Origin of the sequence: Janibacter sp. UYMM211, assembly GCF_040547045.1 — a bacterium.
Taxonomy (GTDB): Bacteria; Actinomycetota; Actinomycetes; order Actinomycetales; family Dermatophilaceae; genus Marihabitans; species Marihabitans melonis.
In genome coordinates this window covers 56,739-111,813 of record NZ_JBEPOY010000006.1, presented here as the reverse complement: position 1 = coordinate 111,813, position 55,075 = coordinate 56,739, and the positions used below count along the sequence as shown (strand labels likewise).

The 55,075-nt window shown below is 73.3% G+C and carries 56 protein-coding genes (2 of these 56 only partly in view); 27 read left to right on the top strand and 29 right to left on the bottom strand.

Annotated elements, in window-relative coordinates; genetic code table 11:
• From ABIB53_RS15100 to ppdK, 4 genes are all read left to right on the top strand, one after another.
• Positions 1-275, top strand: the end of a protein-coding gene (locus ABIB53_RS15100; protein WP_240341604.1) for an MFS transporter. It extends 961 nt beyond the left edge of the window; only the last 275 of its 1,236 coding nucleotides appear in the window; the start codon falls outside the window, past its left edge; it ends in the stop codon at positions 273-275.
• A 4-nt stretch (positions 276-279) separates the two neighbouring features.
• On the top strand, positions 280-789 hold the full coding sequence (locus tag ABIB53_RS15095; protein WP_354588771.1) for a GNAT family N-acetyltransferase: 510 nt from the start codon (positions 280-282) through the stop codon (positions 787-789).
• 60 nt (positions 790-849) lie between these two features.
• Positions 850-1,902, top strand: a complete 1,053-nt coding sequence (locus ABIB53_RS15090; protein WP_354588770.1) for an NAD(P)H-binding protein — start codon at positions 850-852, stop codon at positions 1,900-1,902.
• Positions 1,903-2,058: 156 nt separating this feature from the next.
• Positions 2,059-4,779 (top strand): pyruvate, phosphate dikinase, encoded by a 2,721-nt coding sequence (gene ppdK / locus ABIB53_RS15085; RefSeq protein WP_354588769.1) that lies wholly within the window; start codon positions 2,059-2,061, stop codon positions 4,777-4,779.
• 84 nt (positions 4,780-4,863) lie between these two features.
• Here the strand turns inward: ppdK and ABIB53_RS15080 are convergent, their stop codons facing one another.
• On the bottom strand, positions 4,864-5,127 hold the full coding sequence (locus ABIB53_RS15080; protein WP_068271709.1) for a hypothetical protein: 264 nt from the start codon (positions 5,125-5,127) through the stop codon (positions 4,864-4,866).
• Between the two features lie 83 nt (positions 5,128-5,210).
• Between ABIB53_RS15080 and ABIB53_RS15075 the strand changes: the two genes are divergently transcribed.
• Complete coding sequence (locus tag ABIB53_RS15075; RefSeq protein ID WP_354588768.1) at positions 5,211-6,116, top strand: LysR family transcriptional regulator; 906 nt, start codon at positions 5,211-5,213, stop codon at positions 6,114-6,116.
• 9 nt (positions 6,117-6,125) lie between these two features.
• Here the strand turns inward: ABIB53_RS15075 and ABIB53_RS15070 are convergent, their stop codons facing one another.
• Positions 6,126-7,472, bottom strand: coding sequence for a cryptochrome/photolyase family protein (locus ABIB53_RS15070; RefSeq protein WP_354588767.1), 1,347 nt, complete (start codon positions 7,470-7,472; stop codon positions 6,126-6,128).
• Between the two features lie 195 nt (positions 7,473-7,667).
• On the opposite strand from ABIB53_RS15070, the gene ABIB53_RS15065 reads away from it, so the two are divergent.
• Positions 7,668-9,779 carry an NAD(+) synthase gene (locus ABIB53_RS15065; RefSeq protein WP_354588766.1) on the top strand — a complete coding sequence of 704 codons (2,112 nt, stop codon included), beginning with the start codon at positions 7,668-7,670 and terminating at the stop codon, positions 9,777-9,779.
• A gap of 77 nt (positions 9,780-9,856) precedes the next feature.
• Here ABIB53_RS15065 and ABIB53_RS15060 read toward each other — a convergent pair whose 3' ends face one another.
• Together ABIB53_RS15060 and aztD are read right to left on the bottom strand one after the other, a co-directional pair.
• Entirely contained in the window at positions 9,857-10,144 is a 288-nt protein-coding gene (locus ABIB53_RS15060; RefSeq protein WP_068271697.1) for an HGxxPAAW family protein, read from the bottom strand.
• A 34-nt stretch (positions 10,145-10,178) separates the two neighbouring features.
• Complete coding sequence (gene aztD, locus ABIB53_RS15055; RefSeq protein ID WP_354588765.1) at positions 10,179-11,495, bottom strand: zinc metallochaperone AztD; 1,317 nt, start codon at positions 11,493-11,495, stop codon at positions 10,179-10,181.
• Between the two features lie 110 nt (positions 11,496-11,605).
• On the opposite strand from aztD, the gene ABIB53_RS15050 reads away from it, so the two are divergent.
• Positions 11,606-12,904: an MFS transporter gene (locus ABIB53_RS15050; RefSeq protein ID WP_354588764.1), complete on the top strand. Its 1,299-nt coding sequence runs from the start codon at positions 11,606-11,608 to the stop codon at positions 12,902-12,904.
• Positions 12,905-12,991: 87 nt separating this feature from the next.
• Positions 12,992-13,186, top strand: coding sequence for a hypothetical protein (locus ABIB53_RS15045; protein WP_252975789.1), 195 nt, complete (start codon positions 12,992-12,994; stop codon positions 13,184-13,186).
• An 18-nt stretch (positions 13,187-13,204) separates the two neighbouring features.
• On the opposite strand, the gene ABIB53_RS15040 is transcribed toward ABIB53_RS15045, so the two are convergent.
• The 8 genes from ABIB53_RS15040 to ABIB53_RS15005 form a co-directional block, all read right to left on the bottom strand.
• Positions 13,205-14,557, bottom strand: a complete 1,353-nt coding sequence (locus ABIB53_RS15040; protein ID WP_201464850.1) for an aspartate aminotransferase family protein — start codon at positions 14,555-14,557, stop codon at positions 13,205-13,207.
• A 13-nt stretch (positions 14,558-14,570) separates the two neighbouring features.
• Positions 14,571-15,410, bottom strand: coding sequence for an aldo/keto reductase (locus tag ABIB53_RS15035; RefSeq protein ID WP_201464848.1), 840 nt, complete (start codon positions 15,408-15,410; stop codon positions 14,571-14,573).
• A 150-nt stretch (positions 15,411-15,560) separates the two neighbouring features.
• Positions 15,561-16,466 carry a crotonase/enoyl-CoA hydratase family protein gene (locus ABIB53_RS15030; protein ID WP_354588763.1) on the bottom strand — a complete coding sequence of 302 codons (906 nt, stop codon included), beginning with the start codon at positions 16,464-16,466 and terminating at the stop codon, positions 15,561-15,563.
• Between the two features lie 59 nt (positions 16,467-16,525).
• A complete protein-coding gene (locus ABIB53_RS15025; protein ID WP_354588762.1) occupies positions 16,526-17,362 on the bottom strand; it encodes a fumarylacetoacetate hydrolase family protein in 837 nt (278 codons plus the stop codon).
• Complete coding sequence (locus ABIB53_RS15020) at positions 17,359-18,360, bottom strand: NAD(P)H-dependent flavin oxidoreductase (protein ID WP_354588761.1); 1,002 nt, start codon at positions 18,358-18,360, stop codon at positions 17,359-17,361. Before ABIB53_RS15020 ends, ABIB53_RS15025 begins: the two co-directional genes overlap by 4 nt.
• 180 nt (positions 18,361-18,540) lie before the next feature.
• Positions 18,541-19,422 carry an SDR family NAD(P)-dependent oxidoreductase gene (locus tag ABIB53_RS15015; RefSeq protein WP_354588760.1) on the bottom strand — a complete coding sequence of 294 codons (882 nt, stop codon included), beginning with the start codon at positions 19,420-19,422 and terminating at the stop codon, positions 18,541-18,543.
• Positions 19,419-21,035 carry a flavin-containing monooxygenase gene (locus ABIB53_RS15010; protein WP_354588759.1) on the bottom strand — a complete coding sequence of 539 codons (1,617 nt, stop codon included), beginning with the start codon at positions 21,033-21,035 and terminating at the stop codon, positions 19,419-19,421. Before ABIB53_RS15010 ends, ABIB53_RS15015 begins: the two co-directional genes overlap by 4 nt.
• A 61-nt stretch (positions 21,036-21,096) precedes the next feature.
• On the bottom strand, positions 21,097-21,771 hold the full coding sequence (locus tag ABIB53_RS15005; protein ID WP_354588758.1) for a helix-turn-helix transcriptional regulator: 675 nt from the start codon (positions 21,769-21,771) through the stop codon (positions 21,097-21,099).
• A gap of 61 nt (positions 21,772-21,832) precedes the next feature.
• On the opposite strand from ABIB53_RS15005, the gene ABIB53_RS15000 reads away from it, so the two are divergent.
• From ABIB53_RS15000 to ABIB53_RS14990, 3 genes are read left to right on the top strand one after another with little or no spacing between them, the layout of a single operon-like run.
• Positions 21,833-22,129 carry a DUF2249 domain-containing protein gene (locus tag ABIB53_RS15000; protein ID WP_068271660.1) on the top strand — a complete coding sequence of 99 codons (297 nt, stop codon included), beginning with the start codon at positions 21,833-21,835 and terminating at the stop codon, positions 22,127-22,129.
• Positions 22,130-22,150: 21 nt separating this feature from the next.
• Entirely contained in the window at positions 22,151-22,606 is a 456-nt protein-coding gene (locus ABIB53_RS14995; protein ID WP_354588757.1) for a hemerythrin domain-containing protein, read from the top strand.
• Positions 22,603-25,371 (top strand): multicopper oxidase domain-containing protein, encoded by a 2,769-nt coding sequence (locus ABIB53_RS14990; protein ID WP_354588756.1) that lies wholly within the window; start codon positions 22,603-22,605, stop codon positions 25,369-25,371. Before ABIB53_RS14995 ends, ABIB53_RS14990 begins: the two co-directional genes overlap by 4 nt.
• A gap of 33 nt (positions 25,372-25,404) precedes the next feature.
• Here the strand turns inward: ABIB53_RS14990 and ABIB53_RS14985 are convergent, their stop codons facing one another.
• Complete coding sequence (locus tag ABIB53_RS14985; protein WP_354588755.1) at positions 25,405-26,217, bottom strand: alpha/beta fold hydrolase; 813 nt, start codon at positions 26,215-26,217, stop codon at positions 25,405-25,407.
• Positions 26,218-26,303: 86 nt separating this feature from the next.
• Between ABIB53_RS14985 and ABIB53_RS14980 the strand changes: the two genes are divergently transcribed.
• Positions 26,304-27,491: an amino acid aminotransferase gene (locus ABIB53_RS14980; protein WP_251720526.1), complete on the top strand. Its 1,188-nt coding sequence runs from the start codon at positions 26,304-26,306 to the stop codon at positions 27,489-27,491.
• A 79-nt stretch (positions 27,492-27,570) separates the two neighbouring features.
• Here ABIB53_RS14980 and ABIB53_RS14975 read toward each other — a convergent pair whose 3' ends face one another.
• From ABIB53_RS14975 to ahpC, 3 genes are all read right to left on the bottom strand, one after another.
• Positions 27,571-27,999 carry a cupin domain-containing protein gene (locus ABIB53_RS14975; RefSeq protein ID WP_068271649.1) on the bottom strand — a complete coding sequence of 143 codons (429 nt, stop codon included), beginning with the start codon at positions 27,997-27,999 and terminating at the stop codon, positions 27,571-27,573.
• Between the two features lie 49 nt (positions 28,000-28,048).
• Positions 28,049-29,728 carry an alkyl hydroperoxide reductase subunit F gene (gene ahpF, locus ABIB53_RS14970; RefSeq protein WP_354588754.1) on the bottom strand — a complete coding sequence of 560 codons (1,680 nt, stop codon included), beginning with the start codon at positions 29,726-29,728 and terminating at the stop codon, positions 28,049-28,051.
• Between the two features lie 125 nt (positions 29,729-29,853).
• A complete protein-coding gene (gene ahpC, locus ABIB53_RS14965; protein ID WP_068271642.1) occupies positions 29,854-30,417 on the bottom strand; it encodes an alkyl hydroperoxide reductase subunit C in 564 nt (187 codons plus the stop codon).
• 314 nt (positions 30,418-30,731) lie between these two features.
• On the opposite strand from ahpC, the gene ABIB53_RS14960 reads away from it, so the two are divergent.
• Positions 30,732-31,949, top strand: a complete 1,218-nt coding sequence (locus ABIB53_RS14960; protein ID WP_354588753.1) for a trypsin-like serine protease — start codon at positions 30,732-30,734, stop codon at positions 31,947-31,949.
• 75 nt (positions 31,950-32,024) lie between these two features.
• Positions 32,025-32,234 (top strand): hypervirulence associated TUDOR domain-containing protein, encoded by a 210-nt coding sequence (locus ABIB53_RS14955; protein ID WP_123092550.1) that lies wholly within the window; start codon positions 32,025-32,027, stop codon positions 32,232-32,234.
• A gap of 31 nt (positions 32,235-32,265) precedes the next feature.
• Here the strand turns inward: ABIB53_RS14955 and ABIB53_RS14950 are convergent, their stop codons facing one another.
• Positions 32,266-33,102, bottom strand: a complete 837-nt coding sequence (locus tag ABIB53_RS14950) for a hypothetical protein (protein WP_354588752.1) — start codon at positions 33,100-33,102, stop codon at positions 32,266-32,268.
• 92 nt (positions 33,103-33,194) lie between these two features.
• Between ABIB53_RS14950 and ABIB53_RS14945 the strand changes: the two genes are divergently transcribed.
• Genes ABIB53_RS14945 through ABIB53_RS14920 form a run of 6 tightly spaced genes read left to right on the top strand, consistent with a single transcriptional unit; the run spans position 33,195 to position 37,484 of the window.
• Positions 33,195-33,923, top strand: a complete 729-nt coding sequence (locus tag ABIB53_RS14945; protein ID WP_354588751.1) for a hypothetical protein — start codon at positions 33,195-33,197, stop codon at positions 33,921-33,923.
• Positions 33,920-34,642 (top strand): hypothetical protein, encoded by a 723-nt coding sequence (locus tag ABIB53_RS14940; RefSeq protein ID WP_191564577.1) that lies wholly within the window; start codon positions 33,920-33,922, stop codon positions 34,640-34,642. Before ABIB53_RS14945 ends, ABIB53_RS14940 begins: the two co-directional genes overlap by 4 nt.
• Positions 34,642-35,364: a hypothetical protein gene (locus ABIB53_RS14935; protein ID WP_354588750.1), complete on the top strand. Its 723-nt coding sequence runs from the start codon at positions 34,642-34,644 to the stop codon at positions 35,362-35,364. The genes ABIB53_RS14940 and ABIB53_RS14935 overlap by 1 nt, the downstream gene beginning before the upstream one ends.
• A gap of 1 nt (position 35,365) precedes the next feature.
• Positions 35,366-36,067, top strand: a complete 702-nt coding sequence (locus ABIB53_RS14930; RefSeq protein WP_354588749.1) for a hypothetical protein — start codon at positions 35,366-35,368, stop codon at positions 36,065-36,067.
• Positions 36,064-36,798, top strand: coding sequence for a hypothetical protein (locus ABIB53_RS14925; protein WP_354588748.1), 735 nt, complete (start codon positions 36,064-36,066; stop codon positions 36,796-36,798). The genes ABIB53_RS14930 and ABIB53_RS14925 overlap by 4 nt, the downstream gene beginning before the upstream one ends.
• Positions 36,795-37,484 carry a hypothetical protein gene (locus ABIB53_RS14920; RefSeq protein WP_354588747.1) on the top strand — a complete coding sequence of 230 codons (690 nt, stop codon included), beginning with the start codon at positions 36,795-36,797 and terminating at the stop codon, positions 37,482-37,484. Before ABIB53_RS14925 ends, ABIB53_RS14920 begins: the two co-directional genes overlap by 4 nt.
• Positions 37,485-37,513: 29 nt before the next feature.
• Here ABIB53_RS14920 and ABIB53_RS14915 read toward each other — a convergent pair whose 3' ends face one another.
• The 5 genes from ABIB53_RS14915 to ABIB53_RS14895 form a co-directional block, all read right to left on the bottom strand.
• Positions 37,514-38,458, bottom strand: a complete 945-nt coding sequence (locus ABIB53_RS14915) for an N-acetylglucosamine-6-phosphate deacetylase (protein WP_354588746.1) — start codon at positions 38,456-38,458, stop codon at positions 37,514-37,516.
• The gene (locus tag ABIB53_RS14910) at positions 38,455-39,291 is read right to left on the bottom strand and encodes a carbohydrate ABC transporter permease (protein ID WP_123092559.1); all 837 of its coding nucleotides are present in this window, start codon (positions 39,289-39,291) and stop codon (positions 38,455-38,457) included. Before ABIB53_RS14910 ends, ABIB53_RS14915 begins: the two co-directional genes overlap by 4 nt.
• Positions 39,288-40,205 carry a carbohydrate ABC transporter permease gene (locus tag ABIB53_RS14905; protein WP_123092560.1) on the bottom strand — a complete coding sequence of 306 codons (918 nt, stop codon included), beginning with the start codon at positions 40,203-40,205 and terminating at the stop codon, positions 39,288-39,290. Before ABIB53_RS14905 ends, ABIB53_RS14910 begins: the two co-directional genes overlap by 4 nt.
• Entirely contained in the window at positions 40,202-41,461 is a 1,260-nt protein-coding gene (locus ABIB53_RS14900; protein WP_224766997.1) for an extracellular solute-binding protein, read from the bottom strand. Before ABIB53_RS14900 ends, ABIB53_RS14905 begins: the two co-directional genes overlap by 4 nt.
• A gap of 180 nt (positions 41,462-41,641) precedes the next feature.
• A complete protein-coding gene (locus ABIB53_RS14895) occupies positions 41,642-42,520 on the bottom strand; it encodes a DeoR/GlpR family DNA-binding transcription regulator (protein WP_354588745.1) in 879 nt (292 codons plus the stop codon).
• Positions 42,521-42,632: 112 nt separating this feature from the next.
• On the opposite strand from ABIB53_RS14895, the gene ABIB53_RS14890 reads away from it, so the two are divergent.
• Positions 42,633-43,538, top strand: coding sequence for an SIS domain-containing protein (locus ABIB53_RS14890; RefSeq protein ID WP_354588744.1), 906 nt, complete (start codon positions 42,633-42,635; stop codon positions 43,536-43,538).
• Between the two features lie 8 nt (positions 43,539-43,546).
• Complete coding sequence (locus tag ABIB53_RS14885; RefSeq protein WP_354588743.1) at positions 43,547-44,383, top strand: class II fructose-bisphosphate aldolase; 837 nt, start codon at positions 43,547-43,549, stop codon at positions 44,381-44,383.
• A gap of 369 nt (positions 44,384-44,752) precedes the next feature.
• Here ABIB53_RS14885 and ABIB53_RS14880 read toward each other — a convergent pair whose 3' ends face one another.
• The 5 genes from ABIB53_RS14880 to ABIB53_RS14860 all read right to left on the bottom strand — a co-directional run bounded on the left by ABIB53_RS14880 (position 44,753) and on the right by ABIB53_RS14860 (position 49,645).
• Entirely contained in the window at positions 44,753-45,700 is a 948-nt protein-coding gene (locus ABIB53_RS14880; protein ID WP_354588742.1) for a 1-phosphofructokinase family hexose kinase, read from the bottom strand.
• Positions 45,697-46,617, bottom strand: coding sequence for an ROK family protein (locus ABIB53_RS14875; protein ID WP_354588741.1), 921 nt, complete (start codon positions 46,615-46,617; stop codon positions 45,697-45,699). Before ABIB53_RS14875 ends, ABIB53_RS14880 begins: the two co-directional genes overlap by 4 nt.
• A gap of 19 nt (positions 46,618-46,636) precedes the next feature.
• Positions 46,637-48,079, bottom strand: a complete 1,443-nt coding sequence (locus ABIB53_RS14870) for an FAD-binding oxidoreductase (RefSeq protein WP_354588740.1) — start codon at positions 48,077-48,079, stop codon at positions 46,637-46,639.
• A gap of 80 nt (positions 48,080-48,159) precedes the next feature.
• Positions 48,160-48,585 carry a hypothetical protein gene (locus tag ABIB53_RS14865; protein WP_163562458.1) on the bottom strand — a complete coding sequence of 142 codons (426 nt, stop codon included), beginning with the start codon at positions 48,583-48,585 and terminating at the stop codon, positions 48,160-48,162.
• 10 nt (positions 48,586-48,595) lie between these two features.
• Entirely contained in the window at positions 48,596-49,645 is a 1,050-nt protein-coding gene (locus tag ABIB53_RS14860) for a CPBP family intramembrane glutamic endopeptidase (RefSeq protein WP_123092567.1), read from the bottom strand.
• Positions 49,646-49,723: 78 nt separating this feature from the next.
• Between ABIB53_RS14860 and ABIB53_RS14855 the strand changes: the two genes are divergently transcribed.
• The gene (locus ABIB53_RS14855) at positions 49,724-50,635 is read left to right on the top strand and encodes a transglutaminase family protein (protein ID WP_354588739.1); all 912 of its coding nucleotides are present in this window, start codon (positions 49,724-49,726) and stop codon (positions 50,633-50,635) included.
• 9 nt (positions 50,636-50,644) lie between these two features.
• Here the strand turns inward: ABIB53_RS14855 and ABIB53_RS14850 are convergent, their stop codons facing one another.
• Both ABIB53_RS14850 and ABIB53_RS14845 read right to left on the bottom strand, forming a co-directional pair.
• A complete protein-coding gene (locus tag ABIB53_RS14850; protein WP_354588738.1) occupies positions 50,645-51,691 on the bottom strand; it encodes an Ldh family oxidoreductase in 1,047 nt (348 codons plus the stop codon).
• Positions 51,688-52,437: a DUF1275 family protein gene (locus ABIB53_RS14845; RefSeq protein WP_354588737.1), complete on the bottom strand. Its 750-nt coding sequence runs from the start codon at positions 52,435-52,437 to the stop codon at positions 51,688-51,690. Before ABIB53_RS14845 ends, ABIB53_RS14850 begins: the two co-directional genes overlap by 4 nt.
• 183 nt (positions 52,438-52,620) lie before the next feature.
• On the opposite strand from ABIB53_RS14845, the gene ABIB53_RS14840 reads away from it, so the two are divergent.
• From ABIB53_RS14840 to ABIB53_RS14825, 4 genes are all read left to right on the top strand, one after another.
• Positions 52,621-53,340, top strand: coding sequence for an iron-containing redox enzyme family protein (locus ABIB53_RS14840; protein ID WP_123092602.1), 720 nt, complete (start codon positions 52,621-52,623; stop codon positions 53,338-53,340).
• Positions 53,341-53,432: 92 nt separating this feature from the next.
• Positions 53,433-53,780 (top strand): Rieske (2Fe-2S) protein, encoded by a 348-nt coding sequence (locus tag ABIB53_RS14835; protein WP_201464769.1) that lies wholly within the window; start codon positions 53,433-53,435, stop codon positions 53,778-53,780.
• Positions 53,777-55,021 (top strand): NAD(P)/FAD-dependent oxidoreductase, encoded by a 1,245-nt coding sequence (locus ABIB53_RS14830; RefSeq protein WP_354588736.1) that lies wholly within the window; start codon positions 53,777-53,779, stop codon positions 55,019-55,021. The genes ABIB53_RS14835 and ABIB53_RS14830 overlap by 4 nt, the downstream gene beginning before the upstream one ends.
• A protein-coding gene (locus ABIB53_RS14825; protein ID WP_354588735.1) for an aldehyde dehydrogenase family protein crosses the window boundary here: on the top strand, positions 55,018-55,075 show its start. 1,388 nt of this gene lie beyond the right edge of the window; the window shows 58 of its 1,446 coding nt (coding positions 1-58); the start codon lies at positions 55,018-55,020; the stop codon falls past the right edge of the window. The genes ABIB53_RS14830 and ABIB53_RS14825 overlap by 4 nt, the downstream gene beginning before the upstream one ends.

Here is a 55,075-nt window from a genome sequence, read left to right as displayed (position 1 = left end):
CCTCGGTCTTCGTCCTCTCGCTGCAGCTGCGGCTCATGGCCGTCGCCGGGTCGGCGCGCACCCTCGGCGCCGCGGGCAACCACGCCGCCCTCAACACCGCCAACGCGCTCGGCGCCTGGCTCGGCGGTCTCGTCGTCGCCGCGGGCTACGGCTGGCGCGCCCCGAGCGCCGTCGGCGCCCTGCTCGCCACCGCGGGCCTGCTCGTCCTCGGCCTGTCCCTGCTCGCCCACCGCCGGGACACCCGCGCGCAGGTCGCGCCCCGCACGGCAGGCTGAGCCCATGAGCACCTCGACCAGCGCCGTCGTCCGAGAGGCGACCGTCGCCGACGTCCCCGACATCCTGCGGCTCATCACCGAGCTCGCCGTCTACGAGCGCGAGCCGGACGCCGTCGAGGCGACCGTCGAGTCCCTCTCCGCGGCTCTCTTCCCCGCCGACGGGGCACCCACCGCCTTCTGCCACGTCGCCGTGGTCGACGAGCCGCAGGGGCGAAGGGTAGTCGGCATGGCCCTGTGGTTCCTCACCTTCTCGACGTGGACCGGTCGCAACGGCATCTGGCTCGAGGACCTCTACGTCGAGCCCGAGCAGCGCGGCTCCGGCCTCGGCCTGGCGCTGCTGCGCACGCTCGCCCAGGTCTGCCGCGAGCGCGGCTACCCGCGCCTGGAGTGGACCGTCCTGGACTGGAACGAGCCCTCGATCGCCTTCTACCGCGCGGTCGGAGCACTCCCTCAGGACGAGTGGACGACACAGCGCCTGACCGGCGACGCGCTCGACGGCCTCGCGGAGGGCTGACGCCGGTAGCGTCGTGCTCTCGACGACGCGGCCCCACCGGGCCCTGCGAGGAGCACATCTGTGAAGGTCCTGGTCACCGGCGCCACCGGCTACGTCGGAGGGCGGCTCGTCCCCCGGCTCCTCGCGGAGGGGCACGAGGTGCGCACGACGACCCGAGACCTCGACAAGCCCGCTCCGTGGTGGGGCGATCGCGTCGAGGTCGTCGAGATGGACATCGGCGACGAGCGATCCGTCGACGCGGCGGTCCGCGGGGTCGAGGCCGTCTACTACCTCGTCCACGGCATGGACGGCGGCGACTTCGAGGACACGGACCGCGCCGCCGCGCAGCACGTCGCGACGGCAGTCGACGCCCACGGGGTGCAGCGAGTCGTCTACCTCTCCGGGATCGTGCCCGAGGTCGACCACGACGACCTCAGCGCCCACGTGTCCTCTCGCCTCGAGGTGGAGGAGATCCTCGGGCGCAGCTCGGCGGTCGTCATCACCCTGCGGGCCGCCGTGCTCGTCGGCAGCGCCTCGACATCCTTCGAGATCATCCGCCAGGTGAGCGAGAGGGTGCCGGTGCAGACCGTGCCGACCTGGATGGACACGCAGGTCCAGCCCGTCGCCGTCGTCGACGTCATCGAGGCGCTCGTCGGCGCGCTGGACGCCCCTGGTCCCAGCCGGCACTACGACGTCGGCGGCCCCGAGGCGCTGTCCTACGCCGGTCTGCTCGACCGCTACGCCGCGATCGCCGGGCTCTCCCGCCCCCAGGTCGAGGTCCCGCTGCTGCCCACCGATCTCGTCGGCTCGCTCGTCGCGGCCCTGACCGACGTGCCCTCCCCGACGGTCAGGGCGCTCGTCCAGAGCCTGCACCACGACATGGTCGCCGCCGAGGACGACGTCCGCCGGGACCTCCTCCCCGCGGGGTACGAGCTCGTGCCGCTGGACGACGCGATCCGTCGCTCCCTCGCCGACCCGCGCGTCGAGTCCGCCGACGACCCGGAGCAGGCCGACCCGATGGGACCGCTGCCGCAGGACCCGTCCTGGTCGTCCGGGGGCGACACCGACGCCTCTCTCCTCGCCCGCTCCGCCGACGCCGTGCGCGGCGCGGTCGACCGGGTGCGCGGCACCTGACCCTCGCGCCGCCGGGGACCCAGCGCTCCCCCTTCGCACACCTGTCCGTCCCGCCAGTCGGAACCCCGAGGCGGCCCTGCCGCTCGTGTCTGCCACCATGAGCCAACCCCAGGGATCCTCGGGCGCGTCGACGCGCCCGGACGGCGAGGAGCAGCGATGACGCAGTACGTGTACATGTTCAGCGACGGCGACAAGGACCAGAAGGACCTCCTCGGCGGCAAGGGTGCCAACCTCGCCGAGATGGTCAAGCTCGGTCTGCCCGTCCCGCCCGGCTTCACCATCTCCACGGATGCGTGCCGCGCCTACCTCAGCGAGGGCAAGGTCCCGCCGGAGGTCCGGGTCGAGGTGACCCGACGGCTGCGCGAGGTCGAGGACCACATCGACCGCACCCTCGGCGACAGCGAGGAGCCGCTCCTGCTCTCCGTGCGCTCGGGCGCGAAGTTCTCCATGCCGGGGATGATGGAGACCGTCCTCAACGTCGGTCTCAACGACGACACCGTGCACGCGCTCGCCGACTTCGCCGATGACGAGCGCTTCGCCTGGGACTCCTATCGCCGTCTCATCCAGATGTTCGGCAAGACGGTGCTCGACATCGACTCCGAGCTCTTCTCCGAGGCGCTCGACGCCCGCAAGTCCGAGGCCGGGGTGATCTCCGACGTCGAGCTCGACGTCGAGCAGCTGCGCACGCTCGTCAAGGAGTACAAGGCGATCGTCGAAGAGGCCACGGGCAAGCCCTTCCCGCAGACCCCGCGCAAGCAGCTCGACATGGCCATCGAGGCCGTCTTCCGCAGCTGGAACACCGAGCGCGCGATGCTCTACCGCCGTCGTGAGCGCATCCCGGACGACCTCGGCACCGCGGTCAACGTCCAGGCCATGGTCTTCGGCAACCTCGGCGAGACCTCCGGCACGGGCGTGTGCTTCACCCGCGACCCCTCCTCCGGCCACTCGGGCGTGTACGGCGACTACCTGCCGAACGCCCAGGGCGAGGACGTCGTCGCCGGCATCCGCAACACCCTGGCGCTGTCCGACCTCAAGGAGCGCGACCGCGACGCCTACCGCGAGCTGCGCTCGGCGATGCGCCGCCTCGAGACGCACTACCGCGACCTGTGCGACATCGAGTTCACCATCGAGCGCGGCAAGCTGTGGATGCTGCAGACCCGCGTCGGCAAGCGCACGGCGGCCGCCGCCTTCCGCGTCGCCACCCAGCTCGTCGACGAGCAGCTCATCACCATGGACGAGGCGCTGGAGCGCGTCACCGGTGAGCAGCTGACCAACCTGCTCTTCCCGCAGTTCGACAAGGACGCGGTGCGCCAGCTCCTCGCGACCGGCATGGGGGCCTCCCCCGGTGCCGCCGTCGGCGCCGTCGCCTTCGACAACGCCTCGGCCACGGCCAAGGCGGCCGAAGGGGTGGACGTCGTCCTCGTGCGTCGCGAGACCTCGCCCGAGGACCTGCCCGGCATGATCGCCGCGCAGGGCGTGCTCACCGCCCGTGGCGGCAAGACCTCGCACGCCGCGGTCGTCGCCCGCGGCATGGGCATGTGCGCCGTCGTCGGCGCCGAGGACCTGCAGATCGACGTCGCGAAGAAGACGATCACGGTCGGCGAGACCGTCGTCTCCGAGGGCGACGTCATCTCCATCGACGGCAAGACCGGCCAGATCTACCTCGGCGCGGTCGACGTCATCGACTCGCCGGTGATGACCTACATCGCCGACGGCCTCGAGGCCGCCCAGGCCAAGGCCGAGGACGACGACACCCGCGAGCTCGTCGCGGCCGTCGACCGTCTGCTCCGGCACGCCGATGCCCGTCGCCGGCTGCGCGTGCGCACCAACGCCGACACCGGCGAGGACGCCCAGCGCGCCCGCGACCGCGGCGCCGAGGGCATCGGCCTGTGCCGCACGGAGCACCAGTTCCTCGGCGAGCGCCGCGAGTACATCGAGCGCGTCATCCTCGCCGAGGACGACGAGGCCCGCGCGAGCGTCATGGCCGAGCTGCTTCCGCTCCAGCGGGCCGACTTCGTCGAGCTGCTCACCGTCATGGACGGCCTGCCCGCGACGATCCGGCTCATCGACCCGCCGCTGCACGAGTTCCTCCCCGACCTCACCGAGCTCACCGTCAAGGTCGAGCTCGCGAAGGCCCGTGGCGAGGAGGGCCCCGAGCTCGAGCGCGACAAGGTCCTGCTCGAGGCGGTCCGCGCGACCCACGAGCAGAACCCGATGCTCGGCCTGCGCGGCGTGCGCCTGGGCCTGAAGTACCCCGGCCTCTTCGCCCTGCAGATCCGCGCGATCGCCGAGGCGGTCGTCGAGCTGCGCGGCCAGGGCAAGGACCCGCAGCCCGAGATCATGGTGCCGCTCATCGGCTCGCGTCGTGAGCTGCACCTCGTGCGCGAGCAGGGCCTGGAGATCCTCCAGGAGGTCGGAGAGGCCGCGGGCGTGACCCTCGACCTGCCGATCGGCTGCATGATCGAGCTGCCGCGCGCGGCGCTCACGGCGGAGCGGATCGCCCACGAGGCGGACTTCTTCTCCTTCGGCACCAACGACCTCACCCAGACGACGTGGGGCTTCTCGCGCGATGACGTGGAGACGGAGTTCTTCACGACGTACATGGAGAACGGCGTGCTCGCGGTCTCCCCCTTCGAGACCCTCGACGGCATCGGCGTCGGCGAGCTCGTCCGGCAGGGCGTCGCGGGCGGTCGCAAGACGAAGCCGAGCCTGAAGACCGGTGTCTGCGGCGAGCACGGCGGTGACCCGGAGTCGATCCACTTCTTCCACGAGGTGGGCCTCGACTACGTCAGCTGCTCGCCCTTCCGCGTCCCCGTCGCCCGGCTCGAGGCCGGCCGTGCCGCGGCGATGAACGGCGTCGGGTCGAGCACCGCGTGACCTGGGCGCCGCGAGGCGCATGACGAAGGGCCCGCCCCTGCTGGGGGCGGGCCCTTCGGCGTGCGACCGGGCTGGCGGTCGAGGTCAGCGCGTGGAGAGGGTGGGGTGGTAGCGGTCCGGCATCCGGCGCACGGCGCTCGGGTAGACCTTGTAGGACTCGGTGACGCCCTCGCGCGAGGTGGCGATGCGGTCCGAGGAGGTGCGGGAGTGCGAGCCGGACTTCGGGCTCTGCTGGGCCATGAGCGAGAGCTCGTGGGCCATGCGCATCATGTCGGCGTCGAAGCCGGCGCCGACGTGGCGCGAGGAGGAGGGACGGCGGGTCAGGACGGTGCTCAGCCAGTTGGTCATAGATCTATGGTTGCGCCGTCATCTACTAACCACAAGTTGCTTCTGCTACTCGATCGTTAAGCATCACTGATAGGTTGACCGACGTGATCGACGTCCACCGGCTGCGCATCTTCCGCTCCGTCGTCGCCAACGGGTCGATCAGCGCCGCGGCCGACCTGCTCGGCATGACGGGCAGCGCCGTGAGCCAGCACATGACCGCCCTGCAGAAGCAGACCGGGCTCTCGCTGCTCGAGCGCGTGGGCCGCGGGGTCGAGCCGACGGCGGCCGGCCGCACCCTCGCCGCCGAGAGCGAGCCGCTCATGTCGGAGGTCAAGCGGCTCGAGTCGGTCATCACCGACCTGCGCGAGGGCAACACCGGGTCGCTGTCGATCGGCTACTTCGCCTCGGTCGGGTCGCTGTGGCTGCCGCGGATCGCCCGTCGGCTGCAGTCGGAGATGCCCGACCTCGTCCTCGAGATGATCCTCACCGAGGGCTACCCCACCGGGGAGTCCCCGCCCGTCGACATCGACGTCGTGCCCGATGACCCGCGCGAGACGCTGCGGCCCGGCTACTCGATCACCCCGCTGACGTCCGACCCCTTCGTCGCCCTGCTCCCCCAGGACCACCGTCTCGCGCGTCGCCGCAGCGTGCCGATGATCGAGCTCGCCGAGGAGTCGTGGATCAGCAGCGACATCTCCGCCGGTGTCACCGAGTCGCTCATCGCCCGGGCGTGCGCGGCGGCCGGCTTCCGCCCGCGGTACACGGTCGAGGCGCAGGACCACTACACGGCGGCAGCCTTCGTCGCCGCGGGCGTCGGCATCGCCGTGATCCCGGACCTCGCGAGCCGCACGCGTCTGCCCACCGGTGTCCGGCGGGTGCGCCTGACCCGACCGGTCCCGACGCGCGACATCGTCGCGCTCACCGCGCCGGTCGCCCGCGCCAACCCCGCGGCGGCGCGGGCCGTCGAGCTGCTGCGCGAGATCGCGACGAAGCCCGCGCCCCGCGGCTGACGACACCGGTCAGCGAGTCTCCTCGAGCCGGTCGAGGGCCTCCTTGCGCTCCTCGGCGTGGTCGACGAGCCGCTTCGGGTAGTCGTGGTCGTAGCCCTCGTCGTGAGACCACGGCTGGTGGACGGCCTTGCCCGGGATGTGCGCGAGCTCGGGCACCCACCGCCGCACGTAGTCCCCCTTCGGGTCGAAGCGCTCACCCTGGGTCACCGGGTTGAAGACCCGGAAGTACGGCGAGGCGTCGGTGCCGGTGCCGGCCACCCACTGCCAGCCGTGCTGGTTGCTCGCGACGTCGCCGTCGACGAGGTGGTCCATGAACCACGCGGCACCGCGCGGCCACCAGCAGTGGAGGTCCTTGGTGAGGAAGCTCGCCGTGACCATCCGCAGCCGGTTGTGCATCCACCCCTGCTCGAGGAGCTGGCGCATCCCGGCGTCGACGAAGGGGTAGCCCGTGCGCCCCTCCGCCCAGGCCGAGAAGGTCTCGTCGTCGAGGTCGTCGTAGCGCAGCCCGGCGAGGGAGTCGGTGAGGTCGCGGGTCGCCGAGTGCGGGTTGTGGTGCAGGACGTCGCCGTAGAACTCGCGCCACGCGAGCTCGGTGACGTACGTGTGCACGCCCTTGCCCCGCCGGGGGGCGAGGTCGGCGAGCAGGGTGCGCGGGTGGACCACGCCCCACTTGAGGTGCACCGACATGCGTGAGGTCGAGTCGAGCGCCGGCTGGTCGCGGCCGTCGTCGTAGCCGGCGACGTCCTCGTCGAGGAAGTCGGCCCACCGCCGCATCGCGGCCTCCTCGCCGAGCGGGGGCAGCTCGACGGGGGCCTCGACGTCGGGCGGGTCGACGGAGTCGACACCGCCACGGGTGAGCCGCAGGTCGTCGGGGACCGGGCACGGCTTGGGGTGGTCGTGGTCGCGCCACGCCTTGGCGAAGGGGGTGAAGACCTTGTAGGGATTGCCGCTGCCGTTGAGGACCGTGCCGGGACCCAGGACGTAGGGCGTACCGGTCTCGACGAGCTCGACGTCGTCCTGCGCCAGGGCTTCGCGGACGCGCTCGTCGCGCTCGGCGCCCCACGGCTCGGTCTCGCGCGAGATGTGCACCCGCGTCGCCCCGACCTTCGTCGCCAGGCGGCGCAGGACCTCCGCCGGGTCACCCTCCTGGAGGACGAGATGACCGTCGTAGGACTCGTCGGTCGCGCGGAGCACCTCGACGAGGGCGGCGGTGCGCACCTGCCCGGCCTTCTCGAGCAGGTCGGGGTCGAGCACGAAGACCGGCATGACCTCTCCCCCGTCGGCGTGCGCCGCGGCGAGCGCAGGGTGGTCGTGCAGACGGAGGTCGCGGCGCAGCCAGAGGATCGAGGTGCTCACCCCGCCACGCTACGGCCGCCCACCGTCACCGCAGCCTCCCGCGTCCAGCCTTCCGCTCGCTGGCGCTCGCACCTCAACCACCACGTCTCGCTCGCAGAGCTCCTCGCACCTCAACCACTGAAAGAGTGGTTTCGAGGCTCGTCGCAGAGCTCCTCGCACCTCAACCACCAAGGGCGCGAGCCATAGGGTGAGGCCATGACTCGCGACTTCCGCAACATCTACACGCACGGGTTCGCGCGGGTGGCGGCGTGCACGATGCCGGTGACGCAGGCCGACCCCTTCGCCAACGCCGACGCGGTCGGCGCGATCGTGCGCGAGCTGCACGACGAGGGCGTCGCCGTCGCGGTCTTCCCCGAGCTCGGGCTCACCGGGTACTCGCTCGACGACCTCTTCCTCCAGGACGTCCTCCTGCGCGACACCGAGGCCGCGATCGACCAGCTCGCCCGGGCCACCGCGGGCCTGCGTCCGGTCTTCGCGGTCGGCGCCCCCCTTCGTCACGGCAACCGGGTCTACAACTGCGCCGTCGTCCTCCACGACGGCGAGGTCCTCGGCATCGCCCCGAAGTCCTACCTGCCCAACTACCGCGAGTTCTACGAGAAGCGGTGGTTCGCACAGGGCGCGGGCGTCGTCGGCGAGACCTTCCGCCCGACGTGGCCCGGCGCCGACGCGCTGCGCGACGCCCCCTTCGGCACCGACCTCATGGTCCACGTCGACGACGTGCCCGGTCTCGTCGTCCACGTCGAGGTGTGCGAGGACCTCTGGGTGCCGATCGCGCCGAGCCACGAGGCCTCGCTCGCCGGGGCGACCGTCCTGCTCAACCTCTCGGCCTCGCCGATCACCGTGGCCCGCGCCGAGGACCGTCACCTCCTGGCCCGCTCGGCCTCGATGCGCTGCACCGCCGCCTACCTCTACGCGGCCGCGAGCGAAGGGGAGTCGAGCACCGACCTCTCGTGGGACGGGCAGACGATGGTCTACGAGATGGGCGAGCTGCTCGGCCAGTCCGAGCGCTTCCCCGCCGGGCCCCGGCGCACGACCGTCGACGTCGACGTCGACCGGCTGCGCCAGGAGCGGATGCGCCAGGGCTCCTTCGACGACAACGCGGTCGCGCTCGGCATCTCGCCGCGCCAGTACCGCGACCTGCACGTCACCCTCGACCCGCCGACCGGCGACCTCGGCCTGCTGCGCCCGCTCGACCGCTACCCCTTCGTCCCCGACGACGAGGAGCGCCTCGCCCTCGACTGCTACGAGGCCTACAACATCCAGGTGAGCGGCCTCGAGCAGCGGCTGCGCTCGATGACGAGCGAGACCTGGGCGCCGAAGATCGTCATCGGCGTCAGCGGCGGGCTCGACTCGACCCACGCGCTCATCGTCGCGGTCAAGGCGATGGACCGGCTCGAGCGGCCGCGCACCGACGTCATCGGCATCACGATGCCCGGCTTCGCGACGTCGGACCGCACGAAGACCAACGCCATCGCGCTCATGGAGACCCTCGGCATCACGTGGGAGGAGCTCGACATCCGCCCGGCGGCGACGCAGATGCTCGAGGGGATGGGCCACCCCTTCGGCGAGGCCGCGCAGGCGGGCACCGCCGTGGAGGACATGGACGACGGGGTCTTCGACGTCACCTTCGAGAACGTCCAGGCGGGGCTGCGCACCGACTACCTCTTCCGCATCGCCAACCAGCGCGGTGGGCTCGTCCTCGGCACGGGCGACCTCTCCGAGCTCGCCCTCGGGTGGTGCACCTACGGCGTCGGCGACCAGATGTCGCACTACGGCGTCAACGCCGGGGTGCCCAAGACCCTCATGCAGCACCTCGTGCGCTGGGTCGCCGGCTCCGGCCAGCTCGAGGAGTCCGCCTCGCAGACGCTGCTGTCCGTGCTCGACACCGAGATCTCCCCCGAGCTCGTGCCGAGCAAGGACGGCGAGCGTCCGCAGTCGACCCAGGACAAGATCGGGCCGTACTCGCTGCAGGACTTCACGCTGTACCACGTGCTGCGCCGCGGCTACCGGCCGAGCAAGATCGCCTTCCTCGCCGAGCACGCGTGGGCCGACGCCCAGCGCGGCGAGTGGCCGAGCTCGGTGCCCGAGGCGGAGCGGGTCGCCTACGAGCTCGCGACGATCCGACGGTGGCTGCTCGTCTTCGTCCAGCGCTTCTTCGACAACCAGTTCAAGCGCTCGGCACTGCCCAACGGCCCGAAGGTCGTGCCCGGCGGCACGCTCTCACCGCGCGGTGACTGGCGGATGCCGAGCGACAGCGAGGCCCGGCGGTGGCTCGCCGACGTCGAGGACGGCGTGCCGCAGTCCTGACCTGCCGCACCACGGCACGACGAACCCCCGGCGCGCGCGGCGGGCCGGGGGTCTCGTCGAGCAGAGGTGCGGGTCGGCTACTTGATGCCGAGCGCGTCCTTGCCCTCGGGCGAGTCGCCCTCCCCGCGGGAGTACGAGCCGAAGCCCATGAGCGAGAGCACGCGGCCCACGGCCAGCGAGAGCACGGCGATGACGAGGCCGACGACGAGCAGCCACCACTCGAGGAGCACGACACCGATGGTGCCGATGGTGAAGCCCACGAGGCAGACCGCGACGGCGGCCCAGGTGGCGATGTTGTAGCCGTGACCGAGGTCCTCGGCCGCGTGGGGACCGGTCGGGCGCGCGGAGAGCTTGGCGTGACTCATGGCCACATCCTCCCACGAGCCCGACCGGGCTCGCTCAGCCCCGGGTGCCGTCGACCTCGTCGGGCACGACTGGCAGGACGCCGGAGCGGATCACCTCGCCGCTGGCGATGTCGACCATGTGCAGGGTCTTCGTGCTCGGGTCGGTGACGTAGGCCGTCTCGTCCTGGACGTGCAGGGTCGGGCGGGCCTGCTGCCACTCCGTCGGCTCCTCCCACGCGTCGACGACCGGGGTCGAGCGGGTGATCTCGCCGGACTCGGGGTCGATGACGTGGAGCTGGCCGTCGGTGCCGAGGACGAGCGCCTCGCCCTGCGGCCCCCGACCCAGCGAGCGGAACGAGTAGCTCGCCGGCAGGTCGACGAGGCGCAGCGACGCGTCCCGGGTGTCGGTGATGCTGACCTTCGTCGGCCGCTCGAGCTCGGCGTCGGGGTCGGACTTGTAGTCGCCGAGGACGAAGGGGGACTCGTCGTGCCCGGCCTGGTTGCCGATCCGGCCGTAGTCGTCGGGCGAGTCGACCTTCGTGATCTCGTCGCCGTCGACGACGAGCAGGCCGTCCTCGCAGCCGAGGACGACGACCCCGTCCTGCGCCACGGCCTCGCCGTGGACGCCGGGGCACTCGTCCGACGAGGCGACGGTGCGCCCCTTCGCGTCGCGGATCCTCACACCGGAGCGCGACTCCTCGTCGCCGACGGTCGTGATCACCGAGCCGTCCTCGCGCTCGACCGCGACGCCGTGGTGGGGGCTGCGCTCGGTCCACGTGCGCCCCTTCGGCAGGGCGGTCGGCCCGTCGCGCAGGTCCTCCGGGTCGATCGACCGCACCCGGCCGTCACCGTCGCCGTAGAGGACCGTGCGGCCGTCGTGCACGACGACGTGGCCGGGGTGCTTCGCCGGGTAGCGCAGGTCGGTCAGCGTCGGGGTCGTCGCGTGGTGGTGGTCGTGGTCGCCGTGCGGCAGCGAGTACCCGCCGAGGTCGAGGAGGCGGAAGCCGTCGCCCTCGGTGACGAAGAGGTGGCGCTCGTCGCCGGCGGGGTTGAGCCGGGCGTAGCCCTCGACGGGGAACTCGCCGAGCAGGGTGAGGTCGGTCGCGTCGAGCACGACGACCCCTCCGTCGTGGGTGACGGCGATGCGTGAGGCGCGCCGCCCCTCCTCGGTCGTCTCGCCCGAGGGGGTGCCGACGGCGGTCGAGACCTCCTCGGCACGCGGGACCGGGGATGCGGAGGGCGTGGCGGCGGGCTCGGCATCGGCGCTGCCCGTGGTGCTGCTGCCGCACGCCGCGGTGAGCAGGACGGCGAGCGCGGCGGAGCCGGCGAGGAGCGGTCGGGTGGGGGCGAAGGGGGTCAGGGGGCGTCTCATAGTTGAGAACGATTGTCAGTAGCATTCTCATATGTCAACCTGGAGGGGAGCGCGGACCGAGCCGCGGTCACCCCGTCGCACGGAGCGTGGAGGAGCGGCATCATGACCGGGTGACGACCCAGCAGCGAGCGGCGACCCGCAGCCGGATCCACCCCGCCTGGGTGGTCGCCGCCGTGACCCTGCTCGCCCTCGTCGCGGCCGCGACCTTCCGCTCGAGCACCGGTGTGCTCATGGAGCCGATCGAGCGCGAGCTCGGCTGGGACCGCGCGACCACCTCCGGGGCGGTGAGCCTCAACCTCGTCCTCTACGGGCTCGCCGCCCCCTTCGCCGCCGCGGTCATGGAGCGCTTCGGCATCCGGCGGACCGTGACGACCGCGCTCGTCGTCGTCGGCGTCGCCAGCGGCGCGACCCTCGTCATGACCTCGCCGTGGCACCTGTGGCTGCTGTGGGGCTTCGTCATCGGGCTGGGCACCGGGGCGATGGCACTCGTCTTCGGCGCGATCGTCGCCAACCGGTGGTTCGTCGCGCACCGGGGGCTCGTCACCGGCCTCTTCTCCGCCGCCAACGCGACCGGTCAGCTGCTCTTCCTGCCGGTCATCGCGTGGACGGCGACCGAGCTCGGGTGGCGCGCTGCCGCGGGGATCGTCGCGGCGCTCTCGCTCGTCGTCGCCGTGCTCGTCGGGCTCTTCCTCACCGACCGCCCGTCCGACCGCGGGCTCATGCCCTACGGGGTCGCCGAGGGCTACGCCGTCACCGACCCGGGCCCGCCGAGCGAGAACCCCGCGGTCACCGCGCTGCGCGTGCTGCGCCAGGCCTCTCGGCACTGGGCCTTCTGGGCGCTGGCCCTCACCTTCTGGGTGTGCGGGTGGTCGACGAACGGCCTCGTCCAGACCCATCTCGTGCCCGCCGCGCACGACCACGGGATGCCCGCGACGGCCGCCGCCGGGCTGCTCGCGCTCGTCGGCATCTTCGACGTCGTCGGCACGATCGCCTCGGGCTACCTCACCGACAAGGTCGACCCGCGCCTGCTCCTGTGCGCCTACTACGCCCTGCGCGGCCTCAGCCTGCTGACCATCGACGCGCTCCTCGCCCCGCACGTGCAGCCGGGGATGTGGGTCTTCATCGTCTTCTACGGCCTCGACTGGGTGGCCACCGTGCCGCCCACCGTGGCGCTGTGCCGCACCCACTTCGGGCTGCAGCGCTCGGGCGTGGTGTTCGGGTGGGTCTTCGCCGCCCACATGGTCGGGGCGGGCGCCGGTGCGTGGGTGGCGGGCGCGATCCGCACGGCGACCGGCACGTACGCGAACGCCTGGGTGACCGCTGCCGTCCTCTGCCTGCTCGCCGCCGCCGTGTGCTGGACGATCCCGCGCCGCGCGGTGGACGGGGACCGCGAGGTCGCGGCGGCCTGAGGTGACGAAGGGGGACCCGCACCGTCGGGTCGGGATCAACCCCTAGGGGTGGAGAGGTCCCGGCGGCCTGCGTGGCACGGTCGAGAGATGGACATCCTCGCAGCCGGCCCCTGCCCCACCTGTGGTGGCGATGCTGCGTCCGTCGTCGCGGACAGCCGCTTCGACGCCAGCGGCGCCCACGAGAAGCTCACGCTCACCTGCCCGGACGGGCACTCCTGGACGGTCACCGACCACGACGAGCCCGGACCCGTGCGCCGGGTCCTGGCCCACCTGCTGCCCTGACCCGGCACCACCTGTGCGTCAGACGACGAAGGAGTCCGCCACCTCGAGCGCCTCGTCGAGGATCGCCAGCCCGGTCCGTGCGTCCTCGTCGGAGATGACGCACGGCGGCACGACGTGCGTGCGGTTCATGTGCACGAAGGGCCACAGCCCCCGCTCCTTGCACGCCGCGGCGAAGGCCGCCATCGGCTTCGCGGCGTCGCCCGTCGCGTTGTAGGGCACGAGCGGCTCGCGGGTGCTCGGGTCGCGGACGAGCTCGAGCGCCCAGAAGGTCGCCATGCCCCGGATCTCACCGACGCTCGGGTGGCGCTCGGCGATGCGGGCGAGCTCCGGCCCGATGACCTCCTCGCCGACCCGACGGCTGTGCTCGATCACCCCTTCGTCCTCGAAGATACGCATCGACGCGACCGCGCTCGCGCACGCGAGCGGGTGCCCCTGGTAGGTCAGGCCGCCCGGGTAGGGGCGGTCGGCGAAGGTGTCGCGGATGCGCTGCGAGACGACCACCCCGCCGAGGGGGACGTAGCCGGAGTTGACCCCCTTCGCGAAGGTGATGAGGTCGGGCGTCACGCCCCAGCGCTGGATGGCGAACCACTCGCCGCAGCGGGCGAAGCCGCTCATCACCTCGTCGGCGATCATGACGATGCCGTGCTCGTCGCAGATCTCGCGCACGCCGGCGAGGTAGCCGTCCGGCGGCACGAGGACGCCGTTCGTGCCGACGACGCTCTCGAGGATGATCGCGGCGATCGTGCCCGGGCCCTCGACCGCGACGAGGTCGCGCAGGTGCTGGAGCGCGCGCTCGCACTCCTCCTGCGGGGTGCTCGCGTGGAAGGCGCTGCGGTAGAGGTGCGGTCCCCAGTAGCGCACGACGCCGGGCATGCCCGGCTCGCTCGCCCACCGGCGCGGGTCACCGGTGAGGGCGATCGCCCCCGCGGTGGCCCCGTGATAGCTGCGGTAGGCGGCGAGCACCTTGTGCCGACCGGTGTGCACGCGCGCCATCCGCAGGGCGTTCTCGTTGGCCTCGGCCCCGCCGTTGGTGAAGAAGACGTGGTCGAGGTCGCCGGGGGCGCGCTCGGCGATCATCCGCGCCGCCTCGGACCGCATGTCGTAGGCGAATCCCGGTGCGAGAGTAGCCATCCGGGCGACCTGCTCCTGGATCGCCGCGACGAGCCGGGGGTGCTGGTAGCCGATGTTGACGTTGACGAGCTGGCTCGAGAAGTCGAGGAACTCGCGACCGTCGTAGTCGGTGAAGCGCACCCCCGACGCCGAGGCGATCGGCAGGGGGTCGATCTGCGCCTGCGCCGACCAGGAGTGGAAGACGTGGGCGCGGTCGAGCTCGTGGACCCTCTCGGCGGACAGCTGCGGCAGATCGCTCATGACCGCAGGCTAGTCACAGCTCCTCGTGGTGGTCGGGGTCTGCGTCGAAGAGACGTCCGTCGGCGCGTCCGAGGGCGGTGATCGCGGCGACCTCGTCCTCGCCGAGCTGCACGGAGGCGGCCGCGAGGTTGTCGCGCTGGCGCTGGGCGTCGGCAGACTTCGGCAGGGGCATCGCGCCGAGGGCGACGTGCCACGCGAGGATGACCTGGCCGGGGGTGAGGTCGTGCGCCTCGGCGGCTGCGACGACCGCCTGCTCCTCGAAGAGGTCGCCGCCGCGGGCGATCGGCGACCACGACTGGGTGAGGATGCCGCGCTCGGCGTCGACCGCGCGCATCTGCTCCTGCGGGAAGTAGGGGTGCAGCTCGATCTGGTTGGCGAAGGGGGTGACCCCCGTGGCCTCGACGACGCGGTCGAGGTGGGCGGCGGTGAAGTTGCTGACGCCGATGTGACGCACGAGGCCGGCCTCGCGGGCCTCGACGAGCTGCTCCCACGCGGTGAGGTACTCGTCGCGCGAGGGGTTGGGCCAGTGGATGACGACGCTGTCGAGGTAGTCGAGGTCCATGACCTGCAGCGAGGTCTCGACGCAGCGGCGCGCGCCGGTGTGGTCGCGTCCGGGGACCTTCGTCTGCAGCCAGACGTCCTCGCGGGCGATGCCGCTGGCCTTCACGGCCTCGGCGACCTCGCGCTCGTTGCGGTAGTTGACCGCCGTGTCGACGAAGCGGTAGCCGACCTCGAGGGCCGAGGCGATCGCCGCGACACCCTCGCTGCCGCGCAGCGGGTAGGTGCCGAAGCCGATGACGGGGACCTCGGTGCCGGGGTCGGTCGACAGGGTGCGGGTGGGTGCGACGCTCATGTCTCGCACGCTACCCGCGCCACCCCGGCGGTGGTCTCGAGGCTCAGGCCCCGGAGGGCCTTCGCACCTCGACCAGCGAAGGCCTCCCTGGTCGAGACGCTCGCTGGTCGAGGTGCGACCCAGGAGCCTCGAGACCACCGCCCAGAGAGGTCAGGGGACGATCTCGTCGCGGCTGTCCCACGGCACGAAGTCGGGCATCTGCGAGGCGCGGCCGGTGAAGTCGGGCTCGCGCTTGGCGAGGAAGGCCGCGACGCCCTCCTTGCCGTCGCCCATCGAGGTCTGCTGCATCGCGATCGACTCCACGGCGTGGGCGTCGAAGGGGTGGGTGGCGGCGGAGCCCCGGTAGACCATCCAGCGCATGAGCGCGGTGCTCACCGGGGAGCGGCCGGCGACGAGGCGGCGGGCGAGCTCGCGCGCGGCGGGCATGAGCTCGTCGGGCTCGTGCACCGAGCGCAGGTAGCCGATGTCGTGCATCTCCTGCGCCGTGCGGATCTCGGCGGTGTAGAAGAGCTCGAGCGCCGCCTCCAGGCCCACGATGCGCGGGAGGAACCAGCTGCTCGCGGCCTCGGGCACGATGCCCAGCCGGCCGAAGACGAAGCCGATCCGCGCGCTGCTCGACGCCAGCCGGAAGTCCATCGCGCACGGCATCGTCGCGCCGATGCCGACCGCCGCGCCGTTGATCGCCGCGATGACCGGCTTCGTGCAGCGGAAGATCGCGAGCGTCACCTTGCCGCCGGTGTCACGGATGCCGTCGACGAGCTCGGGGTCGTCGGGGCGCTCCTGGATGTCGGCCGGCGTGACGACCTGCTCCTCGTCGATGCCGAAGACGTTGCCCTCGCGCGAGAGGTCCATGCCCGCGCAGAAGGCCCGCCCGGCCCCGGTGACGATGACGACCTTCGCGTCGTCGTCGGCGCTCACGTGCCCGAAGACGTCGACGAGCTCCTCGTGCATCTGGACGGTGAAGGCGTTCATCGCCTCCGGCCGGCTCAGGGTGATCGTCGCGATCCCCTCGTCGTCCACCTCGTAGGTGAGGGTCTCGTACGTGCGCTCGGTCATCGTCGTCCTCTCGCGCCCCGGGCCGTGGCCTCGGGCTGGTGGGTGGTGCTGCGGGCTGGTCAGGCGGTCGGGTCGGCGACGACGCGGTTGGTCAGGGCGCCGATGCCCTCGACCTCGGCGACGACGACTTGACCCTGCGCGAGGTAGGTCGGCGGCGTCATGCCGTGGCCGACCTCGCCCGGGGTGCCCGTCGCGATGATGTCACCGGGGTTGAGGCGCACGACCGTCGAGATGTGCTCGACGAGCGCGACGGGGTCGAAGAGCAGGTCTGCGGTGCTGTCGCGCTGACGCAGGACGCCGTCGACGTGGAGCGAGACCTCGAGCTCGGGGCGCACCCCGCCGGGCAGCTCGTCGGGGGTGACGAGGTAGGGCCCGACCGGTGTCGAGGAGTCCCACGTCTTGCCCTGGAGCCACTCGCCGGTGCGCATCTGCCAGTCGCGGCAGCTGATGTCGTCGACGACGGTGAAGCCCGCGATCGCCGCCTCGGCGCTCTCCCCCTTCGCCCGGCGCACGCGTTGCCCGACGACCACGCCGAGCTCGACCTCCCAGTCGAGCGCCTCGGTCTCGGGCGGGAGCGGGATGTCGTCGTGCGCGCCGACGAGCGCGTCGGCGAACTTCGCGAAGAGCGTCGGGTGGGTCGGCAGGTCGTGCCCCATCTCGACGATGTGGTTCGTGTAGTTCAGACCGACGCACACGACCTTGCTCGGCGTCGTGACGAGCGTGGCGAAGTCGGCGCCGTCGACCGGGTGGGTCGGGCCGTCCGCGAGGGCCGCCGTGCGCCAGCCCGGGTCGGCGAGCAGCGCGCCGACGTCGGCGTGACCGGTCTCGACGAGGGTGTCGCCCTCACGGCGCACGGCGCGGGTGCCGCCCGCCGTGCGGATCGTCGCGAGCCTCATGCCGGTGCGCCCTCCCGGGTGGGCAGCGCGGCGAGGAGCCGCTGCGTCGCCTCGTCGTACTCGCGGGCGAGCTGGTCGACGAGCTCGGCGACGGGCAGGACGTCCTCGATGCCCGCGACGCCCTGGCCGGCGGACCAGATGTCGCGCCAGGCCTTGCTCTCCTTCGCGTGCTCGTCGTGCGGGTTGGTCACGTGGTGCAGGTCGACCCGCTCGGGCGAGGCGAGGTGCTCGGGGTCGAGCCCCGCGGCCTCGATGCTGCCGCGCAGGAAGTTCGCCGGGATCGAGGAGATCGAGGGCGTGTAGACGATCTGCTGCGCGGTGTGGTCGGTGATCATCGCCTTGTACTCCTCGGCGACGGTCGCCTCCTGCGTCGCGAGGAAGCGCGTGCCCATGTACGCGAGATCGGCGCCGGCCGCCTGCGCGGCGAGGACGTCCTGACCGCTCGACAGGGCCCCGGCGAGGAGCAGCGTGCCGTCCCACACGCGGCGCACGTCGGCGATGAGGGCGAAGGGGTTGATCCCGCCCGCGTGACCACCGGCACCGGCGCTCACGAGGATGATCCCGTCGACGCCCGCGTCGGCGGCCTTCTGGGCGTGCACCGCACCGGTCACGTCGTGGAAGACGAGCCCGCCGTAGGAGTGGACCGCGTCGACGACCTCCTGGACGGCGCCGAGGCTGGTGATGACGAGGGGCACCTCGTGCTCGACGATCCGCTCGAGATCGGCCTCGATGCGCGCGTTCGTCCGGTGGACGATGAGGTTGACGCCGAAGGGAGCGGGCTCGGGGGCGCCCGGCGCCGCGGGGGCGGCGAGCCCCTCCTCGATCTCGCACAGCCACTCGTCGAAGCCTGCCGTCGTGCGCTGGTTGAGCGCCGGGAAGGTGCCGAGCACCCCCGCTCGGCTGGTGCCGATGACGAGCTCGGGCCCGGAGGCGAGGAACATCGGCGAGGCGACGACCGGCAGGCGGAGCCGGCCCTGCAGCTGTGCGGGGAGGGTCATGGGCTCACTCTCTCCGAGATCGGCCGGGATGCACCAGTCGCGCGGCACGTGTCACACCGCCCGCCTCCCCCCTCGCCCCATGCCTCCCCCCTTCGCCGAGGTATGGAGATCGGGCAGGACCCGCCGTGAGATCCGACCGATTGCCATACCTCGGCGAAGGGGGTGGTGCGGGGTGCAGGGTCAGCGGGAGCGGCGGGCGGCGAGCTCGAGACCGCGCTGCATCACCGACCAGTAGCCAGAGGGGGCGACCCGGGCGAGCGCGTCGAGGGCCCGGGCGTCGTTGCCCACGAGCAGGCGACGACGCCGTGCGACGAGCGCCTCGACGATCTCCTCGGCGGCCTTGTCCGCCGGGTAGCGCAGCGCCCTGTCGAAGGCCCGCCGACCGCGGGCCGCCTCGTCGGGGTCGACCCCCGAGGCGGTGCGCGCGTTGCGGGCGATGTTCGTCGCGATGCCGCCGGGGTGCACCGAGGTGACGCCGACGGGCTGGTCCTCGGCGTCGAGCTCGCTGGCGAGCGACTCGTTGAAGCCCCGCAGCCCGAACTTGCTCGTCGAGTACGCGGTCTGGCCGGCCGGGCCGACGAGACCGAAGAGGCTCGACAGGCCGACGACCTGGCCCTGGCCGTTCTCGATCATCAGCGGCAGCAGCGCCCGGGTGAGCCGGATCGGGGTGTGGAGGTTGACCTCGAGCAGCCAGTCGAAGTCGGCCTCGCTCGTCTGCACGAAACGCCCGCCGAGGGCGACGCCGGCGTTGTTGACGAGCACCCGCACGTCGGGGTGCGCATCGCGCAGGCGGGCGGCGAGCGCGGTCACCGCGTCGCGGTCGGAGAGGTCGGCGACGTAGGTGCTCACCCTCACCCCGGGCGACTCGTCGCCGACGAGCCCGGCGACCCGCTCGAGCCCGTCGGCGTCGCGGTCGACGAGCGCGAGGTGCGCCCCACGCCGGCCCAGCCCGCGTGCGACGTGCTCGCCCATGCCCCCGGCGGCGCCGGTGACGACAGCGGTCCCGCCGGCGACGTCCAGCGGCGGCCGGGAGGGGCGGCGCAGCGTCGGGCGGCGGCTCATGCGCGCACCTCCGCCAGGTCGCCGACGGAGTCGTCGGTGTTGCTCGACGAGCCCGGCAGGTCGATCGTCGCCGGGGCCGCGGCACCGACGGGCAGGTGCACGTCCCGCGCGCCGAGCGGCACGAGGTGCATGTCCGAGGTGACGTCGGCGGCGCGGAACGCGCGGCGGTCCTTCATGTAGCTCTGCTCCATCGTCCAGGGGTCACGGTCGCCCACCTTCGGGAAGGCGCCGACGGCGCGCTGCACGTACCCAGAGGTGAGGTCGAGGATGGGGGCGGGGGTCATCCCCTCGGGCGCGACGGGCACGGCCGCGCCGATGCCGTGCTCGCGCATGTGGTGCACGAGCCGGGCCACGAAGCCCGACACGAGGTCGGCGCGCAGCGTCCACGACGCGTTGACGTAGCCGACGGTCATCGACATGTTCGGCACCCCGCTGAGCATGAGCCCGCGGTAGGCGAAGGTGCGTCCGATGTCGACCGCGCGGTCGTCCACCGTGAGGCGGATGCCGCCGAGCGCCTTGAGCCGCAGGCCGGTCGCGGTGACGACGACGTCGGCCTCGACGAGCCGCCCGTCCTGCAGACGGATCCCGCCGTGCTCGAAGCGGTCGACGTGCCCGGTGACGACCTCGACCGAGCCGGAACGGATCGCGGTGAAGAGGTCGCCGTCGCGCACGGCGCACAGCCGCTGGTCCCACACGTCGTACGGCGGGGTGAAGTGCTCGTCGACGACCTCCTGGGGCAGCACCCGCCGCAGCGCGCCGAGCACGATCCCCCGCGCCGCCGAGGGGCGCACCCGGGACAGGACGTAGAGGAAGCGCTGGACGAGGACGTTCTTCGTGCGGGCCACCTGCTGCACCGGACCGGGGGGCAGCACGCGGCGCAGGCGCTCGACGAGCCGGTCGCTCGCCGGGACGGCGATGACGTAGCTCGGGGTGCGCTGCAGCATCGTCACCGACGCGGCCGTCTGCGCCGCTGCGGGGACGAGCGAGACCGCGGTCGCCCCCGAACCGATGACGACGACGCGCCGCCCGGCGAGGTCGAGGTCCTGCGGCCAGTGCTGCGGGTGCACGACCTCGCCGGCGAAGTCCTCGACCCCGACGAAGCCCGGGTCGTGCGGGCCGTCGTAGTCGTAGTAGCCCGACCCCAGGTGCACGTACCGGGCCCGCACCACGCGGGCCGACCCGTCGGCTCCCTCGACCTCGACGGACCACCGCTGCGCCTGGCTCGACCAGCTGGCGGCGACGACCGAGCACCCGAGGTAGGTCCGCTCGGCGATGCCGCTGTCGGCGGCGGTCTCGCGCAGGTACTCGAGGATCGAGGCGCCGTCGGCGATCGACTGCTCCCGGTCCCACGGGCGGAAGGGGAAGGACAGCGAGTACATGTCGGAGTCCGAGCGCACGCCCGGGTAGCGGAAGAGGTCCCACGTGCCGCCGCTGCTGTCGCGCGCCTCGAGGACGGCGAGGTCGAGGTCGGGGTCGCGCTCGAGCAGGCGGTAGGCGGCCCCGATGCCGGAGATGCCGGCACCGACGACGAGGACGTCGAGCTCCTCGGGCAGGTCGGCCGGGCCGCGCCGCACAGCGGCAGCGCCCGGGTCGTACTCGCGAGTAACACTCATGGGCCCACTCTGCCCCACGGACCTGGGGGCCGCCGCGGATCGCCGCAGGGGTCTTCGCAGGTCAGGGCCGCTCGAGGTGCAGGACGCAGGCCCCCGGCTCGGCGAAGGGGGCGAGCCCGGCCTGCGTCGCGTCGTCACCGGCACGACGCAGGAGCCCGTCGACGAGCCCGAGATGGACCTGGCACACGACGTCGGGGTGGACCTGGGCCACGTCGAGCAGGGGGCACGTGCGCAGCCGCACGTGGTCGGGGTCGGTGTCGTCGGGCGCGAAGCCCAGCCCACGCAGCGCGCCGACCACCGACGGGCGCGCGTCGCCGCCCTCGACCGGCTCGACGTCGCGGCGCTCGCTCCACGCACGACCCACCGCGTGCGAGATGTCGCGCAGCCGCTCCCCCGTCCCCGGGCCGGACGCGAGTTGCTCGACGAAGGCCGTCGCGAGCGCGCGGTACTCGCGCACCGAGTGGTCGGAGGGCTCGGCGGCGTAGACGGCGCTGGGCCGCCCACGGCCACCCGCATGGCGCCGGGCTCGCTCGACGTGGCCGGACGCGACGAGCGCCTCGAGGTGCGCGCGCACGGTGTTCGGGTGCACTCCCGTGGCCGCGGCGACCTCCACGACCGAGCGCGGGCCGCCGGCCTCCTGGAGCGCGAGGAGGGTGCGGCGCTGCGCCGTCGTGAGCCCGGACTCCCCCGGCGCACCCCGAGCTGGCGCCGGTCCGAGCGGAGGAGTATTTTTCACGAAGACACCGTATTAAATATCGGGCGGAGGGTCTACCCCTGCCCACGACGCAGGAGGACCCATGACCGAGCCGACCCGCACCCTGCCCCTGGCAGCCGCCCAGCACGAGTGCGCCTGCGGCTGCACGGACGAGGGGGTGCCCGCGCTCGACGTGCGGTCGATCCCCCACGCCGTCCGGCACGCCGCCGTCATCGGCGCGCTCGGCGCGATCCCGTCGGGCGGCTCGATCGACCTCGTCGCGCACCACGACCCGGTGCCCCTCCTCGCGCAGGTCGACGCCCGCGAGCCGGGCACCTGGTCGGTCACCTACCTGGAGCGCGGCCCCGAGGTCTGGACCCTGCGCCTCACGCGGGCCTGACCGCACGAGGAGGCAGACGCCATGTGCACGTACTGCGGGTGCGAGACCTTCGAGGTCGTCGGGCGCTTCACCGCCGAGCACGTCGAGGTCATCAACACGGCCGGGCTGCTGCGGCGGGCTGTGCACGACGGCGTCCCCCGGGAGCAGGTCGTCGCGCTCGTCGACCTCGTCCGCGGCCTGCTCGACCCGCACACCCGGGCCGAGGAGGTCGGCCTCTTCGCCGTGCTGCGCGAGGACGAGACCTTCGCCGACCACGTCGAGGGGCTGTGCGCCGAGCACGAGCAGCTGGACGCACAGCTGAACGCGCTGCGCGCGGGTGACCACTCGGTCGTCGACCGCCTCTACGCCGACCTGCGCGAGCACATCCACAAGGAGGAGAACGGCCTCTTCCCCGCCGCCGCCGTCGGCCTCTCCGCGCAGGACTGGGAGCGGGTCGACGCGCTCACGCCCGCACCGCGTCACCGGGCCCACCGGTGAGCACCGCCGGGGGCACGACGGCCCGCCCCTCGGCGTCGCCCGGCGCCCCCGGCCGCCCGACACGTGGCACGTGGGGCCTGCGCGACCGGCCCGGGCTCGTCTGGCTCGTCCTCGCCGCGGCGACGGCGCTCGTCCACCCCTTCGTCCCGGGGTCGACGTGGCTCATGGTGCACATGGTCGCGCTCGGCGCGATGAGCCACTCGGTCATGGTGTGGAGCACCCACTTCGCGACGACGCTGCTCAAGACCGCGCCCGATCTCGACCCCCGGGCCGCGCAGGGGCGGCGGCTGCTCCTGCTGCACGCCGGGGCCGTCCTCGTGCTCGTCGGCGTGCCGACGAGCCTGTGGCCCGCGACGGTCGTCGGCGCCACCCTCGTCGTCGCGGCGGTGGCCTGGCACGCGGTCGCCCTGTGGCGACGGCTGCGCCACGCGCTGCCGGGCCGCTTCCGGGTCACGGTGCGCTCCTACCTCGCCGCCGCGGCCTGCCTGCCGGTCGGGGCGCTCCTCGGCACCCTGCTCGCCCGCGGGCCGGACGACGAGATGCACGCGCGCCTCGTCGTCGCGCACTCCCTCGTCAACGTCCTCGGCTGGCTGGGGATCACGGTCGTCGCGACCGTCGTCACGCTGTGGCCGACGATGCTGCGCGCCCCGATGGACGCCGACGCCGAGCGGCGGGCACGCACCGCCCTGCCGGTCCTCGTCGGCGGGCTGGCCCTCGCCGTCACCGCCGCGCTGGTCGGCAGCCGGCCGCTCGTCGCGGTCGGGCTCCTCGTCTACCTCGCCGGCCTCGCCCGGTCGGCGTCCTCGATGGCCGGCCCGGCCCGTGCTCGGCTGCCGCGCCACCACGCCCCGGCATCCGTGGCCGCCGGGCTGCTCTGGCTCGTCGCCGGGGTCCTCGCCGTCGCGTGGCGGGTGGCCACCGCACCCACCTGGGCCGATGCCGCCACCGGGTACGACGCCGTCGCGGCGGTCTTCGTCGTCGGCTTCATGCTCCAGGTGCTGCTCGGCGCGCTGAGCCACCTCGTGCCGTCGGTCATCGGCGGCGGCCCGTCGGTCGTGCGTGCGGGCATGCGCGAGATGGACAGGTGGTGGGTCCTGCGCCTCGTCGTCGTCAACGGCGGGCTCGCCCTCTGCCTGCTCCCCGTGCCCTCCGGCGCGCGCGTCCTGTGCTCGGTCCTCGTGCTCCTCGCACTGGTCGTCTTCGTCCCGCTGCTCTTCCGGGCCGTCCGGGCCTGCGTCGCGCAGCGTCGCGCGATCGCCGAGCGGATGGCGAAGGGGGAGCCCCCGCCCTCGCCCTCCCAGGGCCGCGCGGAGGTCGCCGCCGTGCTCGACGCACCGGTCCCGGTGCACCAGCTCGGCGCCGGGCTGGCTGCGCTCGCGCTCGCCGTCGCGGCCGGCCCGGCGACGGCCCCGGTGCTCGGCGCGGACGTGCCGGCGGCCGCGAGCGAGCAGGTGGCCCCGACCGGCGTCACCCGCGACATCGAGGTCACGGCCACCGCAGACATGACCTTCGAGCCCAGCCGGGTCGACGTCGACCCCGGCGACCGCGTCGTCATCACCGTGCGCAGCACCGACGCCTCGACCCGGCACGACCTCGTCTTCGACGACGAGCACCGCTCCGAGCGCATCGGCGAGGGCGAGAGCTCGACCCTCGACCTCGGCGTCGTCGGCAGCACCCGCGAGGGCTTCTGCTCGGTCACCGGGCACCGGCTCATGGGGATGACCTTCACCGTCGCGGTCCGCGGCGAGAGCGTCGGCGGGGGCAGCGGCACCCACGCCGGAGGGGCGGGCAGCGGCGCCCACGCCGGCCACGACGGAGCCGCCGGGACGGGCCCGGCGGGGGCGAGCGGGTCCCCCTTCGCCCTCGACCCGACCGCGCGCTGGTCCGACGGCTTCGAGGCCGCCGACGCCGTCCTCCCCCCGCTCGACGACGACCGGGTGCACCGCGTGACGCTCACGGTGCGCGAGACGAGCGCGGAGGTCGCGCCCGGGGTCCGGGCGACGCGGTGGACCTTCGACGACGGGTCCGGCCGGACCGGCCCGGGGCCGGTGCTCCACGGGCGGGTCGGCGACCGCTTCGTCATCACCCTCGTCAACGACGGGTCCATGGGGCACTCGGTCGACCTCCACGCGGGCGAGCTCGCGCCCGACCGGCCGATGCGGACCATCGCGCCGGGCGAGCGGCTCACCTACACCTTCACGGCGACGCGGGCCGGCATGTGGATGTACCACTGCTCGACGATGCCGATGTCGACCCACATCGGGGCCGGCATGCACGGCGCGGTCGTCATCGAGCCCGAGGACCTGCCCGAGGTCGACCGCAGCTACGTCCTCGTCGCCTCGGAGATGCACCTCGGGGCTCCGGACGCCGACGGGGTCCTCCCGGTCGACGCCGAGGCCGCGGCGGCCGACCGGCCGAGCCTGATGACCTTCAACGGCGCCGCCTTCCAGTACGACGAGCAGCCGCTGCCGGCCCGGGTCGGCGAGCGGGTGCGCATCTGGCTCCTCGCCGCAGGACCGAGCCGGCCGACGTCCTTCCACGTCGTCGGCGGCCAGCTCGACACGACGTGGCTCGAGGGCGCGTACACGCTCGACCGGCGCGACGCGGGTGCCGGCGGGGCGCAGACGCTCGGTCTGCTGCCGGCGCAGGGCGGCTTCGTCGAGACGCGCTTCGTCCAGGCCGGGCACTACCCCTTCGTCAGCCACGTCATGGCCGACGCCGAGCGGGGTGCGCACGGGGTCTTCGAGGTCACCGACCCGCGCTGACACCGGCGCGACGACGACGCGAAGGGGGCCCCGTCAGCTCGTCGACGGGGCCGGGTCGGTGGCCCGGGCGAAGGTCGAGGTCGCCACGGCGAGCACGGCCTCCGGGTCGTCGACCTGGGGGCAGTGCCCGCACCCGGCGAGCAGGACGTGCTCGGCCTGCGGCAGCCGCTCGCGCGCGGTCTGCGCCTGCGCGGGCAGGAGCAGGCGGTCGCGCTCGCCCCAGGCGATGGTCGTCGGCACGGCGAGCTCACGGGGCACGCGGTGGTGACGTGACCCGAGCAGGTGCGGCCAGAAGCCGCGCCCGGTCCGCAGGGCGAGCGTGTCGCCGAGGGAGACCTCGGGGTCGACGTGCTCGGGGCGCGTGTAGAGCGGCCAGAAGGCGATCGCGTGCAGCCGGGGCGAGCCGTGCACCGCTCGGTGCACCCGCTGCGGCAGGTACGAGCCGGCCTTGAGCGCGAGCAGGGTCGACGCGGCGACGGCGAGGTGGCGGCGAGAGGCGAAGCCCGCGGGGGCGAGCGCGACGGCGGAGCGGACCGACCCGCGTCCGGCCAGCTCGAGGGCCACGAGACCGCCGAGCGAGTTGCCGACGACGTGCGGGCGCTCGAGACCGAGCTCGGCAGCGAGACGCTCGACCTGCTCGGCGGTGCTGGTCATCGACCAGCCGTCCGGGGCGCTCGGCGGGCCGGACAGCCCGAAGCCGGGCAGGTCCACGACGACGACGTCGTGCCCCGCCGCGTGCAGCAGGGCGGGCAGCCGCCCCCAGGCCTCGCGCCGGTGACCGATGCCGTGGACGAGGACGACGGGCTCGCCGTCGCCGCGCAGCCGGGTGTGCTCGATGGTGGCCATGACCGAGACGTTACCGACCGGTAGCCCGACGTGCCGTGATCCGGACGACATCCCCACGAGCCGCGCGGCCCTGTCAGGATCGTCTCGTGAGCCTCCTGACTGATCTCCCCCTGGCCCCCCGTGACCCGATCATCGGCCTCACCGAGGCCTTCGTCGCCGACCCGCGCGAGACGAAGGTCAACCTCGGCGTCGGGGTCTACACCGACGAGAACGGCCGCGTGCCGCTGCTGCGCTGCGTCGAGCAGGCCGACGAGCGCGTCGTCGACGGCACCCGCCCGTGGTCCTACCTGCCGATCGACGGCCTCCCGGCCTACCGCTCCGCGGTCGCCGGGCTCGTCTTCGGCGACGAGCTGGCGCACGAGCGGGTCGCCGTCGTCCAGGGCGTGGGTGGCACCGGCGGTCTGAAGATCGCCGCCGACCTCGTCCACCAGACCACCCCCGACGCCCGCGTCCTCATCTCGGACCCGAGCTGGGAGAACCACCGCGCGATCTTCACCCGCGCCGGGCTCACGGTCGACAGCTACCCGTACTACGACGCGCAGACCCGCTCGGTCGACGTCGACGGCATGCTCGACGCGCTGCGCGCCGCCGAGGCCGGCACCGTCGTCGTGCTGCACGCCTGCTGCCACAACCCCACGGGCTACGACCTCACCCCGCAGCAGTGGGAGCAGGTGCGCGACGTCGTCGTCGAGCGCGGGCTCGTGCCGCTGCTCGACATGGCCTACCAGGGCTTCGCGCACGGCATCGAGGAGGACGGCGCGGCCGTGCGTCTCTTCGCGCGCACCGGCGTGGCGATGCTCGTCGCCACGTCCTTCTCGAAGTCCTTCAGCCTCTACGGCGAGCGGGTCGGCGCGCTGAGCGTCGTGTGCTCCGACGCCGACGAGGCCGCCCGGGTGCAGAGCCAGCTCAAGGTCATCATCCGCACGACGTACTCGAACCCGCCCAGCCACGGCGCGCTCGTCGTGAGCACCGTGCTCGGGGACGCCGAGCTGCGCCAGACCTGGGAGGACGAGCTCGGCTCCATGCGCGAGCGGATCCGGGCGATGCGCACCCGTCTGCGCGACGGGCTCGCCGCGGCGATCCCGGGCGCCGACGTCGAGCACTTCGTCGTGCAGAACGGCATGTTCTCCTACACGGGTCTGAGCGCCGAGCAGATGCGCGCGCTGCGCGAGGAGCACGGCGTCTACGGTCTCGACTCCGGCCGCATCTGCGTCGCCGCGCTCGACGAGCGCAACCTGCCGACGGTCATCGAGGCGGTCGCCGCCGTGTGGTGACCTCTCGCCGGGCATGACGAAGGGGGCGGACCCGCCGTGGCGGGTCCGCCCCCTTCGTGCTCCTCAGTGCTCGATGAGCTCAGTGCTCGGTCGGGTCCGCGGCCTCGTCGGCCTTCGTCGCGTGGACGGTGCCGTGCACGTGGTCGGGCGGGCCGTACAGCGAGTACACCTGGAGCGGCTCGACCCCGGTGTTGGTGATGTTGTGCCACGACCCGGCGGGCACGAGGACGACGTCGTCGTCACCCACCTGACGGTCGAAGGACAGGTCGTCCTGCGCGGGGCCCATCTGCACGCGCCCCTCGCCGGACTCGACCCGCAGGAACTGGTCGTGGTCGTCGTGCACCTCGAGCCCGATGTCGTCACCGGGGGCGATCGACATCACCGTGAGCTGGAGGTTGGCGCCGGTCCACAGCGTCGTGCGGAAGTTGGAGTTCTCGAGCGTGGCGCGCTCGATGTTGACGACGAAGGGCTTGGGGCCCTGGTCGGTCGGCTCGGACGAGACGGTCATGGTGGTCCTCCTCGGTCGTGGAGATGGGTGCTGGTGATGCCCGGGTCGCTCAGACGCGGGCGATGTCGGGCACGTCGGTCGGGTCGCTATCCACCGGGTCGCCGTCGGCGACCTTCGTCGCCGCCGTCGTGTCCGCACCCGCCGGGGCGCTCGTGCGGATGAGGTGGTCGAAGGCCGACAGCGCGGCCGTCGAGCCGTCGCCCAGGGCGACGACGATCTGCTTGTACGGGGTCGTCGTGACGTCGCCGGCGGCGAAGACGCCCGGCAGGCTCGTCGCGCCGCGGTCGTCGACGACGACCTCGCCGCGCTCGCTCAGCTCGACGCCGCTGCCGATGAGCCACTCGGTGCTCGGGAGCAGACCGATCTGGACGAAGACGCCGTCGACCGCGGTCGTCACGGCGTCGCCGCCATCCCGCGGCTCGTGGACGAGACCGGTGACCTTCGCCCCGTCGCCCGCGACCTCGGTGGTCCGGCGGCCGAGCTCGACGTCGACGTTGGGCAGCGAGCGCAGCTTGCGCTGGAGCACCTCGTCGGCGCGCATCTCGTCGAGGTACTCGACGACGGTGACGTGGCGCACGACGCCGGCGAGGTCGATCGCGGCCTCGACGCCGGAGTTGCCGCCGCCGATGACCGCGACGTCCTTGCCCTTGAAGAGCGGGCCGTCGCAGTGCGGGCAGAAGGTGACGCCCTTGTTGCGGTACTCGTCCTCGCCCGGCACGTCCATGGTGCGCCAGCGCGCACCGGTCGCGATGATCACCGAGCGGGCGCGCAGGCCGGCGCCCGAGGCGAGGTCGACGGTGACGAGACCGTCCTCGCCGGCCTCGGTGATGCCCGACGCGGTCTGGCCCTTGACGAGGTCGACGTCGTACTCGTGGACGTGGCGCTCGAGGTCGGCCGCGAGGGTCGGGCCGTCGGTGCGCGGGGTGCCCACGAGGTTCTCGATCGACATCGTGTCGTTGACCTGCCCGCCGAAGCGGTCGGCGACGAGACCGGTGCGGATCCCCTTGCGGGCGGCGTAGATCGCGGCCGAGGCGCCGGCGGGGCCGCCGCCGAGGACGAGGACGTCGTAGGGCTCGCGCTCGGAGAGCGCCGCGGCGGCCTCGAGCGAGCCGGTGCCGCCGGTGATGTCGTCGAGCGTCGCGAGGATCTCGGAGAGCTCCATGCGGCCGGAGCCGAAGCTCTCGCCGTCCAGACGCATCGACGGGACGGCCATGACCCCTTCGCGCTCGACCTCGTCCTGGAAGAGGGAGCCCTCGACGACCGTGTGGGAGACGCCCGGGTTGAGGACGGCCAGGGCGTTGAGCGCCTGGACGACCGTCGGGCAGTTCTGGCAGGTGAGCGACATGTACGTCACGAAGTGGTGCTCGCCCTGCACGGCGCGGGCCGCGGCGAGAGTGGCCTCGTCCTCCTTGACCGGGTGGCCGCCGACCTGCAGCAGCGCGAGGACGAGCGAGGAGAACTCGTGGCCGAGCGGCAGGCCCGCGAAGGTCACCGCGACCTCGGGCGCGGAGGCGCGCTGGATCCGGAAGGCGGGGCGGCGCTCGCCGATCTCGTCGCCCTCGGCCTCGCGCAGGGTGAGCAGGTCGTGCATCCCGGCGATCTGCGTGAGGAGCTCGCGCAGCTCGCCCGACTTGGGCCGCTCGTCGTACGCGGCGACGAGCTCAACGGGCTCGCGGAGGTTGTCGAGCAGGGACTTCAGCTGGGTGGCCAGGGGGGCGTCGAGCGCCATAGGTGGGGACTCCTCGAGCGGTAGCGGTGCGGGTGGTGCGAAGGGGGGTGCAGCGGCGCCGTGGCCACGGCCCGGGGACCTCAGGGGTGGTCCCCGGGCCGGGGCACGGCGTCAGGAGGGGTGGATCAGATCTTGCCGACGAGGTCCAGGCCCGGGGTGAGGGTGTCAGCACCCTCCTCCCACTTGGCGGGGCAGACCTGGCCCGGGTTGTTGCGCACGTACTGGGCGGCCTTGACCTTGCGGACGAGCTCGGAGGCGTTGCGGCCGATGCCCTCGGCGGTGACCTCGGCGAACTGGATGACGCCGTCCGGGTCGACGAGGAAGGTGCCACGGTTGGCCAGGCCCTCGTCCTCGCGGAGGATCTCGAAGCCGCGGGAGATGCGGCCGGTCGGGTCGCCGAGCATCGGGTAGCCGATCTTGCCGATGGTCTCGGAGGTCTCGTGCCACGCCTTGTGCGTGAAGTGCGTGTCGGTGGAGACCGAGAAGACCTCGACCCCGAGGCCCTTCAGCTCGTCGTAGTAGTCCGCGAGGTCGCCGAGCTCGGTCGGGCACACGAAGGTGAAGTCGGCCGGGTAGAAGAAGAAGATCGCCCACTTGCCAGCGATGTCCTGGCTGGAGAAGTCCTTGAACTCACCGTTGACGTAGCCGGTGGCCTCGAAGGGCTTGACCTGGGTGTTGATCAGCGACATGCGAATGTGCTCCTGACGATGGGGGGTGAGGGGGTGGACCCTGTCCGGATCCGTTCCTTCTTTGGAACGGTTCCAGAATAGGTGATTCGTCTCGGGCGGTGCAAGTCAGGGGGTGGTCAGGTGCCCACCCCGTGGACACCCCCGTCAGACCACGGCAGGTGCTGCCCCAGGTCAAGACCTGTTCCGCCAGGTACGGATCGGGTCAGGCGCACTACCGCCGGGCCCGGGGGGCCGCCAGAGTTCGGGGCGCCGCGGCACCCCCTTCGTCCGCGGCTCCCGGCCGGGACCCGGCCACGACACCAGGAGAACCACCGATGTCGATCCGCCTGTCGCACACCCCCCGCCCGCTGGGCCGCGCCGCTCTCGCCCTCGCCGCCACCGCGGCCCTGGGTCTGACCGCGCTGCCCACGACGCAGGCCGCCCCCACGACGAGCGACGCCCCCGCCGCGTCGACCTCGCCCTCCCCCGGCGCCGAGAAGGACGTCCTCGTCGACTTCGTCATGTCGCGCGACGGCGTGAGCCGCGCGAGGGCGCAGTCCTACCTCGACGCCAAGCACGAGCGCCAGGCCGCGATGCGGGCGCTGGAGAAGCGGGGCGTCGACGTCGACGGCGCGTACTTCAAGGGCGAGCGGCTCGTCGTCGTCGTGGGCTCCGACGCGGACGCCTCGGCCGCCCGCACGGCGGGGCTCGTCCCCTCGCGGGCCGCCGGCCAGAGCGAGCTCGACGCCCGCGCCGCGACGATCCTGCGCGGTCTCGGCTCGGCCAAGGACGAGATCTCGAGCATCGGCTCGGACGTCACGACGGGCACGGTCTCGGTGCGCCTGGCCCCCGGCGCGAGCGCTGCGGTGCGCCGTCAGCTGGCCGCGACGCCCGGCGTGACCGTCACCCAGGGCGACACCCTGTCGACCCAGGCGGACGTCTACCCCGGCCGGATCATGGATCTCGTGCCGGGCACGAACTGCTCGCTGGGCTACCCGGGCAAGACCGCGAGCGGCAACAACGTGCTGCTCACGGCCGGTCACTGCGTCGAGGGCCTGCCCGACATCTACGACGCCAACGGCACCCACATCGGCAAGGGCACGAGCTCGCGCTTCCGCACCGGCTCCTCCAGCGTCGACATGGGCCTCATGGACATCGACTCCGAGGACCGCGGTGTGCCGCAGGTCGACAGCCGCGGGCACTCGGGCTACTACGCCGTCAAGGGCATGAGCAAGAACGCCGTCGGCACCGAGATCTGCAAGGCGGGCAACACCACCGGCTGGACCTGCGGGACGATCAAGGCCTACAACCGCACCGTCAACTACGGCGGCACCGTGACCTCCGGCCTCGCCGAGGCCAGCGTGTGCACCGAGGGCGGCGACTCCGGCGGCGCCTACATCGGCGTCGGCAACCTCGCCCAGGGCATGACCTCCGGCGGCCCCGTCGGGGTGGACTGCGGCTACAACCGCGGCTACAGCGCCGGGTCGTACAGCTTCTACCAGCCCGTCGTCGACGCGGCGAGCTACTACGGGGTGACCATCGACCGGATGTGAGGCCGTCGCGAAGGGGGCGGACCGGGGGGTACCCGGGTCGCCCCCTTCGGCGTCGTCGATGGGCACGATGAGCCCATGAGCGACTACTCGACAGGCGACGAGGTCAGCTGGAAGACCTCGCAGGGCACCACCCACGGCACCGTCGTGGAGAAGAAGACGAAGGACTTCCAGCACGACGGGCAGAAGTTCACCGCGAGCGCGGACGAGCCGGCCTACGTCGTGAAGTCCGAGAAGACCGGCGCCACCGCGGCGCACAAGGGCAGCGCGCTGACGAAGAGGTCCTGACCCGCTCCGGGTGAGCCGACGGGGGCGGGAGCTAGTGGCGGCCGGGGGCGGCGAAGAGGGCGGCAGCGGCAGCGCCGGCCTTCGCGTCGCGGATGTCGGACCCCACGGCGGCGACCTGGGCGGCGGTGGCCTTGCTGCCGGAGCGCACGAGCGCGCGGGCAGCGGACTTCGCGGTGGCCGGGCGGTCGGCGACGCCGGTGTTGGCCATGAGGACCATCTCGTCGACGACCTGGCGCTCGGTGCGCAGGACGAAGTTGAGCGAGGTGATGCCGCTCGCGCGCTCGGAGGCCCCCGCGACCTGACGCCACCGGCCGGCCTCGAACCCGCAGACGTAGTGGACCGCCGTCGCGGGGTCGATCGGCTGCAGCCCGACGGCCCACCACGACGGGGCGCCGGCGAGCATCGCGGCGCGGGCCTCGCGCTCCTCCGCCGCGGGCCGCACCCGCTCCGGCTGGGCCGAGCCGACCATCACCGCCCGTCCGTCGGCGAAGCGGGTGAGGAAGCCCCACTGCCCGAACATGTCCTCGTAGAGCCAGTCGCCGTCGTCCGCCGACGGGCCCCCGTCGGAGGAGAACTCGCCCCCGACCCAGACCGCGGCGTAGGCGGCCCACCGGCCGGCGAGGTCGTCCAGCGCCGGCAGGTCCACCCGCTCGAGCCGGCCCGAGGCGGCCGTGGACGCCGAGGAGCTCGACCTGGGGCTCGGCGTCGAACTGCCCGACGACGCCGACCCGGGGCCCGACGGCGTGGGGGTGGACGCGCTGCCGGAGCGCTGCAGCGGCTCCGGCTCGCCCGCGCACGCGGCGAGCGGCGCGAGCGCGCCGGCGAGCAGGAGGGAGCGTCGGTCCCACGTCGTGGTGCGCTCGCGCATACGGGCTCGTCCCCCCTTCGTCGTCTCGTCCTCCCCGCAGGATAGGCACGCGCCCGGCCCCCGTCGCCCGGAGCCACGTATCGTGGGCCGCGATGAGCGCAACGGCACGGGGTCTCGTGCGGGCAGGGGTGAGCGCGGCAGCCGTCCTGTCCGTGTCCGCCTGCATGCCCGGGGGCGGCTCGTCGTCGAGCTCGACGACGAGCGCGGCACCGCCGCCCGCGACCTCCTCCGCCGCCGATATCCAGCCCGAGATCACCAAGCCCGAGCAGCGCGAGCTCACCCCCGCCCAGGTGCGCAAGGCCCTCCCGCCGGCGAAGGAGATCGGCGACGGGTGGGTCGACAACCGCGTCGTGCCCAGCACGATCTCCTACGACCCGACGAGCTGCGGCGACCTCTTCCTCCAGGGCGAGCAGGCCAAGGCCTTCGCGAAGGAGCACCGCGTCGCCGAGGCCAAGCACGACTACGTCACCGACGGGACCGACGCCGACTACCTCGCCGTCTTCGTCTACTCCTTCGACGAGCCGGTGCCCGTCTCGCTGCTCACCGTCGCCGGCGACGCCATGGGCCGGTGCTCGACCTACGACCTCGTCTACAGCGACGGCCAGACCCAGAGCCAGGAGACCCGCGGGCTGCAGGTGCCCGCCGTCGGCGACCGCAGCATGGGGCTGGCCACCGTGAGCGGCAGCGGCTCGACGCTCAACCGGGTCACCGTGCTCTCCGGCCACAGCTATGTCGTCGTCAACTACGTCGGTGACCGATCCGACCCCGGCCCGCTCCTGCGGGACGTCGCCCGGACCACCCTGAAGAGGATGTCGTCATGAGGACACCCGTCGTCGCGGCCACCGCCGCCCTGCTCCTGCTCACGACCGCCTGCGGCGGCGAGGACTCCCCCACCCCGGAGCCGACGAGCTCGACGCCCACCCTGTCCTCGCTCGACGACGAGCAGGTCCAGCGCTACCTGCCCGGCGAGGGCCAGGTGCCCGGCCAGTGGGTCGCCTCCGACGGCGACCCCGACGCCGCCGACGAGCTGACGACGCTGCCGAAGGTCTGCAGCGACATGCTCCTGTCCGGCCGGGTCGGCGAGGACCTGCGCACCGAGCGCACGGGTGCTGCCCGGCGCATCTTCCTGCCCGGCGAGGACGACGGCGGGATCGGCGTGAAGATCACGAGCTATCGCACCGCGGTGCCCGACGAGGTCTTCACCTCGATGGGCGACGCGCTCGAGCAGTGCGGCGAGTACCAGCAGGTGACGGAGAGGGGCTCGACGACCTACCTCGCCGAGGCCTCCACCGGTCCCACCTACGGCGACCGCACCTTCCGCGTACGGATGCGCGAGAAGGGCACCGACAAGGTCGTCGAGCGCGTCTTCTTCAGCGTCGGTTCCGCGATCGTCCAGGTCATCGAGACGCACGAGGGCGGCGACTCGGTGCGCACCGGCGGTCTCGAGACCGCGGCGAAGGCCACCGAGTCCAACCTGCGCGACGGCCCCCGCGAGGCGAGCGGCTCGCAGGAGTCCTCGAGCGTCTCGCCGGGCTTCTGATGAGCTGTCGCGCCTCTCTGGCACTGGGCACCGCCGCGCTCGTCCTCGCGGCGAGCGGCTGCGTGGGCCCCTTCGCCCCCGAGCCCGAGGCGCCGAGCACGACGCAGGACCCCGGTGGCCGTCAGCTCGACGAGGCCGCGGCCGAGCTCGCGCTGCCCATCGTCGGCGACCTGCCGCCCGAGATCACCATCGACAGCCGACCCGCCTCCGAGGTGGCCGAGCAGCGCACCGAGCCCGACGGGTGCCTCGACGCCAACTTCGCCGGCCCGGCGCGCAAGGCCCTCGACGAGCGCGAGGTCGTCGACGTGACGCGCTCCTACACCCACGCGACGAAGTTCGGCTCCGCGAGCGTGACGATCCGCAGCTACGACACCGAGGTGCCCGACTCGCTCTTCACCGCGGCCGGCAGCGCCGTCGGGCGGTGCTCGCCGATGAAGCGCTTCACGACCTTCGAGGGCGACGACGAGGACGAGGTCGTCGACACCGTGACCATCGAGGGCCTCGGCGTGCCCCAGGTCGGTGAGCGCACGTACTCGACCCGCTTCTCCATCACCGACAGCACCGAGGCGCCGAGCAAGGGCGGGGTCGCGGACTACCTCGCCTTCAAGCGCGGCCACACCCTCGTCACCGTCGTCTACTACGTCGCACCCTCCTCGGAGCGGGTCGACGGGCTGACGAGCACCCTGGCCGGCATCGTCGACCGCAACCTCACGCAGGCCTGACATGCCTCGTCGCGCGCTCGTGGTCACCGCCGCCGCCCTCGTGGCGACGGGGTGCTCCCCCTTCGCCTCCGACGACCCGACGAGCGCGCCGACAACCTCCGCCGCGTCCTCGAGCACCCCGCAGGACCGCCTGCACCAGGTGTACTCGCGCGGTGAGCTCGAGGCCGCCCGGCCCGCCCCGGAGGACCTCGGGCAGGGGTGGGGACCGCGTGGGGACGCGACGATCGGCGAGATCGACGACGTGGAGAACGTGGAGCCTCCCGAGTGCGCCGCGATGATCCTGCGCGGACCGGCGTGGCAGGAGGCGCAGGGCTCCGTCGCCGGACGGACGAGCGAGAACTACACGAAGGGGGACGAGCTCGCCTTCGTCGAGCTGCGCAGCTTCGAGCAGCCCTTCCCCTCGGGGCCCTTCGACGAGGCCGGCGCCGCGCTGGGGCGCTGCGCGACGTGGACCTACGACGGCGCCGACTACGAGACGACGCCGCTGACGATGGAGACCTTCGGCGACCGGTCCTTCGCCGTGCGCCACCACATCACCGGCGTCTCCGGCCGGCCCGACTCCTACATCGACACCCTGCGCTTCTCCGTCGGTCACACCTACGTCGTCGTCGCGGCGTCCTCGACCGACCCGAGCACGCCCGACACCGAGGCCCTGCGCCAGGGCGCCCGCTCGATCCTCACCTCGCTCGAGGAGACGTCATGACCACCCGAGCCGTGCGCGGCACCGCCGCGATCGCCGTCGCCTCGCTCCTGCTCGCCGGGTGCGGGTCCCTCCCCTTCGTCGGCGGCGAGGACTCACCCTCGCCGACGACGCCCCCGCCTCGGCAGGTCGAGCCCTACGTCCTCGACGACGAGCAGTCGGCGCGGACCATCCCCGCGCCGCTGCCCGGGTGGGACCGCAGCCAGGTCGACGACACCCCGACCCGGTGGCGCAAGACCGACCCGGCCGAGTGCATCGACGTCCTCCTCCTCGGGCAGCCCCGCCGCGACGCGAAGGCGATGCAGAGCGGGCGCGCCGAGGCGGGGGCGACGACGGGGTCCGGGGAGTCGCTGCGCGTCCTCGGCATCACCGTCGAGAGCCACGAGCAGCCGCTCGACCCGGCGCTGCTCGACCGGGCGGAGCAGGCGCTGCCGCAGTGCTCGGCCTTCGCCTTCTACGGCGAGCAGGCCGGTGCCCAGCTCGACGAGAGGATCTCGGCCGAGCCCCTGGAGGTCGAGCCGGTCGGCCAGCAGTCCCTGGGGATCCGCAAGAGCCTGCAGTCCAGCGCCGCCGGCGGCGAGCAGAAGACGTACTACCTCGACACGCTCGCGGTGCGCGACGGCAACACCCTCGTCGTCGTCACGCTCACCCACACCGACCCCGACACCGACCTGTCGCCGCTGCGCACGACGGCCCAGGAGGTCATCGCCGCGGTGCCCGAGGCGGCCCGGTGACCCACCGATCGCGCGTGGCCGTCGCCGCGCTGGTGCTCATCGCGCTCGCCGGGTGCTCCGGCCAGGAGGAGCCCAGCGCGGCGCCGTCGACGACCCCCGCCCCGACGTCGAGCACGAGCAGCGCGACGACCGAGCTCTCCCCCCAGCAACGCGAGCTCACCGCCCAGCAGGTGCGCGTCGCGCTGCCCCAGGTGCAGGACCTGCCCGGCAGCTGGCGCGAGGTCGACGTGCGCGACACGAGCCGGCTCGCCGCCGAGCCACCGGAGTGCCGCGACCTCTACCTGCGGGGCGAGGCGGCTCGAGGGCTGCGGGTCGACCACCTGGGCGTCGCGAGCGCGGCCGCCTTCACCAGTGGTGAGCGACGGCTCGAGGTCTCGCTGCTGACCTTCGACGAGGTCGTCCCGCAGACGGTGCTCGAGCAGGCCGGCCAGGTCGTCGGCCCGTGCAGCACGCACACGGTCGACCTCGGCGACGGACCGTCGGACGTGGCGGTCAGCGGTCTGCCGGTCGACGAGGTCGGCGACCAGTCCCTCGGGCTGACGACGACCACCGGCGGACGACCCGAGCAGCGTCTCCTCGTGCGCTCGGGCCACACCCTGCTCGTCGTCGTGCACCGCGGTGACGTCGACGACCCGGGTGCGCTGCTCCATGACGTCGCTCAGGGGATGCTCGACCGGGTGGGCTGAGCCCGCGCCGTGGCCGCCCAGGCTGCGGCTCAGAGGCGCAGCGCGGCCGCGGGGGTGCGGGTCGCGCTCGTGCGCGCGTCCTGCTCGTCGACCCCGGCGACGTCGACCGCCCAGCGCACGCAGCGCTCGAGGGTCGAGGTGCTGCCCGCGATCGACCCCTCCCCCTCCTCGACGACGAGACGCGCGACGCCGTCGCGCACTCGCACCGGCAGCGTGCCGAGGAGGTGGTCGCCGTCGCCCAGACCCGTCGCCGACATCGCGTCGCTGACGAGCACGACCCGGTCCGGCCCGAGGGTCTCGAAGACCATCCGCACGACCTCGGGCGCGACGTGCACGCCGTCGGCGATGACCTCGACGACGCACTCGCCGGCGGCCGCCGCGGACATCGCGGCGGCCACCGGTCCGCCGGAGCGGTGGTGGAAGGCCGGCATGCCGTTGAAGAGATGGGTGACGAGGCCGGGTGCGCCGAGCGTGTCGGCGACGAGCCCGAGCGCCGCGCGCACCTGCGCGGCGGGGGCGTCCGTGTGACCGACCGCCGGCACGACGCCGTGCTCGACGAGGGTGCGGACGAAGGGGGCGAGCCCCCCGCTCGTGCGCTCGGGGGCGAAGGTCCAGTGCTTGATCGCGCCGGGGCCGCCGGCGTCTGCGGCGACCCCGACGAGCCGCTCGACGAGCGCCGGGTCGGCGTCGCGGAGCACGTGCGGGTCGTGCGCCCCGCGGCGCACGGTCGACAGGAAGGGACCCTCGCAGTGGATCCCGCGGATCGCCGAGCTGCGGGGATCCCCCTTCGTCATCGCCGCGGCGACGACCCCCACCTGGCGGGCCATCTCGTCGGGAGTGCCCGAGACGAGGCTCGCGACGACCCCGCCGCCGTGGTGCGCGGCGGCGGCGAGGGTGCCCTCGAGGGTGCCGCCGAAGGGCTCCCCGACGGCGCCATGGACATGGATGTCGAGCACGTCGTCGTGCAGTCTCACTTCACGCTGCCGGCGGTGAGGCCGCCGACGAGGTGCCGCTCGATGATCGCGAAGAGGATGACGACCGGGACGACGGCGATGACCGAGGCCGCGAAGAGCTGGTCCCAGTTCTGCTCGTAGCCGGTGATGTAGGAGCGCATGCCGACCGTCAGCGGCTTCTTGTCGTCGTCGATCATCAGGGTGAGCGCCACGACGTACTCGTTCCACGCGGCGATGAAGGTGAAGATCGTCGCCGTCACCAGGCCCGGGCGGGTGAGCGGGAGCATGACGCGCCACAGCACCTGCATGCGGGTCGCGCCGTCGAGCAGCGCCGCCTCCTCGACCTCGGTCGGGATCGAGGAGAAGAAGCCGTGGAGGATCCACACGGCGAAGGCGAGGTTGAAGCCGGCGTTGGTGAGGATGAGCGCGCCGTAGGTGTTGACCATGTTGAGCTCGAAGAACTGGCGGTAGAGGCCGACGACGAGCGCGGTCGGGCTGAACATCTGGGTGACGAGCACGACGACGAGGAAGATCATCCGCCCGCGGAAGCGGTAGCGGGCCGTCATGTACGCCGCGGGCACCGCGACGAGGACGACGAGGACCGTCGAGCCGATCGCGACGACCAGGCTGGTCTGCAGCCACGCCCGGAAGCGCTCGTCGCCGAGGACCTGGGCGTAGGTGTCCCACTGCCACACCCGCGGCAGGAAGCTCGGCGGGGTCGTCTTGACGTCGCGGCTCGTGCGCAAGGAGTCGAGCACCATGACGACGTAGGGCAGGAGGAAGACGATCGCGACCGCGGCGCCCGCGAGGGTGAGCGGGAGACGACGGCGCGGCGTGGTGGCCTGGACGCTCATCGGGTCTCCTCCTTCCAGCTGACGACCTTCATGTAGATCGCGATGACGACGAGGATGAGGATGACGTTGAAGATGCCCGCGGCCGCGGACATGCCCACGTCCTTCTCCTGGCTCTTGAAGGCGAGCTTGTACATGAAGGTGATCGTCGTGTCGTGCGCGTACCCGGGGTTGCGGTCGTTGAGCGTGTAGACGATCGGGAAGCTGTTGAAGACGTAGATGACGTTGAGCACGCTCGCGACGAGCAGCGCCGGCTTGAGCAGCGGCAGGGTGACATGGCGGTAGCGCTGCCACGGGCTCGCGCCGTCGACGGTCGCGGCCTCCATGACGTCGTCCGGGATCGCGTTGAGGCCCGCGATGAAGACGAAGATCGTGAAGGGGAGCGAGACGAAGACGCCGACGACGATCATCGACGCGAGCGTGAGCCGGTCGTCGCCGAGGAAGTCGATCGAGGTGTCGATGATCCCCACCGAGCGCAGCAGGTGGTTGATCATCCCGTAGTTGTAGTCGTAGAGCAGGACGAAGAGCTGGCTGGTGATGACGAGCGAGGCCGCCCACGGCACGATGACGGCCCACCGCACGAAGCGGCGCCCGGGGAAGTCCTTGACGAGCAGCTGCGCGAGCGCCAGCGAGATGACGATCGTCAGCGCGACGACGACGACGACCCAGACGAGGGTGTTCTTGAGCACCACGCCGAGGGCCGGGTGGTCGAGGACCTTCGTGTAGTTGCTCCACCCGGCGTCACCGGTGCGCAGACCGGTGATCGAGTACTCGCCGCGGCTGGCGCTCACGAGCATGATCGCCGGGAAGAGCACGATGCCGAGGATCAGCGCCGTCGCCGGCGCCAGCCAGAGCCAGGCCTGCGCCGAGCTGACCTGACCGACCTGCCGGCGACGGCGCCGCCCTCGGGTGGTCACTGCTGGGACTCGGCGGTCTTCTGGAGCTCGTCGAGCACGGCCTTCGGGTCGCCGTCGGCGGACACGGCGCCGCCGAGGTTCTGCTGGACCGCGAGCTTGACCTTGTCCCACGTCGGGTCGTCGGTCGGGGTGAGCTGCGCGTTGGGCAGGGTGTCGAGGTAGACCTTGAGGTCCTCGTCGTCGGCGAACTCCTCGACGCCGGACTTGGTCACGGGCAGGAAGCCCTCCTTCTCGATGAAGGTGTTGACCTGGTCGGGCTGGTAGTACAGCTCGTAGAACTTCTTCACCGCGTCCTCGTTGCCGTCCTTCTTGAAGGCCATGAGGTAGTCGGTGACGCCGAAGGTCTTCGAGTCCGTGCCGTCGTTGCTCGGGAAGGGCGCGGCCTCGTAGTCGACCTTGTCCTCCTCGTCGAGCTGGGCGGCGAGCGGGCTGAAGCCGACGACCATGCCGGCCTTGCCGGAGGCGAAGAGGTCGAAGGCGTCGGCGCGGTTGGTCTTGCCGGGGTTGTTCTGGGTGACCTTGTCGTCGGTCATCTTCTTGAGGAAGCTCAGCGTCTCGACGTTCTTGTCGGAGTTGATCGTCCAGCCGGAGTCGTCCTTCCACGTGCCGCCGTTGTTGAACAGCCACATGGAGAACTCGCCCTGGCTCTCCTCCGGGCCGAGCGGCAGGGCGTAGCCCGCGGTGCCGTCGCCCAGGGCGGAGACCTTCTTCGCGTCCTCGGCGAGCTCGTCCCACGTCTTCGGCGGGGCGTCGATACCGGCCTTGTCGAAGAGGTCCTTGTTGTAGAAGAGCGCGCGGGCGCTGGAGAGGTCGGGGAAGCCGTAGAACTTGTCCTCGTAGGTCCCGTACTTGACGAAGGTGTCGAGGATGTCGCCCTGGACCTCGTCGCTGAGCACCTCGTCGGCGCTGTAGAGCAGGTCGTCCTTCGCGTAGCTCGCGTACGCGTTGAGGTTGAGGATGTCCGGCGCCTGGTTGTTCTGGATCATCGTCGAGGACTGCTGGTCGATGTTGTCCCAGCTGATGATCTGGACCTCGAGGTCGTAGCCGGTCTCGTCCTTGTACTTCTTGGCGAAGTCGTCCCAGAACGCCTTCGTGTTGTCCTTCGAGTACTCGGCCGCGACGAGCTTGATCGACGTCGCCTTCTCGCCGTCCCCGCCGCCGCCGTCGGCGCTCCCCGCCCCGGTGCCGCCGCCGCAGGCGGCCAGTCCGAGCGTGCCGGCGGTCAGCGCCGCCAGGACCAGTGACTTCTTCGTCATGACTCTCCCTTGTCGACGGCGGCCGACGTGCCGGACCCGCCCTCAGGTGAGAGGCTGCGGGCGGCAGAGCGGGCGTGGTGCTCGCCTCGCCGGTCGCGCTATGGGGGACAACCTAGGCCTGGCATGCACTCTGCGCAAGGACGTTCGTGCGTGCTCGTGTCACGAAACGCGCACGGTCGATCACACGATGTGGACCTGCACACCGACCGCCGTCATCGCCTGCAGCTGCTTCTCCGCGGCCGCGACGCCCTCGCCCTCCGGGCGGGTCGTCACGAGGTGGGTGATCTGGGCGGCGCCGCAGATCGAGGCGAAGCCGCGCGTGCCGAGCTTGGCGGAGGTGGTGACGACGACGACCTCGCCGGCCCGGGCGATCATGCCGCGGATGAGGGCGGCCTCGTCCTCGAGGTCGCAGGTCGCCCCCTCGCGCACGGTGAGGCCCGTGACCCCGACGACGGCCGTGTCGAGCCACAGCTGCTCGAGCGCCTGCATCGCGATCGGCCCGGTCGTCTCGAAGGACTCCGGTCGGGCGACCCCGCCCAGGCTCACGCACCGCATGTGCTGGCGGAGCACCGCCTCGGCGGCGATGTTGAGGGCGTTGGTGACGATGCTCAGGCCCGGGGCCGCGAGCAGCTCCTCGCGCGCGGCGAGGGCGCGGGCGACCGCGGTCGTCGTCGTGCCGCCGTTGAGGCCGACGACCTGGCCGGGCCGCACGAGCTCGGCGACCTTCGCCCCGATCCGGGCGAGGGACTCGTCGCCCTGGCTGGAGCGGTAGCGGTAGGGCAGCTCGTAGGCGATCGAGGCGGCGACGACCCCGCCGTGCTGGCGGGTGACGAGCTGACGCCGGGCGAGCTCGGCGAAGTCGCGGCGCACCGTCGCCTCGCTCACCCCGAGCCGCTCGGCGGTCTCGCTCACCCCGAGGCGCCCGGTCGTCGCGAGCAGGTCGAGCATCGCCGACCAGCGCCCGGAGCGGGTGGCCGCAGGCGTGGCCGAGGGCGCGTCGGGCAGGGCGGTGCCGGCGCCGGGGCCCGGACGGTGGCGCGGCACTGCGTCGTCTGCCATGGTCAGATGGTAGCGGCAGTGGACGTGCGCGGTTGTGCGCGGTTAGGCTGACAATTGAGCATCAGCGATCAGCACGCTGGATCGCGCCGACCGACGCCTCAGGAGCTGCACCATGACCGATCCCCGTACCCACCTGGCCCGCGAGGTCGAGGGGCAGCCGCAGGACTGGGAGCGGACCGCCGCCCGCCTGCCGGAGGTGGCCGACCTCCTCCCCCGTCCGGGCGAGCGCGTCGCGACGATCGGGTGCGGCACGTCGTGGTTCATGGGCCAGGCCTACGCCGCCCGGCGCGAGGAGCTCGGGCAGGGCCTCACCGACGCGTGGGCGGCCAGCGAGCACCGTCTCGACCGCGGCTACGACCGGGTCGTCGTCATCTGCCGCTCGGGCACGACGACCGAGGTGGCCGAGGTCGTCGAGCAGCTGCGCGCCGCCGGCACCCCCCACGTCAGCCTCGTCGCGACGCCGGGCACGCCCGTCTTCGAGCGCTCGGAGTCGACGATCTCCATGACCGACGTCGACGAGCAGTCCGTCGTGCAGACCCGCTTCGCCACCTCGACCCTCGCCCTGCTGCGCGCGAGCCTCGGCGACGACCTCTCCCGCGCCGTCTCCGACGCCCGCCAGGTGCTCGCCCAGGACGTCACCGACCTCGGCCCGCTGCTCACCGCGGAGCAGGTGACCTTCCTCGGGCAGGGCTGGACGGTCGGCCTGGCCCACGAGGCAGCCCTGAAGCTGCGCGAGTCCGCGCAGTTCTGGGCCGAGTCCTACCCGGCCATGGAGTACCGCCACGGCCCGATCAGCATCGCGACGGGCGGCCGCGCCGTCTGGGGCATCGGCGACCTGCCGCAGGGCCTGGCCGAGCAGGTCGCGGCGACCGGCGCGCACGTCGAGCACCGCGACCTCGACCCCATGGCCGAGCTCGTGCGCGTGCACCGGCTGTGCATGGCGCGCGCCGAGGCCCTGGGTGTCGACCCCGACCAGCCGCGCCACCTCACCCGCTCCATCGTCCTCGACGCGAGCTGACCACCGCGATGGGTGCCGTCGACCTCGCCTCCGTCCTGCGTCCGGCCCGCGAGGGCGGGACCGGCGTCGCGGCCTTCAACGTCATCCAGCTCGAGCACGCCGAGGCGTACGCGACGGCCGCCGAGGCCGCGGGTCTGCCGGTCGTCATGCAGATCAGCGAGAACTGCGTGCGCTACCACGGGTCGTTGCGCCCGATCGCGCTCGCGACGCTCGCGATCGCCGAGGACTGCGCCCAGCCCGTCGTGGTCCACCTCGACCACGCCGTCTCCGTCGAGCTCGTCCGTGAGGCGCTCGACCTCGGCATCACCTCGGTGATGTACGACGGCTCGACCCTGCCCGACGAGGCCAACCGCGAGACCACCCGCCAGGTGGCCGGCTGGTGCGCTGCGGCGGGTGCCAGCCTCGAGGCCGAGCTCGGCGAGGTCGGCGGCAAGGACGGCGTGCACGCCCCGGGGGCCCGCACCGACCCCGCCGATGCCGCCCGCTTCGTCGAGGACACCGGCGTCGACGCCCTCGCCGTGGCCGTCGGCAGCTCGCACGCGATGACCGAGCGCACCGCGCGTCTCGACGAGGACCTCGTGGCCGCGATCGCCGCCCAGGTGCCCGTGCCGCTCGTCCTCCACGGCTCGAGCGGGGTCCCCGACGACGGTCTCGTCGGCGCGGTCCGGGCGGGGATGACGAAGATCAACATCGCGACGCACCTCAACTCCGTCTTCACGCAGGCGATGTCGGCACGTCTCGCCGACCGCCCGACCGTCGACACCCGCGCCTACCTCGGCGCCGGCCGCGACGCGGTGGCCGCCGAGGCCGAGCGCCTCCTGCGCCTCCTCGCCCTGCGCCCCTGACCCTCCCCCTTCGCCCCTGGCCCTCCCCCTTCGCCGACCCCCGCTCGCAGTCCGCGAGCCCCGGTCATCGCCGGCCCGCGAAGAGCGGCCCTCACGGACCAGGAGCGGTGCTCAGCGGGCGAGGGTGGCAGATCGAGGCGCGAAGGGGGCGAGCCCCCTCGGTGGTCGAGGTACGGACGCCGTCGGGCCTGAGCCTCGGGACCGCCGCCACCACCCCACCCGCAGACGCCTCCCCTTCGCCGAACCCCGCTCGCAGTCCGCGAGCCCCGGTCCTCGCCGGCCCGCGAAGAGCGGGCCTCACGGACCAGGAGCGGTGCTCAGCGGGGAGGGTGGCAGGTCGAGGGGCGAAGGGGGCGGCGCGCGAGCCCCTCAGAGACGCGTGATCTCGACCTGTGTCTCGAGACGGGCGACGTCGGCGGGGTCGACCTCGCCGGCGACCGGGCGCAGCACGGCGGCGGCGGACCAGGCGACGCCGGCGCGCAGGGCCCGCTCCCAGTCCGGCTCCCGCGGGCCGAGGTGGGCGGCGAGCGCGGCGGTGAGCGCGTCGCCCGCGCCCGTGGGGTTGCCCCGGACCGGCTCGGGCAGACGGGCGGACCAGCTGGCGACACCGTCCCCGTCGCGGACCGCGAGGACGAGGCCCCGTGCGCCGTCGGAGACGACCGCGCACCACGCGCCGAGGTCGAGCAGGGCGGCCGCGCACGCCCCCGCGTCGAGCGCGTCGTCGCCGAGGCTCTCGCGGGCCTCGGAGAGGTTGGGCTTGGCGAGCAGCCGCCAGCCCTCTCGCCGCGCGGTCTCCAGCGCCACCAGCAGGTCCTCGCCCCGGGCGTCGGCGACGAGCGCGCAGCCCGCGCCGGCGCCGATCCGCAGCAGCCGGGTGACGACCCCGTCGGGCGACCCGGGCGCGACGGACCCCGAGACGACGAGCGCGTCGGCCCCGTCGCACGCCCGCGCGAGCGCCTCGACGAGCGCGTCCCACGTCTGCGACGGCGGCGCCTCGCCCTCCTCGTTGAGCACCGTCGCCTCGCCGTCGGAGTCGACGGCTGCGACCGACCGTCGCGTCGGCACCGGGCTGGGGACGAGCACGGCGGGCACCCCTCGACGGGCGAGATCGGCCTCGAAGGTCGCGGCGCTCTCCGGACCGACCGCGAGGATGGCGGTCGCGGGCACGCCGAGCGCGGAGGCGACCGCGGCGACGTTGACCCCCTTGCCCCCTGCGCGGGCGGTGACGCGGGTGAGGCGGTGGCTCTCGCCGGCGACGACCCGGCCGACGTGGCCGGTGACGTCGAGCGCGGGGTTGGGCGTGACGGTGACGATCATGGGGCGCTCCTCACGAGGTCGGCGGCCAGGCACGCGGCACCGAGCGCCCCGGCGCGGTCACCCAGGGCGGCGGGGGCGACCTCGAGGTCGGTCCGCCCGGGCAGGCGAGCGGCGAGCGCGGAGCGAAGGGGGTCGAGCAGCAGGTCGCCGGAGAGCACGAGACCGCCGCCGACGAGCAGCAGACGGGTGCCTGCCGCGGAGATCACGGGTGCGAGCACGAGCGCGAGGTCCTCGACGGCCCGCTGCCAGATGTGCACCGCAGCCGGGTCGCCCTGGGCGACCGCACCGGCGAGGTGCTCGGAGTCGCGCTCCTCACCGCTCGCGGCGCTCCACGCGCGACCGAGCGCCGCCGCGCTCGCGACGGCCTCGAGGCACCCCTCCGCCCCGCAGCCGCACACCGGCCCGCCCGGGCGCACGACGACGTGACCGACCTCGCCGGTCCACGGCGACCCGGCGACGACCTGACCGCCCGTCATCTGGGCCGCGGCGATGCCGGTGCCCAGGGGGAGGAAGACGACGTCGTCCACACCGCGCGCGGCCCCCAGGCGGTGCTCCGCGAGCAGGCCAGCGCGCACGTCGTGGCCGCTCGTCACCGGTACGTCGAGGTGCTCGGCGAGCAGCTGGGTGAGGGGCAGGTCGCTCCAGCCGAGGTTCGCCGACCACCGGGCGATGCCGACGACCTCCTCGACCAGGCCCGGCACGACGACCGCGAGCGCGCCCGCGGGCACCCCGGCCTCGTCCTCGAGGTCGCGGCGCAGACCGGCGGCGACGCGGCCGAGCTCGGGACCCGGACGGCTCGGCGTGGGGACGACCTTCGCGGCGAGCACCTCGCCGTCGCCGTCGACGAGCACGGACTTGATGCGGGTGCCGCCGACGTCGACCCCGACGACGGCGCTGCGGTCGATGGGGTCGGTCACGCGCTCATCGTAGGTGGGCTCAGCGGACCCCGTACCTCGTGCGGAGGTAGGCCACGCGGTCGGTGTTGCCGGCCAGGTAGTCGCGCAGCGGACGGGATCGCTCGAGGTAGTTGACGTACCCGCCGGAGGAGCGCGACCCCAGGGCCGAGTGGGCCGCGTCGACGACGTCGGCGGCCGCCGACCACGCCGTCGCGGAGCTCGACGACAGCCCGAGGTACCACTGCACCGTCGCCGTGTGGGCGCGCCACGGGAAGGCGGTGTCGTCGCGCTCGAGGTCCTGCACCCGGCCGTCGAGCGGGTCGAGGATCGCCGCTCCCGTGCCGCCGCTACGTGCCCGCCGAGCCATCACCCCGACGACGGCCTCGGCCGTGCCCGTCGTCATCACCCGCAGCACGTCCGACCCGGCGTAGAAGCTCTCGCGCGCCGAGGTCGTCCCGCCCCCGAGCAGCCGCACCCCGTCGAGGTAGTCGGTGCTGCGCGTCGACCGCGACGTCGGCGAGACCCCGACGGCGCGCACGAGCGCCTCGGCCTGGGCCGCTTCCTGACCCGCGGCGCACACCCCGACGACCCGGACGCGGACCCCCTTCGAGCCCATCGCCTCGACGTGGGCGCTCCCCCAGACCGACCGGGGCGCCGCGGCCTGCCACCGGGACCACCCGGTGAGGACGCGCACCGCGGCCGAGGTGGGGAAGGTGAGGAAGAAGAAGCCGGTGCGCCGGGTCGCGTGGGTCCGGTAGCGCCACACCGTGACGACGCCCAGGCCGGTCCCGCCGCCGCGCAGCGCCCAGAAGAGGGAGCTGCCGTTCGTCGCGTCGACCCGGTGCACCGACCCGTCGCGGGTGACCACCGTGGCACCGACGACGGCGTCGCTCGTCAGGCCGTGCGCGCGCGAGTCCACGCCCAGCCCGCCGCCGAGGGTCAGCCCGCCGGCGCCGACGGTGGGACAGCTGCCCGTGGGGATCGAGCGACCGCGGGCGGCGAGCGCGGACTTCACCGGGTAGAGGGTCGCCCCTCCCCCGACGCTCGTCGTCGTGCCCGACAGCGAGACCGAGTCGAGCGCGCGCAGGTCGAGGACCATGGCGTCGGTGCGGGTCGACGCACCGACGTAGGAGTGGCCGCCGCCCCGGACGACCGCACGCACGCCGCGGGCGCGGGCGAAGTCGACCGCCTCGCTGACGTCGGCGGTGCTGCGCACCCGCACGACCGCGGCCGGGCTCACGCCGTCCCATCGGGGGTTGAAGAGCCTGCGGGCGCTCGAGTACGCGCTGTCGCCCGGGGTGAGGACGTCACCGCTGATCGCCCGGTCGAGGGCCTCCCAGTCGGCGGCGGTGGTGCGCGTGGTGCGACGCACGAAGGGGGCGGCGACCGCCCCGGTCGTCGCGAGGGTCGAGGTCGCTGCGAGCGCCCCGGCCAGGACCGTCCGGCGGGTGGGAGCGGCGCCGGTGCCGCGCTGCTGGCTCATGCCCCCTCAGACGCCGCAGCGCGCGTGTCGGTTGTGCCGGCGCGCCGAGCGGTCCCGCCGCAGCCGCGACGGCGCGAGGCTCAGCCCTGCTCGGGCAGCCAGGCGATCTCGCCGTGCGCGTAGACGACCTCGCCGGCGGCGCCGGCCCACACGTCAGCCCAGCCGCCCTCGTCCTCGTCGTGGACCCAGGCGGCCCGCTCGTCGGCGAGCACGGCGGAGACCTCCGTCGCCTCGAACCAGCGCGGCGGGCACCCGCCGTGGCCCCCGCACCCGCAGCTCTCGTGCACGAGCCGTGCACCCTCCACGAGGAGGCGGCGCGCGTCGTCGGCCGTGACGTCGTCGCGCACCTTCCGCAGAGGCGCCCCCTCGGGGTCGAAGAGCTCGCCGGCCCGGTTGTACGTGCCGGGGCGCACGGCGTGCCTCCCGGTCGTCGAGGCCTCCTGCTCGCTCCACGTGGGCTGGCGGACCATCTCGGCGAAGGTCGGCCGGTCGTGGCGACGGCTCATGACAGCGCCCTCAGCGCCAGGCCGGCTGGGGCGGAGCCACCGGGGCCGGCGCGGTCGGGCGCGGCACGACGGTGCGCTGCACGCCGAGGCGCCGGGCGAGCAGGAGCAGCGCGGTCGTCGCGACGGCGACGGCGACCCACGACACGAGCGTCGCGGCCCACGTGCTCGTCGTGCTCGTGTCGATGAAGCTCGCGGCGAGGTCGCCGAAGAGGATCGCGTAGCCGATGGCGAAGAGGTTGTTCACCGCGTGGAGCACGACGGCCGCCTCGAGGCCGCCGGTGCGCCAGGTGAGGATGACCATGCCCGTCGCCATGCCCATGAGGTCGAGGAGCACCCACACGTCGAGCGAGCCGTGGGCGAGGGCGAAGAGCGCCGAGGAGACGAGGACCGACGCGACGAGGGCGGCCCAGCGGTGGCGGAAGGCGGCGCCCATCTGCTGCATGATCCAGCCGCGGAAGAGGTACTCCTCGCCCGCGCTCTGCAGCGGCGTCGTGAGGAGCATGAGGACGAGCAGGAGGACCCAGTGCTCGGGCCGCTGCGCGGCGTCGCCGAGCCCGCCGCCGGCCGCGCTCGTCGGCAGCACGGCGCTGACGAGGACGACGTACCCGCCCCACAGGGGCACGAGGAGCAGGGCGCACCAGCCCGCCCAGCCCCACCGGAAGCGCCCGACGACCGAGGACAGGAAGCCCGGGCGCACCCGGTGCACGAGCCACGTCGTCAGGCCGGCGAGCGGGATGAGCGCGGCGAGCATGAGGTTCTGCGTCGCGAAGACGAAGGGGTCGTCCATCCGCAGCATCGCGCTCTCGTCGGCCAGGACGGCGTCGAGGTCGCCCCCTGAGATGACGACGAGCCCGATGACGAGGACGATCCCGAAGCCGATGGTGATCGCGAGGAAGCCGGCGAGCACGGTGAGCAGCGCGACGACCGGCCGCCACCACGACTGCCCCGGGCCGGTGAGCGCGAGGTGGTACTCGGCGCCGTCGGCGAGCACCGGGGGCGCCGGGGCGGGCGGGGTCCACTGCGGTGCGGGCTGCATCTGCGGGTAGGCCTGCTGCGTCATGCCCCTGATCCTCCCCCGCCGACCTGGGCGTGGGCATCAGACCAGGGGATGGGTCGGCCCGACCCTAGGGTGGAGGCCGTGACGACCCGCGCCGCCCTGCACCACCGCACGACGTACCGCTTCGCCGAGCCGGTCCACCTCTTCCCCCACGCGATCCGCCTGCGCCCCGCGCCGCACGCACGCACCCCGGTCTCGGGCTACGAGCTGCGGGTCGAGCCGGCCGAGCACGTCCTGCGGTGGCACCAGGACCCCTTCGGCGGGTGGGTCGGCCAAGTCGTCTTCACCGCCCCCGCCGACGAGCTCGAGGTCACGGTCGACCTCGTCGCCGACCTCACGCCGGTCAACCCCTTCGACTTCTTCGTCGAGGACTACGCGAGCACCGCCCCCTTCGCCTACCCGGCCGACCTCCACGACGACCTCGGGGCCTACCTGCGGCCCGTCGACGACGGGCCGCGCGGGTCGGGCCTGTCGCAGGAGTCGACCGCGTGGGTCGAGTCGACGATCGCCGGGGCGATCGGGGACGAAGGGGGCGAGCTGCCCGTCGTCGAGCTGCTCGTCCGCCTCAACCGCGCGGTGCGCGCGCACGTCGCCTACTCGACCCGGATGGAGCCGGGGACGCAGGCACCGCACGAGACGCTGGAGCGCGCCGTGGGCTCCTGCCGTGACTCGTCGTGGCTGCTCGTCGCGGTGCTCCGTCATGCCGGCCTGGCCGCGCGCTTCGCGTCGGGCTACCTCCTGCAGCTCCAGACCCCCGGTGAGGACGGCCCGTCGCGCGACAGCGCCGAGCTGCACGCGTGGGCCGAGGCCTACGTGCCCGGAGCGGGCTGGGTCGGGCTCGACCCGACCTCGGGGCTGCTGGCCGCCGAGGGGCACATCCCGCTCTCGTGCACGCCGCGCCCGAGCAGCGCCGCGCCGATCACCGGGACGACGACCCCGGCGGAGGTCGACTTCTCCTACGAGACCACGCTCACCCGCCTCGACGCCGGCTGAGCGCCGGGGTCAGCGCGCTGCCGGGCTCGTGACCCCCAGCGGGGCGACGTCGAGCTCGTCGGCGAGGGCGCCGAGCCGCTCGAGCTGCTCGTCGCCGTAGGGCACGCCCTCCCACTCGGCCCGGGCGGCGGCGGTGACGGCCCGCAGCCCCGGCGTCCGCGCGTCCGGCCCGCTCGCGACGACGCGGTCGACGAGCTCCTGGGCCCGGGCGGCGAGATCGACGCCCTCGGCCGGTGCGACGGCGATCATCATCAGGCTCACGCCCTGGGTCTCGTCGTGGCGGGTCGGCAGGCCGACCTCGTCGCCGAAGCGCTCGCCCCCGGCGAGCACCCCCGTGAGCAGCTCGAGGGCGATGCTCAGGCCGAAGCCGCGGTGCCCGCCGATCGGCTCGAGCAGCCCGGTCGACCACAGCGACGGGTCGCGCGTGGGCTCGCCCTGCGCGTCGCGCAGCACCCCCTCGGGCAGCTCCTCGCCGCGCTCGCGGTGCAGGTCCATCTGCCCCGTCGACATCGTCGTCGTCGCGGTGTCGTAGAGGACCCGGCCGTGCTCGCCGGCGGGGGCCGCGACGGCGTGCCCCATGTTGCTCACGACGCGGCGGGTGCCGCCGGGGGCGGCGACGAGCGGCGGGCCGTTCGTCACGGCGATGCCGAGCATGCCGGCTGACGCCGCGAGGTCGGCGTAGTAGCCCATCGCCGCGGCCGAGGAGGTCCGCCGCACCGAGACGGCGCCGACGCCGAGCGCGCCGGCCTTGGCGACCGCGCGACGCATCGCGTCCGTGCCCGCGACCTGGCCCCACCCGTCGCATGCGTCGAGCACCGCGTAGGCGGGGCGCTCGAGCACGGGGACGACCGGTGCGGTGGCGTCGGTGCCCCCGGCGCGGACCCGGGCGACGCACTGGACGAGCTTGCTCGACACCCCGTGCGCCGGCAGGTCGTGCGCGTCCGCCCAGACGAGGCCGTCCGCGGTCCAGCCCGCGTGCTCGACGGACATGCCCACGGCCCGCAGGGCGTCGGCGGCGAAGCGGTGAAGCTCGCCGAGGGCGACGCGGCGGCTCATCGGTGCACCAGCGCCCGGCGCAGGAGGACGACGACGAGCACCGAGCCGACGGTGCCGACGAGCAGCACCGGCGCGAGCATCGGCACGCTCGCGAGGAGACCGGCCATCGCCGCGGCTCCGACGACGAGCCCGAGGAGGATGAGCGCCGAGTGCCGGACCGCGCGCACGCCGTGCCCGGAGACGAGACGGATGACGACGGTCGTCAGCGTGCCGGTGAGGTAGGTCGTCGACAGGCCGGAGACGCCGAAGCGCTGGATCGCGCTCGACTGCAGGCCGAGCGCGGCCGCCGCGGCGGCGAGCATCGGCAGGAAGGCGGCCCGGGGCGGCTCGGCCCCGAAGCCCCACCACGCGATGCTCACCCCGGCGAAGAGGACGAGCTCGACGACGAGGGCGACGGTGACGGCGCGCGGCCACACCGGGTCGCCCGGTGCGGCGGTGCCGGCGATCCGGGCGCCGAGCGCGGCGCCCGCGACGAAGGCGCCGATGGCGACCGCGGTGAGGAGCATCTCCGACCCGTCGCCGTGGGCGGCGGCGACGCCGAAGAGGACCATGTTGCCCGTCATGACGCTCGTGAAGGCGTTGCCCAGCGCGAGGAAGCCCAGCGCGTCGGTCGCGCCGCTGGCGATCGCGAGGACGACGACGAGGCCGGCGCGCAGCTGCTCGCCGGCGGCGCGACGCTCGGCGTCCTCGCTCGCGGGCGGCGCCGGCAGCGGGTCGGCGGGACGGGTGCTCTCGGGTGTGCTCACCCGAGCATGCTCCCAAACCCGGGCGCGCCGGGGTCGGGTGGATGTGCACGACGATCAGGCCGTATTCGTGTGCATCTTGACCGTGGTGACGACCCCCCGGCCGCACCTAGCGTCGTCGTATCGCACCAGGGCCGCAGCGAGAGCACCGGCCCCCGTGAAGACGTCGAGGAAAAGGTGATCGTCATGGCAGATCTGCTGTCGAAGGAAGACTTCCGCGCCGCGCTCGAGGACGCGATCAAGGGCCGCGAGGCCTCGACCGCGTCGTTCAGCCAGGCCTGGGCTGACGGCAAGCTCGAGCGCAAGCACTTCGCCCGCTGGGCGGAGAACCACTACCACTACGTCGGCCCCTTCGCCGACTACCTCGGGCTGGTCTACGCCAACACCCCCGAGACCCACCAGGACGCCAAGGACTTCCTCCTGCAGAACATGTACGAGGAGGAGCTGGCCGACATCCGTCACACCGACCTGCTCATCCGCTTCGCGGAGGTCTGCGGCACGACGAAGGAGCGGGTCGAGGACCCGAGCAACATGAACGCCGTGACCCGTGGCCTGCAGGCGTGGTGCTACATGGTCGCCTCCCGCGAGCACTACGTCGTCGCGACGGCGGCGCTCATCGTCGGCCTCGAGTCGCAGGTCCCGCAGATCTACAAGAAGCAGATCGTCCCCCTTCGCGAGACGTACGGCTTCGACGAGGACGAGATCGAGTTCTTCGACCTCCACATCACCTCTGACGAGGTGCACGGCGAGCGCGGCTACCAGATCGTCCTCGAGGGGGCCGACACCCCCGAGCTGCAGCAGCGCTGCCTCGAGTACGTGCGGATCGGCGCCGAGATGCGCTTCAGCTACACCAAGGCCCTCTACGACAGCTATGTCGCCGAGGACCTCGGTCGGGTCGCCGCCTGACCGAGCCGACAGGGCGGGCGCCGGGTCACGGCGCCCGCCCTCGTCGCACCCTTCGGCCGGTACCCGGCCCCGAGATCACCGAGGAGCACCCCATGGGCCAGTGGCACGACGTCGCGAGCGTCAAGGACCTCAGCCTGCGCAAGAAGAAGGCCGTCGAGGTCGACGGCACCCCCGTCGCCCTCTTCTGGGTCGGCGGCAAGGTCTACGCGCTCAACGACATCTGCGTCCACGAGGAACGCCGCCTCAGCAAGGGCACCCTCCTCTTCGGCAAGGTCATCTGCCCCGGGCACCAGTGGAAGTTCGACCCCGAGACCGGCGAGCCCGACGACCAGGACGGCTGCCAGCCGACCTACGCGGTGCGCGTCTCGGCAGACGGCGCCATCTCGGTGAGCCTCGACCCCGCCGACAAGACCGAGCTCTCCGGGCTGGTGCCGGCATGAGCGCCCACCCGAGCAGCGTCGTCGTCGTCGGCGGCGGGCAGTGCGCGGCCGTCGCCGTGCGCACCCTGCGCCGCAAGAAGTACGAGGGCCCGGTCCTCGTCCTCGCCGGCGAGCCGCACCGCCCCTACCAGCGCCCGCCGCTGTCGAAGGACTACCTCGCCGACCCCGCCGCGAGCGTCGACCTCCTGCCGCAGGACTGGACGGACGGCAACGACGTCACCGTGCGCACCGGCGTGACCGTCGAGCGCGTGGAGGAGGGCGAAGGGGGACCCGCCGGGTCTCTCGTCGTCGTCACCGCCGACGGGGAGCGCATCCCCGCCGGCGCGGTCCTCCTCGCCACCGGCGGCACCCCCCGCGAGCTGCCGGGCGCCCCGGCCGGCGAGCGGGTCCACTACCTGCGCACCCGCGACGACGCCGACCGCCTGCGCACCGCGATGGCCGCGGCCCGCTCGCTCGTCGTCGTCGGCGGCGGCTTCATCGGCGCCGAGATCGCCTCGACCGCCCGCGACGCGGGCCTCGAGGTCACCGTCGTCGAGGCGGCCGAGCAGCCCATGCAGCGCGCCCTCGGCGACCGGCTCGGGGCCGTGTGCTCGCGGCTGCAGCGCGAGCACGGCGTCGACCTGCGGCTGAGCACCGGCGTGGAGTCCCTGCGCGAGGAGCCCGACGGCGTCGTCGTCACGACGAGCGCGGGCGAGGTGCGCGCCGACCTCGCGGTCGTCGCCATCGGCATCGTCCCGAGCACCGAGGTGGCCGAGCGCTCCGGCATCGCCTGCGGCGACGGCGTCCTCGTCGACGCGAGCTGCCGCACGAGCATGGCCGGGGTGTGGGCCGCGGGCGACGTCGCCTGCCAGGAGCACCCCCAGGCCGAGGGCCGCGTGCGCGTCGAGCACTTCGACAACGCGAGCAAGCAGGCCTCCGTCGCCGCCCAGTCGATGCTCGGCGTGCAGACGACCAACAGTGACGCCCACTGGTACTGGTCGGACCAGTTCGGCGCCAACCTCCAGGGCGTCGGGCACCCCCGGCCCGACGACGAGATGGTCGTGCGCGGCGACCTCGAGGGCGAGCGCTTCACGGCGTTCTTCCTGCGGGACGGCGCGGTCGCGGCGGTCTTCGCCCTCAACGACGAGGACACCGTGGGCCTGGCCCGCGAGCTCGTCACCATGCGTCTCGAGGTCCCCCGCGAGCTCCTCGCGGACCCCGAGCGCGACCTCTTCGACGCACTGGAAGGAGCGGCGACGTGACCCGACTCAAGGGCAACTTCATCGGTGGGGAGTGGGTGTGGCCGGGCTCAGGGG

Bases quoted from the DNA above. Each gene is read 5' to 3' on its own strand.
- ABIB53_RS15095 (WP_354588771.1), top strand. From the start codon at position 280: ATGAGCACCTCGACCAGCGCCGTCGTCCGAGAGGCGACCGTCGCCGAC.
- ppdK (WP_354588769.1), top strand. From the start codon at position 2,059: ATGACGCAGTACGTGTACATGTTCAGCGACGGCGACAAGGACCAGAAG.
- ABIB53_RS15080 (WP_068271709.1), bottom strand. From the start codon at position 5,127: ATGACCAACTGGCTGAGCACCGTCCTGACCCGCCGTCCCTCCTCCTCG.
- ABIB53_RS15065 (WP_354588766.1), top strand. From the start codon at position 7,668: ATGACTCGCGACTTCCGCAACATCTACACGCACGGGTTCGCGCGGGTG.
- ABIB53_RS15060 (WP_068271697.1), bottom strand. From the start codon at position 10,144: ATGAGTCACGCCAAGCTCTCCGCGCGCCCGACCGGTCCCCACGCGGCC.
- aztD (WP_354588765.1), bottom strand. From the start codon at position 11,495: ATGAGACGCCCCCTGACCCCCTTCGCCCCCACCCGACCGCTCCTCGCC.
- ABIB53_RS15045 (WP_252975789.1), top strand. From the start codon at position 12,992: ATGGACATCCTCGCAGCCGGCCCCTGCCCCACCTGTGGTGGCGATGCT.
- ABIB53_RS15040 (WP_201464850.1), bottom strand. From the start codon at position 14,557: ATGAGCGATCTGCCGCAGCTGTCCGCCGAGAGGGTCCACGAGCTCGAC.
- ABIB53_RS15035 (WP_201464848.1), bottom strand. From the start codon at position 15,410: ATGAGCGTCGCACCCACCCGCACCCTGTCGACCGACCCCGGCACCGAG.
- ABIB53_RS15030 (WP_354588763.1), bottom strand. From the start codon at position 16,466: ATGACCGAGCGCACGTACGAGACCCTCACCTACGAGGTGGACGACGAG.
- ABIB53_RS15025 (WP_354588762.1), bottom strand. From the start codon at position 17,362: ATGAGGCTCGCGACGATCCGCACGGCGGGCGGCACCCGCGCCGTGCGC.
- ABIB53_RS15020 (WP_354588761.1), bottom strand. From the start codon at position 18,360: ATGACCCTCCCCGCACAGCTGCAGGGCCGGCTCCGCCTGCCGGTCGTC.
- ABIB53_RS15015 (WP_354588760.1), bottom strand. From the start codon at position 19,422: ATGAGCCGCCGCCCGACGCTGCGCCGCCCCTCCCGGCCGCCGCTGGAC.
- ABIB53_RS15010 (WP_354588759.1), bottom strand. From the start codon at position 21,035: ATGAGTGTTACTCGCGAGTACGACCCGGGCGCTGCCGCTGTGCGGCGC.
- ABIB53_RS15000 (WP_068271660.1), top strand. From the start codon at position 21,833: ATGACCGAGCCGACCCGCACCCTGCCCCTGGCAGCCGCCCAGCACGAG.
- ABIB53_RS14995 (WP_354588757.1), top strand. From the start codon at position 22,151: ATGTGCACGTACTGCGGGTGCGAGACCTTCGAGGTCGTCGGGCGCTTC.
- ABIB53_RS14985 (WP_354588755.1), bottom strand. From the start codon at position 26,217: ATGGCCACCATCGAGCACACCCGGCTGCGCGGCGACGGCGAGCCCGTC.
- ABIB53_RS14975 (WP_068271649.1), bottom strand. From the start codon at position 27,999: ATGACCGTCTCGTCCGAGCCGACCGACCAGGGCCCCAAGCCCTTCGTC.
- ahpF (WP_354588754.1), bottom strand. From the start codon at position 29,728: ATGGCGCTCGACGCCCCCCTGGCCACCCAGCTGAAGTCCCTGCTCGAC.
- ahpC (WP_068271642.1), bottom strand. From the start codon at position 30,417: ATGTCGCTGATCAACACCCAGGTCAAGCCCTTCGAGGCCACCGGCTAC.
- ABIB53_RS14960 (WP_354588753.1), top strand. From the start codon at position 30,732: ATGTCGATCCGCCTGTCGCACACCCCCCGCCCGCTGGGCCGCGCCGCT.
- ABIB53_RS14955 (WP_123092550.1), top strand. From the start codon at position 32,025: ATGAGCGACTACTCGACAGGCGACGAGGTCAGCTGGAAGACCTCGCAG.
- ABIB53_RS14950 (WP_354588752.1), bottom strand. From the start codon at position 33,102: ATGCGCGAGCGCACCACGACGTGGGACCGACGCTCCCTCCTGCTCGCC.
- ABIB53_RS14945 (WP_354588751.1), top strand. From the start codon at position 33,195: ATGAGCGCAACGGCACGGGGTCTCGTGCGGGCAGGGGTGAGCGCGGCA.
- ABIB53_RS14940 (WP_191564577.1), top strand. From the start codon at position 33,920: ATGAGGACACCCGTCGTCGCGGCCACCGCCGCCCTGCTCCTGCTCACG.
- ABIB53_RS14935 (WP_354588750.1), top strand. From the start codon at position 34,642: ATGAGCTGTCGCGCCTCTCTGGCACTGGGCACCGCCGCGCTCGTCCTC.
- ABIB53_RS14930 (WP_354588749.1), top strand. From the start codon at position 35,366: ATGCCTCGTCGCGCGCTCGTGGTCACCGCCGCCGCCCTCGTGGCGACG.
- ABIB53_RS14925 (WP_354588748.1), top strand. From the start codon at position 36,064: ATGACCACCCGAGCCGTGCGCGGCACCGCCGCGATCGCCGTCGCCTCG.
- ABIB53_RS14910 (WP_123092559.1), bottom strand. From the start codon at position 39,291: ATGAGCGTCCAGGCCACCACGCCGCGCCGTCGTCTCCCGCTCACCCTC.
- ABIB53_RS14900 (WP_224766997.1), bottom strand. From the start codon at position 41,461: ATGACGAAGAAGTCACTGGTCCTGGCGGCGCTGACCGCCGGCACGCTC.
- ABIB53_RS14895 (WP_354588745.1), bottom strand. From the start codon at position 42,520: ATGGCAGACGACGCAGTGCCGCGCCACCGTCCGGGCCCCGGCGCCGGC.
- ABIB53_RS14890 (WP_354588744.1), top strand. From the start codon at position 42,633: ATGACCGATCCCCGTACCCACCTGGCCCGCGAGGTCGAGGGGCAGCCG.
- ABIB53_RS14885 (WP_354588743.1), top strand. From the start codon at position 43,547: ATGGGTGCCGTCGACCTCGCCTCCGTCCTGCGTCCGGCCCGCGAGGGC.
- ABIB53_RS14880 (WP_354588742.1), bottom strand. From the start codon at position 45,700: ATGATCGTCACCGTCACGCCCAACCCCGCGCTCGACGTCACCGGCCAC.
- ABIB53_RS14870 (WP_354588740.1), bottom strand. From the start codon at position 48,079: ATGAGCCAGCAGCGCGGCACCGGCGCCGCTCCCACCCGCCGGACGGTC.
- ABIB53_RS14865 (WP_163562458.1), bottom strand. From the start codon at position 48,585: ATGAGCCGTCGCCACGACCGGCCGACCTTCGCCGAGATGGTCCGCCAG.
- ABIB53_RS14860 (WP_123092567.1), bottom strand. From the start codon at position 49,645: ATGACGCAGCAGGCCTACCCGCAGATGCAGCCCGCACCGCAGTGGACC.
- ABIB53_RS14850 (WP_354588738.1), bottom strand. From the start codon at position 51,691: ATGAGCCGCCGCGTCGCCCTCGGCGAGCTTCACCGCTTCGCCGCCGAC.
- ABIB53_RS14840 (WP_123092602.1), top strand. From the start codon at position 52,621: ATGGCAGATCTGCTGTCGAAGGAAGACTTCCGCGCCGCGCTCGAGGAC.
- ABIB53_RS14835 (WP_201464769.1), top strand. From the start codon at position 53,433: ATGGGCCAGTGGCACGACGTCGCGAGCGTCAAGGACCTCAGCCTGCGC.
- ABIB53_RS14830 (WP_354588736.1), top strand. From the start codon at position 53,777: ATGAGCGCCCACCCGAGCAGCGTCGTCGTCGTCGGCGGCGGGCAGTGC.